This window comes from Clavibacter sp. MX14-G9D, assembly GCF_032917815.1.
GTDB classification, from domain to species: Bacteria; Actinomycetota; Actinomycetes; order Actinomycetales; family Microbacteriaceae; genus Clavibacter; species Clavibacter michiganensis_K.
Genome location: NZ_JAVCVL010000004.1, coordinates 1 through 53,048 on the forward strand (window position 1 = coordinate 1; position 53,048 = coordinate 53,048).

Below are 53,048 nucleotides of genomic sequence, written 5' to 3' on the forward strand. Positions count from 1 at the left end.
TCGGCGCATCCGCGGCACGGGCCCTCGCGGACCGCCCCGAGCCCTACGTCCGCCGTGCCCGTGCCGTCGCGCCGCCCGTCCTGGCCGCGCTGGTCGCCCTCGTCGTCCTGGTGTCCGGCGCCGGCGTCGTCCCGGCCCTCGTGGGACTGGTCGTCGGCGGCGCCGTGGGGCTCGCGTCCGCCGGCGTGCTCGGCCGCGCCTGGTACCGGGCGGAGGAGCCCCGGCGGGAGGCCGCGGAGCGCCTCCAGGAGCAGGTCCTCGCGCACGAGCGCGCCCTCCGCGCCTACCCCGACCTCATGGCCGCCTACAGCGCACGGCTCGCGCGCCTCGAGGGCCTCCGTCGCCGGTTCGAGGCCGACGCCTACGCGCCGGGCCTGGTCGCGGAGGTGCCCGCCGCCGCGTCCGCGGCCCTGCGGGCTGCGGTCGCCCAGGAGGAGACCGCCCGCGAGCTGATGGAGCTCGGCCCCTCGTACGCGTTCTGGAACGGCGTGTCCGTGCCGCGCTCGGGCGACGCCGTCGACCACCTGGTGCTCGGCCCGCAGGGGCTCGTGGCGGTGGAGTCGGTGCCGCAGGGCGCGGACGCCGCGACCGATCCGGCGGCGCGCGACGCGGCGCTCCGCGGCCTCGACGCCCGGGCCCGGGCCCTCGCGCGCGAGATGGAGGTGCCGGTCGTCGGACTCGTGCTGTCGCTGCCGTCCGGGGTCCTGGGCGCCGCGCCCGTGGTACTCCACACGGCCGACGACCCGCACGCGATCCCCGCCTACGCCGTCGCCCGCACCCTGCTGGCCGACCACGTGGCAGCCGGGTTGCCGGGGCTCATCGCCATGGATCCCGAGCGGCTCCTCGCCGTCCGCACCCGCCTGGTGCTCGACGCGCGCTTCGTCTGACCCGGTGCGCGGTGGCGCCCGCGGGACCGCGGGACCCGGCGGTCAGCGGGGGAGCGGCACGTCCAGCTCGCCGGCGCGCACCATCCACTCGACCGCCTCGCGCGCGGCCTCCTCGCTCGTGTACCGCGGGACGTAGCCGAGGACGTCGCGCGCCTTGTCGATGCTGGCCACGTGGCTGCGGCTGAGGTGCTCCCAGCTCGCGTCGGCGTGTCCGGGGTCCGTGCGGGCGCGGAATCCGTCCCAGTCGACGTGCTCGAGCTGGGGCTCGCGTCCGAACCACGCGGCCGCGGCGCGGGCGAAGCCGCGCACGGAGAGCGCCCGGTCGGACACGGCGTGGAAGCTCTCGCCGACCGAGGTCTCGCGGTTGGCGATGGCCAGCTGCACGACCTGCGCGACGTCGTCGGCGTGCACGTGGTGCATGGTCTCGCTGCCGGAACCCGGCACGGGGAGCGGCCTGCCGGCGGCGAGGTCGGTCCACACGCGCGGGTCGAGGTTGCCGAGCGGCGTGATGACGGGCCAGCCGCCGCCGCTGATGTGGCCCGGGTGCACGACCGTCGAGGGCACCCCGCCGGAGCGGGACTCCGCGATGAGGTAGCGCTCGATCTCGGCCTTCTGCACGCCGTACTCGCCGAACGGCTCCTTGGGGTCGTCCTCCCGGAGGGGCAGCGACGTGCTGAGGCCGTGGGTCCAGATGCTGCCGATGTGCACCAGATGCCGCACGCGTCCCCGCAGCCCCTCGACGAGATGGCGGGCCGACTCGGGCGTGAAGCACACGAGGTCGACGACGACCTCGGGGGCGAGCGCCGCGATTCGGTCGGCGAACGTGCCGGCCGCGTCCTCCGCGTCGCGGTCCACCCGCACGCGCTCGACGCGGTCCCAGAGGGGCGACGACCGGTAGGGCTCGCGGGTGCCGCGGCTCACCGCGACGACGTCGTGCCCGGAGTCGACGAGACGGGGGACGAGGAAGGTCCCGATGTGGCCGGTGGCTCCGATGACGACGACGCGCATCCCGTCACCCTATCGGCGCGGCGCGGCGCCGCCGCGCCCGGATCAGATCCAGCCGCGCTTCCGGAAGGCGGCGTAGAGGATCCCGCCCATGACCACCATGAGCCCGAGCGCCAGGGGATAGCCGTAGGTCCAGCGCAGCTCCGGCATGTTCGCGAAGTTCATGCCGTAGACGGTGCCGACGAGCGTGGGCGCGAACAGGATGGCGGCCCACGACGAGATGCGCTTCACCTGGTCGTTCTGGGCGAGGCTCGTCTCGGTGAGCTTCTTCATCTCGTCGTTCTGCCGCTGCCCGACGAGCGTGGTGTGCACCGTGAGGGCGTTCTGGAGCAGCGTGCGGAAGGCGTCGGAGCGCTCGGCCACGCGGATGACGTGGTCGTGCACGTCCCGCAGGCCGCGGCGGAGCTCGAGGTCCACGTCGTGGCGCTCGGCCCGCGCGCGGAGGTCGTCGAGCATGGCGCCGAGCGGGGCGGTGGCGCGCTGGAACGCGGTGACCTCCCGCATGAGCGCGTAGATGCGGCGCGACACGTCCGGGTCGGCGCCGAAGATCTGGTCCTCGATCTCGTCGACGTCGTCCTCGAGGCCGCGGGCCACGGGTCCGTACTCGTCGGCGACCTGGTCGAGGATCGCGTAGAGGACGGCGGTCGGGCCGAGGGCGAGGAGGTCGCGGTCCTGCTCGAGCCGGTGGCGGACCGTCGCCAGGTCGGGGGACTCCGCGTGGCGGATGGTGACGACGAAGTCGGGTCCGACGAACACGTGCAGCTCGCCGAACTCCACCCGCTCCTCGGCGTCGAGGTACCGCGCGGGGCGCAGCACGACGAACCAGGTGTCCCCGTAGCGCTCCAGCTTCGACCGCTGGTGCCCGGTGAGCGCGTCCTCGACGGCGAGCGGGTGCAGGCCGAACTCGGCGGCGACGCGGTGGAGCTCGTCCGCGTCGGGCCGGTACAGCCCGATCCAGGCGAGGCCCCGACGCTCCCGCATCACCTCGAACGTCTCGTCGAGGCTCTCGGGGTCGGCCGTCCGGACCCCGTCCACGTACACGGCACTGTCGACGACGGTCATGGGTTCTCGCTCTCGGGTCGGGTGCGCCCGCGGGCGGACGCATGCGACTGTAGCCGTGCGCCGGGGGAGCGGGCCGCGACGGGGCGGACGCGCGGCGAGCGCGTGCGCCGGGGACGAAGAAGAGCCGGTCGGATCCCTGGGGATCCGACCGGCTCTCGTGTGTGTCCGAAGGGGGACTTGAACCCCCACGCCCTAATACGGGCACTAGCACCTCAAGCTAGCGCGTCTACCAATTCCGCCATCCGGACAGGATGTGCGGCCCGCCGTCTCCGGCTGCCGAGAGATGACATTAGCACGGCTTCCGGGCCCCTCTCGACCACCGCCGGGCCGGACGCGCGCGTCCGGCCTCGATAGCGTGGACCCATGACCGACACGCTCCCCGACGACCTCGACGCCACCGCGCGCATCGCCCGCGACCTCATCCGGTTCGACACCACCAACCACGGCGAGGGCCGGTCGGAGGGGGAGACCGAGGCGGCGCAGTACGTCGAGCAGTGCCTCCTGGACCTGGGGCTGCAGCCCGAGCTGATCGACGCGGCGCCCGGCCGCACGAGCGTCCTCGCGCGCATCCCGGGCCGCAACCGCGACAAGCCGGCGCTGGTCGTGCACGGCCACCTCGACGTCGTCCCCGCGGACCCCGCCAACTGGACCGTCGACCCCTTCGCCGGCGTCATCAAGGACGGCATGCTCTGGGGCCGCGGCGCCGTGGACATGAAGAACATGGACGCGATGATGATCACGGCGCTCCAGGAGATCATCACCTCCGGCCGCGCGCCCGAGCGGGACCTCATCATGGGCTTCTTCTCCGACGAGGAGGCGGGCGGCGTGCTCGGCTCCGCCTACGTCGTCGAGAACCGGCCCGACTGGTTCGAGGGCGCGACCGAGGCCATCAGCGAGGTCGGCGGCTACTCGATCGACCTCGCCGGCAAGCGCGCCTACCTGCTGCAGACCGGCGAGAAGGCCCTCGTGTGGGTGCGGCTCGTCGCGACCGGCACGGCGGGCCACGGCTCGCAGGTCAACCGCGACAACGCCGTGACGCGGCTCGCGGGAGCGGTCGCGCGGATCGGCATGGAGGAGTGGCCCGTCCACCTCACCGACACGACCCGCCAGCTGCTGGACGAGATCGCCCGCATCGTCGGCGCCGACCCGAAGCGGGTCACCCCGGACGACCTCGCCATCGCGACCGGCACGGCGTCGAAGTTCATCGCGGCGACGCTCCGCACCACCACGAACCCGACGCTCCTGCACGCCGGCTACAAGCACAACGTCATCCCGGACACCGCCCAGGCGCTCGTCGACATCCGCGTGCTGCCGGGCGAGGAGGACGCCGTGCTGGAGCGCGTCCGCGAGCTCGCCGGGGAGGGCGTGGAGGTGCGCATCGTGCACCAGGACGTGGGCCTCGAGAACCCCTTCCAGGGACCCCTCGTGGACGCCATGGTCGCGACGCTCGGCACGCACGACCCGGAGGCCGAGGTGCTGCCCTACATGCTCTCCGGGGGCACCGACAACAAGGCGCTCAGCCTGCTCGGGATCACCGGCTACGGCTTCGCCCCGCTGCGGCTGCCGGCCTCCATGGACTTCCCGGCGATGTTCCACGGCGTCGACGAGAGGGTCCCGCTCGACGCACTAGTCTTCGGGAGGCAGGTCCTGCGCGACCTGCTCCTCGACTACTAGACCCGAGCCCCTGGCGGGCGAGACATCAGCTGGAGCACCCGTTTGAGTTATCTCGAGGCGATCATCCTGGGCCTCGTCCAGGGCCTGACCGAGTTCCTGCCCATCTCCTCGAGCGCGCACCTCCGCATCGCCGGCCTGTTCATGGGCGGCGACCCGGGGGCGACGTTCACCGCGATCACGCAGCTCGGCACCGAGCTCGCGGTCGTCGTGTTCTTCCGCCGGCGCATCGGCAAGGTCCTCTCGGCGTGGTTCCGCTCGCTCCGCGGCGGCATGCCGAAGGGCGACCCGGACGTCCGCATGGGCTGGCTCGTCATCATCGGCACGATCCCCATCGGCATCGCCGGGTACCTGTTCCAGGACACGATCCGCAGCACCTTCCGGTCGCTCTGGATCGTCGCGATCGTCCTCATCGTGTTCGGCATCCTGCTCGGCCTCGCCGACCGCTACAGCCGCAGCGACCGCCTCGAGAAGGACATGACCTACGGGCACGGCGTCAGCATCGGCATCGCCCAGGCGCTCGCCCTCGTGCCGGGCGTGTCCCGCTCCGGCGCCACCACCACCGCGGCGCGCGCGTTCGGCTACTCGCGGCCGGTCGCCGCCGAGTACTCCTTCCTGCTCGCCGTCCCCGCCGTGTTCGGCAGCGGCCTGTACGAGCTCGTGAAGAGCTTCGACGAGACCGGGCAGGCCGGCGCCGGTCAGACCGCGGTGGCGACCCTCATCGCGTTCATCGTGGGCCTCGCCGTCATCGCCGGCCTCATGCGCTACATCTCCACCCGCACGTTCATGCCGTTCGTCGTCTACCGCGTCGCCCTCGGCGTCGTCCTCCTGGTGCTGCTCGGCACCGGCGCGATCGCGGCCTGATCCCGTGCGCGCCTGGTCACGTCCCGAGGTCCCCGTCGTCGCGGGGGAGCCGCCCGTCCCGTCCCTGCACGACACCAGCACCGGCGCGGTCCGTCCCGCCGAGTGCGTCGGCGACGGCCGCGTGGGCCTGTACGTCTGCGGCATCACGCCCTACGACGCCACGCACCTCGGCCACGCCTCCACGTACCTCGCCTTCGACACGCTCCAGCGCATCTGGCTCGACCGCGGGTACGACGTCGCCTACGTGCAGAACGTCACCGACGTCGACGACCCGCTGCTCGAGCGCGCGACAGCCACGGGCGTCGACTGGCGCGACCTCGCCGCCGAGCAGGTCGAGCTGTTCCGGACCGACATGGAGGCGCTGCGGATCCTGCCGCCCGACTCCTACGTCGGGGTCACCGAGGTCGTCGACGAGGTCGCGGCCGCGGTCGCGGAGCTCGTGCGCCGCGGCACCGCCTACCCGGTCCCCACCCCGGACGCGGCCGAGGCCGGCGCCTCGGACCTCTACTTCGACATCGCCCGCGCCGGTGACACCGGCCCGTGGGCGCTCGGCGACGAGAGCGGCTACGACCGCGACACCATGGCGGTCCTCTCCGCGGAGCGCGGCGGCGACCCCGAGCGCCCCGGCAAGCGCGACCCGCTCGACCCACTGCTGTGGCGGGTGGAGCGCGCGGGGGAGCCCGCGTGGGACAGCGTCGTCGGCCGCGGCCGACCCGGCTGGCACATCGAGTGCGCCGTGATCGCGCTGCGGAAGCTCGACCGCCCGGTCACGGTCCAGGGCGGCGGAAGCGACCTCATCTTCCCGCACCACGAGATGTCCGCCGGGCACGCGTCGGCGCTCACGGGCGAGGACTTCGCGTGCCTCTACGCGCACAGCGGCATGGTCGCGTACCAGGGCGAGAAGATGAGCAAGTCGCTCGGCAACCTCGTGCTCGTTTCGCGCCTGCGCGCGGCGGGCGTCGACCCCCGCGCCATCCGCCTCGCGCTCCTCGCGCAGCACTACCGGGCCGACTGGGAGTGGACGGACGCGCTCCTGGAGGAGTCCGTCGCGCGGCTCGCCGCGTGGGACGCCTGGGCCGCGGATGCCGTGCCCGTGCCCGTGCCCGGGGCCGACGCGTCGGAGCACGGCGAGCTCGTGCATCTCGTCCGCGAGCGCCTGGCCGACGACCTGGACACCCCGGGCGCCATCCTGCTCCTCGACCTCCGCGTCGCCACCGGCGTCCCGGCCACCCCCGTCGAGGTGGCCGCGGTCGACGCGCTCCTCGGCGTGGCGCTCGGAGCTCCCGCCGCCTGACCGCGTCGCGGGGCCGACGGCGGACGGCCTACTGGTCCTTCGGGTCCCTCGGCCGCCACGGCTCCTCGGGCCGGTCGTCGCCACGTCCGCGCGGCCCGTCGCCCCGGCGGAGGTACCGCTCGAACTCCTGTGCGATGGCCTCGCCGCTCGCCTCGGGGGAGTCGACCGTGTCGCGCGCCTGCTCGAGCTGCTGGATGTAGGACGCCATGTCCTCGTCCTCGCCCGCGAGCTGGTCGATGCCCGCCTCCCACGTCGCCGCCTCCTGGACGAGCTCGCCGCGCGGGATCACCACGTCGACCATCTCCTCGAGCTTGTCGATGAGGGCGAGGGTCGCCTTGGGCGACGGGGCGCTGTGCACGTAGTGCGGGACGGACGCCCACAGCGAGACGGTGGGCATGCCCATCTCCTCGGCGCGCTGGGCGATGATGCTGAGGATCCCCACGGGACCCTCGTACGTGCTCCGCTCGATCCCGAGCTCGGCCCGCACGTCCTGGTTCTCGCTCGTGGAGTAGACGGAGATGGGGCGCGTGTGCGGCACGTCGGCCAGCAGCGCGCCGAGCAGGACGACGCCCTCGACCCCGGCGGCGCGCGCCGCGTCCAGCACCTCGGCGGTGAACGCGGTCCAGTGCCGCGAGGGCTCCACGCCGAGCAGCAGGTGGATGCTGCCGCCGTTGTCGCCGCTCACGCCGAGCTGGGCGTCGGCGGCCAGGTCCTGCGTCGGTCGGCGGGGGCTGCGGGGGCCGTAGAGCGTCGCGCCCGGCCACTCGAGCTCGCGGGTGCCGTCCTCCGCGAAGCCGATGGTGGGGCGGTTGAACTGGAAGTCGAAGTAGTCCTCGGGATCGACCGACGACACCGCCTCGAGGTCGAGGAGCTCCTTCAGCGCCCGGACCGCTCCGCTGGCGGCCTCGCCCGCGTCGTTCCAGCCCTCGAAGGCGACGACCAGCAGCCGTCCGCTCACGAACCTCTCGGCATCCGCCACGTGACTCCCGTCCCCGTCCGCCCGGCGGCGGTCGTCCGACAAGCTTAGAACGCGCGGTCCACCGATAGACTCGCTCCCCGTGATCAGCAATAGACCCGCGGCCGTCCTCTGGGACATGGACGGCACGATCGTGGACACCGAGCCCTACTGGATGGTGGCGGAGCAGGCGCTGGTCGGCTCGTTCGGCGGCACGTGGACGCAGGAGGACGGACTGCGGCTCGTCGGCAACGGGCTCGACGACTCGGCGCGGATCCTCCAGGAGGCGGGCGTCGACCTGCCCGTCGCGGAGATCGTCGACAGGCTGACCGACCGCGTCATGGAGCAGATCCTCGTCGAGGTGCCCTGGCGGCCCGGGGCCCGGGAGCTCCTCCGCGAGGTGCGCGAGGCGGGCATCCCCACCGCCCTCGTGACCATGTCCCTCGGGCGCATGGCCCACCAGGTCGCCGCCGCCGTGCCGTTCGACGCGTTCGACCGGGTCGTCGCGGGCGACGACGTCGCGAACGGCAAGCCGCACCCCGAGGCGTACCTCACGGCGGCCGCGCAGCTCGGCGTCGACATCCGCGACTGCGTCGCCATCGAGGACTCGGGCCCGGGCGTCGCCTCGGCCTCCGCGTCCGGCGCGACGGCCATCGCCGTCCCGCACCACGTCCCGCTGCCCGCGGACCCCGCCTACGTCCTCTGGGACACGCTCGCCGGCCGCACCCTCGCCGACCTCGAGTCCGCCCACGCCGACCGCCGTGGCACGCCGATCCGCGACGAGGTGCGCGCATGACCGTCGACACGAGCGCCGCGCGCTTCAGCGGCCCCTTCCGCGCGGGCGACCGCGTGCAGCTGACGGGTCCCAAGGGGCGCCTCAACACGATCCTGCTCGAGCCCGGCAAGGTCTTCCACACCCACCGCGGGATGATCGACCACGACGCGCTCATCGGCCTGCCCGACGGCAGCGTCGTGACGAACAGCGCGGGCGTCGAGTGCCTCGCCCTCCGCCCGCTGCTCTCGGACGTGGTCATGTCCATGCCGCGTGGCGCCGCCATCATCTACCCGAAGGACGCCGCCCAGATCCTCGGCCTGGCCGACGTGTTCCCGGGCGCGACCGTCGTGGAGGCGGGGGTCGGATCCGGCGCCCTGTCCATGTGGCTGCTGCGCGCGCTCGGGCCCACCGGCACCCTGCTCTCCTTCGAGCGCCGCGAGGAGTTCGCGGACGTCGCCCGCGGGAACGTGTCGAGCTACTTCGGGCACAGCCCGGAGAACTGGTCCATCACGCTGGGCGACCTCGCCGAGGCGCTGCCCACCGTCGCGGAGCCGCACTCCGTCGACCGGGTGGTGCTCGACATGCTCGCCCCGTGGGAGTGCGTCGACGCGGTCGCGGAGGCCCTCACGCCCGGCGGCGTGCTGCTCTGCTACGTCGCGACGGTCACGCAGCTGTCGCGCGTCGCGGAGGCGCTGCGCGACACCGGCCTGTTCACGAACCCGGACGCGAGCGAGACGATGATCCGCGGCTGGCACGTGGAGGGCCTCGCCGTCCGCCCGGAGCACCGCATGATCGGGCACACCGGCTTCCTCATCACCGCCCGTCGCCTCGCGCCGGGCTCGGTGCTCCCGCAGCTGAAGCGCCGCGCGTCGAAGTCGGACTTCAGCGACGAGGACATGGAGGCGTGGACCCCCGGCTCGCTCGGCGAGCGCCGGGTGAGCGACAAGGTGCTGCGCAAGCGCGTCCGCGTGGCGGAGCGCGGCGCGGAGCTCGCGGGTGCGCGGGACGCCGCGGAGGCGGCCGACGCCCTGCCCGACGACGCGGCCGGTGCGCCGGAGCCCGCCGACCCCACCGCCTAGGATGACAGGGCCGATCACGCGGGTGCGTGGCGGCCGCCCCCACCACCGAAAGAGGAGTCACGTGCGCCGTTCCGCCGCGCTCACCGTCTGCGCAGGCCTCGTGCTGTCGCTCGCCGCCTGCAGCCCCTCGGGCTCCGGATCCGGCCAGGCGGCGGACTGCACGCCCCTCGCCTCGTCCGGCACGTCGTCGAGCACCGTGTCGGCCACGGGCGACGTCGGCAGCGCGCCCGCGTCGGTCGCGTTCCCGACGCCGCTGAAGCCCTCCGACGTGGAGGTCTCGACCGTCGTCGAGGGCGACGGGCCGCGCGTCCAGCCGAACCAGGGCATCACGGCCGCGGCCTCCATCGTCGACGGCTCGACCGGAGCGACCCTCGCGGAGTACGCCCGCATCGCCCCCAACGCGCGCACCACCGGCTCCCCGCTCTTCACCCCGGCGTCGCTGCACGAGAGCCTCCCGTACCTCGAGGACGCCATGACCTGCATGCCGGTCGGCTCGCGGCTCGCCGTCGCGGTGCCCGTCTCGACGGTGTTCCCCGGCCAGGACCTGTCCGCCCAGGGCCTCGCCGCGAGCGACGGGCTCGTGCTGATCGTCGACATCACGTCCTCCTACCCGGAGCGCGCCACCGGCGACCCGCAGCCCGCCCAGGCCGGCTTCCCGTCCGTCGTCACGACCGACGACGGCGTCCCGGGCATCACCATCCCGCCGAGCACCCCGCCCACCGAGTACCGGGACGCCCTGCTGCGCGCGGGCGACGGCGACGAGGTCGGCGACGGCGACACCGTCACCCTCCAGTACACGGGCGTCGTCTGGGGCACGAGCACCTCGGCCGAGCGCCAGGCCGTGTTCGGATCCAGCTGGACCGGCGGCGGGCCGCTGCAGGTCCCCGCGACGGCCACCACGTCCGCGCCCGCGACGGGAGCGGCCTCCGCGCTCGTCGTCACGCCCGGCCTCGCCCGGGCACTCGTCGGCAAGCACGTCGGCGACCAGGTCATCGCGGTCGTCCCCCCGGGTGACGGCTTCGGCGACCAGGCCACCGCCCAGGTCCCCGCCGGTTCCACCCTCGTGTATGTGGTGGATATCCTCGGGACCAGCACGACACCGTAACGACGCATCGCCACCGGCCGGGGGCTGCACCACCTGTGAGGACCACCGCGTGCCCGAAACATCCCGCCGTCCGACCGTGCCGGTCGAGGAGCGCCTCTTCAGCCTCGTGCTGGCGCTGCTCGCCACCGAGCAGGGGCTGACCAAGAACGAGGTGCTCTCGAGCGTCCAGGGCTATCGGCAGCGCTACCGGGCCGGCGGCGACAACGCCAACCTGGAGCGCCAGTTCGAGCGCGACAAGGACGACATCCGCGACCTCGGCGTGCCGCTGGAGACGGTGGACGCGCCCGGCCAGGAGGGCAACAACCAGCTCCTGCGCTACCGCATCCCGCGGGGCGCCTACGAGCTGCCGGCGGACCTGTCCTTCACGCCCGAGGAGACCACGCTGCTGAACCTCGCCGCCATGGTGTGGCGGGAGGGGTCGCTGTCGGGGGAGTCGCGGCGGGCGCTCATCAAGCTGCGCTCGCTCGGCGTCGAGTCGGACGACCCGGTCATCGGCTACGCGCCGCGCCTCCGCACGCGCGAGGCGGCGTTCGCGCCCCTCAGCGTGGCGCTCGAGCGTCACGTGCTCGTCTCCTTCGGGTACCTGAAGCCGGGCGAGCGCACGGCCCGGATCCGCACCGTGGCGCCGCTCGCGCTCGTGCAGCACCAGGGCCGCTGGCACCTGCACGGCATCGACCAGGACGCCGCCGGACCGCGCACGTTCCTCCTCTCGCGCATCGTGGACCGCGTGCGCGTGACCAGCCGCGGCTTCGAGGCCGAGGGCGACGACCACGCCGAGCGCGCCCTCGCCGACCTCGACCGGGTCTGGTCGAACGGGGTGGGGGAGGTGGCCGTCGCGCCGGGGTCCGACGCGGAGATCCGCCTGCGCCGTCGCCGCGGCACCGAGGACCTGGGCGACGGACGCCTCCGCGTGCACTACTCCGACACCAACCTGTTCGCCGACGAGGTCGCGGGTCTCGGGCCCGAGGCCCGCGTGATCGCACCGCCGAGGCTCCGGGACGCCGTGCGCGCCCGCCTCGCCGAGACCATCGCCGCCCACCGTGAGGACGCCTCGTGACCGACCGCGCCGCGCCGCTCCAGGCGCAGGACAAGCTGGCGTTCCTGCTGGCGCTCGTGCCCTACCTGACGGACCACGGGCGCGTCGGCGTCAGCCAGGCCGCCGCGCACTTCCGGGTGCCGCCGGAGCAGATCCGGCAGGCCGTCCGGCTCATCGCGGTGTCCGGCGTCCCCGGCTCGACCGCCTCGTACCAGCACGGCGACCTGTTCGACATCGCGTGGGACGACTTCGAGGACAACGACCAGATCGTCATCACGCACATGGTGGCCATCGACGACTCGCCCCGGTTCTCGGCGCGGGAGGCGGCGGCCCTCATCGCCGGGCTGCAGTACGTGTCGTCGCAGGCGGACGCCAGCGACCTCGACCTCGTCGGCCAGCTCATGGCGAAGCTCGCGCGCGGGTCCTCGGCCAGCCCCAGCCAGGTCGCCGTCGCGGCGGGCAGGGGCGACGGCACGCGCGAGGACCTCCGGCGCGCCATCGCCGACGAGCGGCGCGTCGAGTTCGACTACCGGAGCCCGCGGGGCGGCACGGAGCGCCGCGTGGTGGATCCGCTGCGCCTGGAGTCGATGGACGAGGACTGGTACCTGCGCGGGTGGGACCTGGCACGCGGCGCCGTGCGCACCTTCCGCCTGGACCGCCTGGACGCGCTCGTCGTCACCGACCTCCCGCCGGAGCACCGTCCGCAGGACGTGGTGCTGGGGGACACGCTGTTCGAGCCGAGCCCCGACGACCTCCGCGTCACCCTCGAGGTCGCGGAGGGCGCCGTGCCGCTCCTCGGCGACTTCGTGGGCGACGAGCGCCCGGTGCCGGTCCCCGGCCGGCCCGGTCGCGTGTCCGTCACCGTGCGGGTCGCCCACTACCAGGGGCTCGTGCGGCTGGTCGCCGGCATGGCGGGCGTCGTGGTGGTCACCTCGCCGTCGGAGGCCCGCGCGGCGGTGGCCGAGTGGGCCGAGCGGGCCGCTGCCGCCTACGACGAGGCGGACTGACGCACCGGACCGAGCGCTGCGGCGGTCCGCTCCGAATGCATGACACCAGGGAGGGATCCGTGCGGACCGGTGGTCCGCTCAGGGGAACTCCGGGTGAATCACCATGCCGAGCAGGGCGTCTCGGCGGGTCCCGAGGTTAGACTCCCCGTGGATCCCGACAACGACTGTCCGGCCCCCCGACCTGAAGGAACGTGAACCACATGCTCGGAAACCTGACCGGATGGCACCTCGTCATCATCCTCGTCGTCATCGTGCTGCTCTTCGGTTCCACCAAGCTGCCGGCGCTGGCGAAGAGCGTGGGCCAGTCCATGCGCATCTTCAAGGGCGAGGTGAAGACCATGAAGGAGGAGAGCGGCCCCGAGCGCCGCGACGATGTCCGCGATGAGGACCGTCGCCGCGACGACGACCGCTACCGCGCGGACGACCGCGACCGTCCCCGCGACTCCGCGCCGCGCGACTACGTGCGCCCCGGCGAGTCGCGCCTGGACGAGCCCCGCTACGACGCCCCGCGCTACGACTCCCCGCGCGACGGCGGGGACTCCCGCCCCAGCGCCTGATCCGTGAGCACCACGGAGCGACCGCGCCAGCGGAAGCGGGACGCCGAAGGGCGCATGTCGCTCGTCCAGCACCTCCTGGAGCTGAAGAAGCGGCTGTTCATCGCGGGCGTCGCCATCATCCTCGCGATGGTGGCGGGGTGGTTCCTCTCCTCGTTCGTCCTCGAGGCGCTGCGGCAGCCCATCGAGACCATCAACGCGGAGCAGGGGCGGAACGCCAGCCTCAACTTCCCGACCATCACGTCGGCGTTCGACCTGCGGCTGCAGATCGCCCTGTACGTGGGGCTCATCATCTCCAGCCCCGTGTGGCTCTACCAGGTGTTCGCGTTCCTGGTCCCGGGCCTCACCCGGACCGAGCGCCGCTACACCTTCGGGTTCTTCTTCTCGGCGGTCCCGCTGTTCCTCGCCGGGTGCGCGGCCGGCTGGTTCGTTCTGCCGCACATCGTGGCGCTGCTCACGCAGTTCGCGGGCGCGGGGGACTCGTCCTTCATCACCGCGCGCGAGTACTTCGACTTCGTGCTGAAGCTCGTGTTCGCGGTGGGCATCGCGTTCGTGCTGCCGGTGTTCCTCGTGCTGTTCAACTTCATGGGGATCCTGTCGGGCCGGACGATCATCAAGTCGTGGCGGATCGCCATCCTCCTGATCATCCTGTTCTGCGCGATCGCCACGCCGGCCGCCGACGTCATGTCGATGTTCCTGCTGGCCATCCCGATGACGCTGCTGTACCTCGTGGCCGCCGGGATCTCGCTCCTCAACGACCGTCGGCGTGCCCGCCGCGCCGACGCCATGGCCGACGACCTGCTGGCCTGATCGAGCCCACCCGACGCCCGTCCCTCCGGGGGCGGGCGTCGTCGCGTCCGCACCCGGCCGACGCCCGGATCCGGAGCCTAGACTCGACGCATCGTGACTGATCAGCTCTCGCCCGCCGAACGCTACGCCGCCTCCCGGAACCGCCGGAGCCTGCCGCTCCTGGAGTCCTTCGCGAGCGGGCTGCGCTTCGACCTCGACCCCTTCCAGCGCGCCGCCGCCGAGTCCCTGGAGAACGGCCGCAGCGTGCTCGTCGCCGCCCCGACGGGTGCCGGCAAGACGGTCGTCGCCGAGTTCGCCGTGTACCTCGCCATGCAGCGGCCGAGCGCGAAGATCTTCTACACCGCGCCCATGAAGGCGCTCAGCAACCAGAAGTACGCCGAGCTCGTCGCCGAGTACGGGCCGGACGAGGTGGGCCTGCTCACGGGCGACACCAACGTCAACAGCCGCGCCCGCATCGTGGTCATGACGACCGAGGTGCTCCGCAACATGCTCTACGCCGACTCGGACCTCCTGCGCGACCTCGCCTTCGTGATCATGGACGAGGTGCACTACCTGGCCGACCGCTTCCGTGGCGCCGTCTGGGAGGAGGTCATCATCCACCTGCCGCAGACGGTGCGGATGGTGTCCCTCAGCGCCACCGTCTCGAACGCCGAGGAGTTCGGCGACTGGCTGCAGGCCGTGCGGGGCGAGACGGACGTCATCGTCTCCGAGGAGCGTCCGGTGCCGCTCGAGCAGCACGTCATCGTGCGCCACCGCATGGTGGACCTGTTCGACTCGTCCGGCCTCGCCGCGACGCACCGGGTGAACCCCGAGCTCGTGCGCATGACGCACGGCGGCGGCCGCGAGGCGGTCCGCGTGCGGGGCGGCCAGGGTCAGGGCCGCGGACGCGGGGGAGCCGGCGGCGGCGCGGGGCGACGGGCACCCGGTCCCTGGGACCGCGGGCGCATGGACCGCCCCGAGGTCATCGCGCTCCTCGACGAGCGCAACCTCCTGCCCGCCATCTTCTTCATCTTCAGCCGCGCCGGCTGCGACGCCGCCGTCACGCAGGTGCTCCGGGCCGGCGTCCGGCTCACCCACGCCGACGAGCGCGACGAGATCCGCGCCATCGTCGAGGAGCGGTGCCGCACGCTGCGCGACGAGGACCTCGCCGTCCTCGGCTACTGGGAGTTCCTGGAGGGCCTCGAGCGCGGGGTCGCCGCCCACCACGCCGGCATGCTGCCGGCGTTCAAGGAGGTCGTCGAGGAGCTGTTCCAGCGGAAGCTCGTGAAGGCCGTCTTCGCCACCGAGACGCTGGCGCTCGGCGTCAACATGCCGGCCCGCACGGTCGTGCTGGAGCAGCTGGAGAAGTTCAACGGCGAGGCGCGCGTGCCGCTGACGCCGGGAGAGTACACGCAGCTCACCGGCCGCGCCGGTCGGCGCGGCATCGACGTGGAGGGCCACGCGGTCATCCAGTGGAAGGACGGGCTGGATCCCCAGGCCGTCGCCTCCCTGGCCTCCCGCCGCACCTACCCCCTCAACTCCAGCTTCCGACCCACCTACAACATGGCCGTGAACCTCATCGACCAGTTCGGCCGCGACCGCACCCGCGAGGTCCTGGAGTCGTCGTTCGCGCAGTTCCAGGCGGACCGCGCCGTGGTCGACCTCGCGCGGAAGGTGCGCACGCAGGAGGAGTCGCTCGCCGGCTACGAGAAGGCCATGGTGTGCCACCTCGGCGACTTCCGCGAGTACTCGGGGCTCCGGCGCGAGCTCAGCGACCTCGAGCGCGCCACCGCCGCCCGCGCGGACATGCAGCAGCCGGGACAGCACGGCGAGCGCGACAAGCGGCAGCGCCAGCTCGCCGACCTGCGCCGCCGGATGAAGGCGCATCCCTGCCACGCCTGCAAGGACCGCGAGTCGCACGCGCGCTGGGCGGAGCGCTGGTGGCGCCTCAAGCGGCAGACGGACGCGCTCGGCCAGCAGATCCGGACCCGCACCAACGCCGTGGCCAAGGTCTTCGACCGCGTCACCGAGCTGCTGCTGTCCCTCGGCTACCTCAAGCGCGCGGCCGACGGCCAGGTCGCCCCGACGCCCAACGGCCGCATGCTGAAGCGCATCTACGGCGACCGCGACCTGCTCGTCGCGGAGTGCTTGCGCACGCAGGTCTGGGTCGACCTCGACCCCGCGGGGCTCGCCGCCATGGCCGCGTCGCTCGTCTACCAGCCGCGCCGCGACGAGGGCGACCGCAACGAGCGGAACCTCCCGCGCGGGGCGTTCCGGGCCGCGCTGGAGCGCACGGAGGAGATCTGGTCGCGCCTCGACGACGTCGAGCGCGAGCGCCGCCTGCCGACCACCGAGCCGCTCTCGACGGGGCTGTGCGCGCCGATGCACCGGTGGGCCCGGGGCGGCAGCCTCGACTCCGTGCTCGACGAGGCCGACCTCGCCGCCGGCGACTTCGTGCGCTGGACCAAGCAGACCATCGACCTCCTCGACCAGCTCTCCGTCGTGGCGGACGGCCCCGTGTCGCGGAACGCGCGGACCGCGCTCGACAGCATCCGGCGCGGCATCGTCGCGTACTCCTCGGTGTGACGGCGCTCGCCCGGGCTCCCCGTCGGGAGCGCAGCGCCACCGCGTCCGCACCGCCGCCCTCCGCCGGGGCGCCGGTCCGTCCTCCGCTCCCGTTGTGGGGCGCGCTCCTCGCGGCGGCGGCCTCGGGGCCGGTCCTCGACGCCGCCTTCCCCGACCGGGGCCTCTGGCCGCTCGTGTTCCCGGGGATCGCCCTCGTCCTGCTGGCGCTCCGGGGCCGTCGGGCGGGTCCCGCGTTCCTCGTGGGGCTGGTGGCCGGGCTCGCCTTCTACCTGACGCACATCGAGTGGGCGTCGCTCTACCTGGGGCCTGTGCCCTGGATCGCGCTGTCGGCGCTCGAGTCGCTGTTCGTCGCCACGGGCGCGGCGGCCATCGCGACGGCCACCCGCTGGATCCCCCGCGCGTTCCCCACGGTCGCCGGCCGGGTGATCGCGCTGCCGGTCGCCGTGGCCGGGCTGTGGACGGCCCGGGAGGCGATCTCGGCCGTCTGGCCCTACGGCGGGTTCGCGTGGGGCCGCGTGTCGCTGTCGCAGTCGGAGGGCCCGTTCGCGCACCTCGTCACGTGGCTCGGCCTGTCCGGACTTTCGTTCGTGCTCGTCCTCCTCGTGGCGCTCCTCCTCGAGCTCGCCGCCGAGGAGCGCGTGCGACGGTCAGCACGTGCGCTGGTCGCGGGGACCGCCGTCGCGCTGGTGCTCGTCGTCCCCGCCTTCCCGGTCGAGACGACCGGCACGACGCGCGTCGCCGCGGTGCAGGGGAACGCGAGGGCCGGGTACTTCGACGGCGCCCGGTACGGCGACATCCTGCGCGCGCACCTCGCGGCGACCGCGGAGATCCCGGCCGACGCGGACGTCGACATGGTCGTGTGGCCCGAGAACGCGGCTGACGCGGATCCGCTCCGGGACGCGGGGTCGGCGGCCGCGCTCGACCGCGTTGTGGAGCGCCTCGGGGCCCCGCTCGTGGTCGGCACCGTGACGGAGCGCGACGGCCGGTTCTACAACGAGTCGCTCGTGTGGACCGGGGGTGGGGCGTCCGACCACTACGACAAGAAGCACCCCGTCCCGTTCGGCGAGTACGTGCCCGACCGCGCGTTCTGGGAGCCGTTCGCCCCGGACCTCATCGGGCTCATCCAGCGCGAGTACACCCCGGGGACGACCGACCAGGTGATGGACGCGGCCGGGATCACCGCGGGCATCGCGATCTGCTTCGACATCGTCGACGACCAGCTGACGACCGACATGGTCGACGAGGGCGCGGAGATCATCCTCGCGCAGTCGAACAACGCCGACTTCGGCCGCACCGACGAGAGCGTGCAGCAGCTCGCGATCGCGCGCATGCGCGCGCTCGAGACGGGCCGCAGCGTCGTGAACATCTCCACCGTGGGCACCAGCGCGATCGTCGGTCCCGACGGCCGCGACCTCGACCGCCTGCCGTGGTTCACGGCCGGATCGATGGTGGTCGACGTGCCGACCGCGGACGTCGTGACGCCGGCGGTCCTCGTCGGCCGCGACATCGAGTGGTTCGTGTCGGGCCTCGGCCTCGGCGCCCTGGCCGTGGCCGGGTTCGCGCTCGGCCGCCGGGGCCGGCGCGCGGCCCGCTGACGACCGCCGCACGCAGAGGAGCACCCCCCGGCGATGCCGAGGGGTGCTCCGGACGTTCGCGAGCGGAGGGGTCGGGTCAGGCTCCGATGCGGTGCTGACCGCGCCGCGCGCGGAGGGTGGCGAGCCGCTCCTCGAGGAGCTCCTCCAGCTCGGCGCGGGTCCGGCGCTCGAGCAGCATGTCCCAGTGGCTGCGAGGGACCTTCGCCTCGACCTCCTCGTGGGCGACGGGGTCGCCCTCGGCGTCGAGCAGTCGGCCCTCGAGGCCGCTCTTCGGCGACTCCCAGACCTCCGGGACCTCGGCGTCCGCCGAGAACACGACCTCGAAGGTGGTCCCGTCGGACGTGCGGTACGTCTTCCTCTGGCGGGGGGAGAAGCTGACGCCCTCCTCGCTCTGCAGGCTCGTGGATCCGAGCCTCATCCCGCGCAAGCTGCGATCTGCCATTGTGGTCTCCTCTCGCGATGCACTCACCGTTGTAAACCTCGCGGCTGTGAGGATCCTTTCTCAGGACGCCCTGTTCCCAGGCGAATCCCAGTCCCCTGATGCGAGGGCGGCGAGGGCGAGATCGGGGCGATCGGTCACGATCCCGTGCACCCCCGCCCTGACCAGGCGGATCATCTCGTCGGGGTCGTCGACCGTCCAGACGTGCACCTCGCGGACGGCGCGGGCGAGCCGGGCGACCATCACGGGGGACACGGTGCGGATGCCCAGCACGGTACGCGGCATCTGCACGGCGTCGACGCCGCGGAGTGCCAGGCGGACGACCGGCGCGAGCCCCGCGCGGGCGCCGAGGACCGCGAGGAGGAGCCGCACGGCGTCCGCGGAGGTCGCCACGCCGGGGAGGAGGCCGACGGCGCGTCGACGCCGCGTGGAGGAGAACGACGTGACGAGCACGCGATCCCGGGCGCCGGCCGCGCGGATGTCGCGGGCCGCGGCCGCCGAGGCGTCGCGTCCCTTCACGTCGATGTTCAGCCGGGCATCGGGCAGCGCCGCGAGCAGCTCGGCGAGGGTGGCGACGCGGGCGCCCGAGCCCAGGTCGACCGCCCGGAGCTCCGAGAGCGTCGTGTCCCGCACCCGGCCGGGCCGACCGGTCAGCCGCCGGAGGTCGTCGTCGTGCCAGAGCACGCACGCGCCGTCGGCGGTGACGTGGACGTCGGTCTCGAGGTGCGTCACCCCCAGCTCCCACGCGGCGCGGAAGGCGCCGAGCGTGTTCTCGACGGCGCCGTGACCCGTCCAGCCGCGGTGCGCGAGGACGCGGGGAGCCGGGGCGTCGAACCACCCGCCGCCGGTCACGGGACGGGATCGCCGTCGGGGGAGACGGCCGCGACGCCGGGAGCGACGGCGGGAGCGCCCGCGGACGGGCCCTCCACCGGGAGCGCGCGGAGGAGGGCGGGTCGCGCGACGGCGAGGAGGACGACGGCCATCGCGACCGCCAGGAGCGCCTGCAGCCACCAGGGGGCGCCGACCAGCCCGGACAGGAGGGCGCCGAGCGCCGCCGAGCCGCCGCAGAGGGCGGCGAGGTCGAGGCGCCGCATCTCGACGACGACGCAGACGACGATGAGGAGGAGCCAGGCGATCCACGCGTGGTCGTCGAGGAGGACCGTCACCCGCTGCTCCCTCGCTCCGTGGACCGGATGCCCCGAACCTAGCCCACCGCCCTCGCGCCGGACGCTAGGCTCTCAGGGCCGTCAGCGTGGTGTCCCGCCCGCGCGGCCCGTTCCGTCCCTCGCCGGACGACCCGTCCCGCGCTCCGGCGCGCACCGCCAGAGGAGTACCGCTGTGAGCACCGTCGACGAGAACCGCCCCTTCGCCCCCGACGAGCTCCGCGGCCGACGCGCGCTCGTCACGGGCTCCTCCCGCGGCATCGGCGCCGACACGGTGGCCTACCTCGCTGCGGCCGGCGCGGACGTCGTCGTCAACTACCGCAACAAGGCGGCGCGGGCCGAGAAGCTCGTCGCGCAGCTGCGCGAGGGCGGCGCGAAGGCCGTCGCGGTCGGCGCCGACCTCACCGACCGCGACTCCGTCGACCGCCTCATGGAGACCGTCCGCTCCGAGCTCGGCGGACTCGACGTCCTCGTGCTCAACGCCTCCGGCGGCATGGAGAGCGGAATGGCGGAGGACTACGCCATGACCCTCAACCGCGACGCCCAGCTCAACGTGCTGCGCAGCGCCCTGCCGCTCATGTCCGAGGGCGGCCGGGTCGTGTTCGTCACGAGCCACCAGGCGCACTTCATCCGCACCACTTCGACCATGCCGGAGTACGAGGCCGTGGCCCGCAGCAAGCGCGCGGGCGAGGACGCCCTGCGCGAGCTCCTCCCGGAGCTCGACGAGCGCGGCATCGGCTTCGTGGTCGTCTCGGGCGACATGATCGAGGGCACCATCACGGCGACCCTCCTCGGCCGCATGAACCCGACCGCCATCCAGGAGCGCAAGGAGGCCTCGGGCGGCCTCTACAACGTGTCGCAGTTCGCGGCCGAGGTCGCGCGCGCGGTCGTCGACCCCATCCCCGCCGACCACACCCGCTTCGTCGGCGACACCGGCAGCTTCGCCGCCGAGTGACCGCCGCCACCGCAAGGCGCTGACGCCCCGGGGCTAGGCTCGGAGCGATGAAGACCACGGATCTCGACCTCCTCACCTCCGTCTCCCGCCCCGCCGTCTCGCCCGACGGCCGCCGTGCCGTCGTGTCGGTCACGCGCCCGCGGGTGCATGCCGACTCGTACACCGGCCAGCTGTGGGAGGTGACGACCGACGGATCCGCGCCCCCGCGTCGCATCACGCGCGGCTTCCGCGACACGGCGCCGCGCCTGTCGCCCGACGGCGCGCTCCTCGCGTTCCTCCGCGCGGAGCCGAAGGGCCCGCCGCAGCTGCACGTGGTGCGGGCCACCGGCGGCGAGCCGGTCGCGGTGACCGACGAGCTGCTCGGCGTCGACTCCTTCGACTGGTCGCCCGACGGGTCCCGCATCGTCTTCGCCTCGCGCATCGCCGAGCCCGGCCGGTACGGGAGCGTCGAGGGCGTCAGCGCGGCCGCCGAGCCCGCACGCCGCATCACGACGACCCGCTACCTCGCGAACGGGCTCGGCTGGTCGACCGACCGCCACGTGCAGCTGTCGCTGGTCGAGGTCCCGGACCTCGAGGCGGAGCCGTTCGTCGCCGCCGTCCCCTCCGGGTACCTGGACGCCCAGGACCCGGCCGTCCGCGGCGAGGGGGCGGACGCGACGCCGTCCGCCGCCGAGCGCGCCGGCCTGCCGCCCGTGGTCCGCCTCACCGACGAGCCCGTCGACCACGAGTCGCCGCGCTTCTCCGCCGACGGCACCGAGGTGCTGTTCGTCGCCTCGCGCCACGAGGGCCGCGACGACGACCTCCTCTCGGGGGCGTACGCCGTCGCCGTCCCCGCACCCGGCGACGCGTCCGCGGCGCTGCCCGAGGTCCGCACGGTCGTGTCGCACGAGGCCGGGCTCGGCATCTCCGAGGTCGCGTCCGTCGACGGCGGCCGGCACTACCTGCTCGCGCAGGACCTCGGGGAGCGCGGCATCGACTTCGTCGCCCGCAACACGGCCCTCTACGTCCTCGACGCGGGCGACGACGCGCCCCGCGCGCTCACCGACGCGGAGACCGTCGACCTCGGCGGCAGCGGCATCACGATCGAGGACCGCGACGCCGTCCTCGTCCTGAACGCCTCCCGCGGCACCGTCCAGCTGCTCCGCGTGACCGCGGACGCCGCGGTCGAGGCGCTCGTGGACGACCAGGTGGAGGTCACCGGGGTCGGCATCGGGGGAGGGGCGGTCGTGGTCGCCCTCACCGATCCGCGGACCCACGGCGACCTCGCGCTCGTCCGCACCGACCGCGCCCCCGACGCGGGATCGGCGCTCCAGCCGCTCACCGACTTCTCCGCCGCGCTGCGCGCGACGGGTATCCGCCCGCTGCACGAGCTCGTGGTCGAGGGCCGCGACGGGTATCCCGTGCACGGCTGGGTCGTCCTGCCCGAGGGGGAGGGGCCGCACCCCGTCCTCCTCGTCATCCACGGGGGTCCGTACGCGGCGTACGGCGTGCACCTCTTCGACGAGGCGCAGGTCTACGCCGACGCCGGATACGCGGTGCTGCTCTGCAACCCGCGCGGCGCCGCCGGGTACGGCCAGGAGCACGGCCGCGTCATCAAGGAGCGCATGGGCACGGTCGACATGGACGACGTCCTGGACTTCCTCGACGGGGCCGTCGCGGTGCACGACTCCATCGACGGATCCCGCGCCGGCATCATGGGCGGCTCCTACGGCGGCTACCTCACCGCGTGGACCATCGCGCACGAGCACCGCTTCCAGGGCGCCATCGTCGAGCGCGGCTTCCTCGACCCGGAGCTGTTCACCGGGACCTCCGACATCGGCACGTTCTTCGGCGAGGAGTACACCGGGTACGACGCCGACGTGCGCCGGGCGCAGAGCCCGCAGGCGGTCGCGCACCAGGTGCGGACGCCGACCCTCGTCGTCCACTCCGAGGACGACCTGCGGTGCCCGCTGTCGCAGGCCGAGCGGTACCACCTCGCCCTCGTGCGCGCGGGCGTCGAGACCGAGATGCTCGTGTTCCCGGGCGAGGACCACGAGTTGAGCCGGTCCGGCCGCCCCCGTCACCGGGTGCAGCGCTTCGCGGCGATCCTCGAGTGGTGGGCGCGGCACCTGCCCGTCGGCGCGGACGCGCGATGACCGACGAGGTCGTGCGCCACGTCCGGGACACGGCGCGCATCCTGCTGGTCGACGAGCGCGACCGGCTGCTGCTGTTCCTGACGAACTACTCGGTGGACGTCGACCTGCCGCCCCGGTGGCTGACGCCCGGCGGCGGCATCGACCCGGGGGAGTCGCCCGCGGAGGCGGCCCGCCGCGAGCTCTTCGAGGAGACCGGCCTCCGCGTCGAGACGGTGGGGGAGCCGGCCTGGGAGCACGACTACGCGCGCCGCCGCATCGACGGCGCGCTCGACGTCGGGCACTCGACGTTCTACCTGGTGCGGGTCGACGCGTTCACGCCCGTGTCGGACAACTGGATGCCCGACGAGTTCGACGACATCCACGCCCACCGCTGGTTCGCGCTCGACGAGCTCGCGGCGACCGCGGACCCCGTCGAGCCGGCCGAGCTGGTCGAGGTCGCGCGCGAGGTGCTGTCCCGGCGCTCCTGAGCGCGTCGTGCGCCCCAGCGGGACCGGCGCCGCGACGACGGGCGCGGACCGGTCCGACCGGGCCCGGCCGTCGCGGGGCGCTGTGCGTCAGGGCGCCTCGGTGCCGCCCGTGATCGCCCGTCGGATCCGTGCGATGTCGGTCTTCGGCTGCCGGTCGGCGGTCAGCAGCCCGTTGGTCTCCTGCATGGTGTCCGTGAGCTGCGTGTAGCAGGACCCCGCGAGCACCCGGCTCAGGCGGACGGCGTCGTACAGCCCGGTGATCCGGGCGATCCAGTCGTCGGCGTCGACCGCGGCCGTGTAGCCCCAGGCGTCCTCGCGGGCCTCGCCCGGCTGGTAGTCGATCCCGCCGAACTCCGTCAGCATGAGCGGCCGGCCCCCGTCCTCGACGCCGTCGACGAGGATCCGCCGGCCGCTCGGCCCCATCCCGGAGAGGAGGCGGGTCCGGGCGGCCTCGTCGGCGAAGGTGCGGGCGAGCGCGTCGCCGTCGCCCTCGTAGTCGTGGACGCTGATGATGTCGCTCGACGTGTGCTCCCAGCCGTCGTTGGAGATGACGGGCCGCGAGGGGTCGAGGGCGCGGGTGACGTCGGCGAGCGAGCGCGAGTAGGCCTGCTGTCGCGGGTCGGACGCGATCTGCTGCACGCCCCAGCTCTCGTTGAGGGGCACCCAGGTCACGATGCACGGGTGGGAGACGTCGCGCTCGACGGCGTCCATCCACTCGCGCATGAGCCGCTGCACGGCGGTCGCGGAGAACGCGTAGGCGTTGGGCGCCTCCCCCCAGACGAGGAGGCCGAGCCGGTCGGCCCAGTACAGGAAGCGGGGGTCCTCGATCTTCTGGTGCATGCGGGCGGCGGTGAAGCCGAGCTCCTTGATCAGCTCGACCTCGGTGCGGTGCGCGTCGTAGGAGGGCGCGGCCAGGTGGGAGGCCGGCCAGTAGCCCTGGTCGAGGACGGAGCGCACGTCGTAGGGGCGGTCGTTGAGGAGGAAGGAGCCGCGGTCCGTGCCGACCGTGCGGAGCCCGAGGTAGGACGCGACGGCGTCCACGGGCGCGCCGTCGGGGGAGAGGAGGGTCACCGTGGCATCGACGAGGCGCGGCTGCTCGGGGCTCCACAGGAGCTCGTCCTCGGCCTGGCCGTGGGTCTGCCGGGAGACCGGGACGACGAGGTCGACCGTGTCGCCCGCGGCGGGGAGGGTGGTCTCGATCGTGCCCAGGTGCTCGTCGCGCTCCTCCCAGCGGAGGTCGACGCGGACGCGCGAGCCGGCGGCGGCGCGCCCCCGGAAGGCGACCCCGAGGGACACGAGCGCATGGTCGACGGGGACCCAGCGGAGAGCGCGGATGGAGACGTCGGGGACCGCCTCGAGCCAGACCGTCTGCCAGATGCCGGTGGTGCGGTGGTACCAGATGGCGTGCGGCGCCTCGTGCCAGTCCTGCTTGCCGCGGGGCTGCGTCACGTCGTGCGGGTCGTCCTCGGCGCGCACGACGACGGTGTGCTCGGGGCCTTCGGCGACGAGGGCGGTGACGTCGAAGGTGAAGGGGGTGTGGCCGCCCTCGTGCGTCCCCACGAGGCGGCCGTCGATCCACACGGTGGCGCGGTAGTCGACCGCCCCGAAGTGCAGGAGCATGCGCGGCGCGGCGTCGGAGCGCCCCGCCTCCTCGAGGTCCGCGGTCGTGATGACGCGGGAGTACCAGACGACTCGGTGGAAGCCGGGATCGGCGATGCCGGAGGCCTCGGACTCGGGCGGGAACGGGACGATGATGCGCTGCGCCTGGTCGAAGCCCGCGGACCAGCCCCCCGCCAGGCCGACGTCCGCGTCGTCGTGCCGGAAGGACCAGGGGCCGTCGAGGCCGGCCCACTGGGCGCGCACGGACTGCGGGCGGGGGTGGGAGCCGTCCTGCCGGGTGGCGATGGGGAGCTCGGGGCGCGTCGGGGGAAGGGATGCGGCGGTGGGCATGACGCACACTTTACAGCGCTGTAAGAGGGTCGCGTCGATACCATTCCGGCATGGGACGGGTCACGCTGCAGGACGTCGCCGACCTCGCCGGCGTCTCGATGAAGACCGTGTCCAACGTCGTCAACGACTACCCGCACATCAGCCCCCGGATGCGGGAGCGCGTGCGGACGGCGATCGACGAGCTCGGGTACCGGCCGAACCGCTCGGGCCGGAGCCTCGCGACGGGCCGCTCGAGCATGATCGGGCTGGCGTTCCCCGACCTCCGGCGGCCGTACTTCGCGGAGCTCGCGCACGCGTTCGCGCGCGTCGCCAAGGCGCGCGGGTACGGGATGCTCCTCATCGAGACCGGCGGCACCGCCGACGGCGAGCGCGCGGTGCTCCACGACCGGGAGGCCGGGTTCGTGGACGGACTGATCATCCATCCGCAGGCGCTGACGGCCGCCGACCTCGACGGGATGCGCGGGGACGCGTCCGTCGTGTTCCTCGGCGAGGACCCGCAGCCGGCGGGATCGGATCAGGTCGCCGTGGACAACGTCGCGGCGGCCCGCGCCGCGGTCGCGCATCTCGTGGCGCTGGGTCGGCGCCGCATCGGGTTCCTGGGCCACGAGCGCGGCACGATGTCGCGGACGTCGGCGCTCCGGCTGGAGGGCTACGGCGACGGGCTCGCGGAGGCGGGCCTCGCCGTGGACGACGGCCTGCTCGTCGCCCGCGACGGGGGCGACGCCCTCGGCGCCGAGCGCGCCCTGTCGGAGGCGCTCGACCGGGGGATGGTCGTCGACGCGCTGCTGTGCCGGGAGGACCTGGCGGCCATCGGCGCGCTGCGGGCGCTGCGGCGGCACGGGCTGTCGGTGCCGGACGACGTCGCCGTCGTCGGATGGGATGCGATCGAGCTCGGGGCCAGCGTCATGCCGAGCCTCACGTCGGTGGCGCCCGACACGACGGAGCTCGTCGAGCGCACCCTCGACCTGCTCCTGCAGCGCGTGACCGGCGACGAGCGGCCGGGGCGGCACGTGACCGTCGCGCACGGCCTGGTCGTGCGCGAGAGCGCGCCGGCGCCGTCCTGAGCGTGGGATGCGGGTCGGCGGGCGCCGCTTCCCGGCTCGTGGTAGAGAGCCGATAATGCACATTATGTCATGTGAGGGGGGAGGCGCCCCTCCGCTCTCGCCCTGCCTGGTGCTCTGCACGACGATCACCGAGGGATGACGCGGTCGGCCTCGGAGCGCGTGCGCCCGCGCACCGCACCGGTCGCCGCGCCGGTGGCGTCGCGCACGATGTCCCGGCCATGCTGGTGTCGATGCAGATCCACCGGCGGCTCGTCGCCGCCATCCGGACCGTCGCCCCGGGCAGCGGCCACGACACGCGAATGGACGAAGAACCATGACCCACGACCTCCGCCCGCTCGACCCCGCCACCCTGCCGCACCCCGTCGACGTGTCCGACGACGACGCCGCATTGCGTGCCGTCCGGGCCGTCATCGACGCCGGCCCGTTCCGCGCCGACTGGGACTCCCTGCGCGCCTACGCGCCCCCCGAGTGGTACGCCGACGCGAAGCTCGGCATCTTCATCCACTGGGGCGTGTTCTCCGTCCCCGCGTTCGGGAGCGAGTGGTACGCCCGCGAGATGTACCGCGAGGGCACGCCCGAGTTCGCCCACCACGTCGAGACCTACGGACCCCAGAAGGAGTTCGGCTACAAGGACTTCATCCCGTCATTCACGATGGAGGACTTCGACCCCGACGCGTGGGCGCGGCTCTTCCGCCAGGCGGGCGCGCAGTTCGTCGTGCCCGTCGCCGAGCACCACGACGGCTTCGCCATGTACGACACCGACCGGTCGAGGTGGAGCGCCGCCCGCATGGGACCCGGCCGCGACGTGTTCGGCGAGCTCTCCGCCGCCACCGACAGGGCGTGGATGGTCCGCGGCGCCTCCACGCATCGGGCGGAGCACTGGTTCTTCATGAACGGCGGAGCCCGCTTCGACTCCGACGTCCTCGACCCCGAGTACCAGGACTTCTACGGCCCCGCTCAACGCGAGGAGACCGGCCCGAACGAGCGCTACCTCGAGGACTGGCTCCTGAGGACCGTCGAGATCATCGACAGGTACCGACCGCAGGTGCTCTGGTTCGACTGGTGGATCGAGCACCCCGCGTTCGAGCCCTACGTCATGCAGCTCGCGGCCTACTACTACAACCGGGCCGCGCAGTGGGGCCGCGAGGTCGTCATCAACTACAAGTGGGACGCCTTCGCCGCGGGCACCGCCGTCTACGACATCGAGCGCGGCGCGATGGGCGTCATCCAGCCCACCGTCTGGCAGAACGACACCGCCGTGTCCAAGGGCTCGTGGTCGTGGGTGCGCAATCACGAGTACAAGACCGTCGAGGACATCATCGCGGAGCTCGCCGACGTGGTCGCGAAGAACGGGAACCTCCTGCTCAACGTCGGGCCCCAGCCCGATGGCACCATCCCGGAGGCCGAGGCGGACATGCTCCGCGGCCTCGGCGCGTGGCTCTCGGTCAACGGCGAGGCGATCTACGGCACCCGACCCTGGGCCATCGCCGCCGAGGGCCCGACCCAGGTCGTCGTCGGATCCTTCGTCGATGGCGCACCGGCCGCGTTCACCGACGCCGACTTCCGGTTCACCTCCCGGGCCCACGTCACGGGCGACTACGTCTACGCGATCTCGCTGGCGCCGTCGGCAGAGGGCGAGATGCGCATCCGCGCGTTCGGCCGCGGCGCCGGACTCCTCACCCGCCGGATCAAGGAGGTCACCGTCCTCGGCCGCACCGGACCGGTGGACTGGGAGCAGTCGGCCGGCGACCTGGTCGTGCGCGCATCCGGCGCCTCGGTGGTCAAGCTGTTCCTCGCACCCGAGGACGTCCAGCCGCGGACGGACTTCCTGCACCAGTGACGTCGGCTCACGTGCGGGGGCGTGAGCCGCACCCGGGGTGGGCGCCGAGCAGCTCGACGGCGGCGCGGGTAGCCGGTCCGGGTCGCATCCGGACCCACGACCCGGAGCGCTCGTCGCCAGCCTCGCGAAACCAGCACTACTGGTACCCCAGCGGATCCGGGCACCCCTCACCGTCAGCGGGGGGGGGGGGGCGCGAGTCGATGACGGCCTTCGCCGGGACGCTCCGGGCCGATCCAGGTGCTTGCATGGGACGCACGGTCGCGTACGCGGCGGTGCCACCGGATGGCGAGCCCTTCCTGCTCCGCACGACGAGGGGGAGATCGCCCGACCGGAGGTGATCGACGCGGGCGCCGCGCACGGAGGCGCTCACCGCCGCTCCCCCGGTGGCGCGGCGCTCCTCCCCTGCCGGTGCCAGGACCCCGTGCGGGGATGGGCGCCACGCGTGCCTCGTCGCGAGCGGACGAACCGTGGGGATCACGCATGTCAGACGAACCGGCACCGGATCCCCGGTCCCTGTCGCACGTCCGTCAGCGGCTCGCCGTGTCCGAGGGCCTCGCCCTCGGCTTCGCCGTGCACGGCCGATGGAGGGTCCGCTTCGACGCGCTCGCCATCCACCGCGCGGTGGTGGGCGCGTACCTCGACTGGCCGAGGGCCGACGCCTTCCCGCGGGTCCGGGCCGAGCTCGCATCAGGGCTGTCCGGCGTCCACGCCCTCACTCGGGCGGACGACACCGCGCACACCTTCGCCCTGTACTGGACCCGGGACGCGGAGACCGACGGGGACCTCGTGCTCCGCTCCTGGTTCGACGACTGGACGCCCGATTCCGCCGAGGACGTGGACTACGCGGTGGAGGTCGTCCCCGGTCCCATCACCCGGGATCAGTGGCACGCCCTGGCGGGCGCGGTCATCGGACGGCTCCCCGCCTGAACGCTCGACGTGCACTCCCGCGGCACCGGACCGCCCCTCCCGATGCCCCGGCGGCTGCGGGCGCCTCCCCGGCGCGGGCCCCGCGAGCTCGCTACCAGGATCGTCCGCAGCTCCTGCTGAGGGGCCGACCCGCCGCCGCTGGCCTAGCCTGGATCCACCTTCGACGGGAACGAGAGCACATGACGCGGTCCGCCTCGTCGCGCGACGACCGGTGGGCGAAGGTCGCCATGCTCACCGGCGCCGTCGCGCTCGGTGTGTACGCCGTGCTCTGGTGCGTGATGTGGATCCCGTTCCACGTCGACGGGACCGGGCTGCTGATCCTCTACCCGCTGTTCCTCCTCGCCTGGGTGCCGATCGAGCTGCTGGCGACCCTCAGCCTGATGTTCGCGATCGTCGCCCTGGCGAAGCGGCAGGGCAGGACGGCGGGGACCGTCGGGATCCTGGTCGCCGACGTCGTGTTCGTCGTCCTCTCGCTCCCGACGCTCTGGTTCGGCGAGTTCCCGTGGTACGTCTTCACGCCCGGTGGGGCGTGAGGAGCACGCGTGACGAACCACCACGCCCCCTCTCCGGACCGGCCTCGGACTCGGCCATCAGCGCTCTCCGGGTGCGCGGCATCGGACGAGGCCGCCGCCCCGGTCCGCTGCGCGGGCAGCACGCCCGCGCGGGCGCCGATCATGTAGGTTCTCCTCATCTGAGGTAAAAAGCACACCGCGCTCGATCGCGGTGTGCGCGCACACGCGGCATCGAACGATCCGCCACTTCTCCCCCGAGAAGGAGTGCGCCCATGGTGCTCGATGCCCCCCGATCCACCCCGCGCGATGCGATGGAGGATCCCTCCCCGCGTCGCCTGCGTGACGCCTGGATCGCCCTGTCCGGCCTCTCTGCCGTGTTCCTGTTCGAGATGCTCGACGACTCGGTGCTCGACGTCGCCCTGCCCACCATCGGGCGCGACCTCGACGCCTCGACGGCCGGCCTGCAGTGGGTGACGGGCGCGTACTCGGTCGCGTTCGGCGGTCTCATGCTGCTGTTCGGCGCGATCGCCGACCGCTTCGGGCGCCGCCGCGTCATGCTGGCCGGGCTGGTCCTGCTCGCCGTCGCCGGGTCGGCCACCGCGTTCGTGACGTCCACGGAGCAGCTGATCGCCGTCCGCGCGGCCATGGGGGTCGCGGCGGCGATGACCACGCCCGGGTCCATGGCGCTCGCCTTCCGGCTGTTCGACACCCAGGCCCTCCGGGTCCGCGCGATCACCGTCATCTCCACCGCGGGGCTCGCCGGGCTCGCCGTCGGACCGACCGCCGGCGGGCTCGTGCTCGCGGTCGCCCCCTGGCAGGTGCTCCTGCTCGCGAACGTGCCCATCGCGGCGCTCGCCGTCATCGGCATCCGCGTCGGCATCGCAGCCGACGCCCGAGCCGAGCTGCACGCGGACCCGATCGACGTCGTCGGGGCGCTGCTCGGCACGGCGACGATCACCGCGGCCCTCGTCGCGCCGACGCTCTTCGTCGGGGACGGCCCCGGATCCTGGGCCCCGTGGATCGCCTCGGCGTCCGCCGCCCTGGCCGGGACCGCCTTCGCCGTCCGCCAGCGCACCGCGCGACACCCGCTGCTGGAGACGCGCCTCCTCGCGCTGCCGGCCGTGTCGAGCGGCCTGGCATCCAAGGCGGCGGCCGGTCTGGCGGTCGCGGGCCTGTCCTACCTGGTGACGCTGCAGCTGCAGCTCGCGTGGGGGTGGACCCCGGCTCTGGCCGCCGTCGCCATGCTCCCGCAGGTGGTCGTCCTCCTCGCCAGCGGGCGCCTCGTCGGCCCGTTCGTCCAGCGCGTCGGCCTGGACCGCGCGGCCGCGGCGAGCGCGACCGCCGTGGTGGCGGGGCTCGCCGTGTTCGCCCTCCTCGGGCGACTCGGCTACGCCGGGGTGCTGATCGCCCTCGTCCTGGTCGCCGCCGGCGTGCGCGTGGTCGGCGTCGTCGCCGGCACGGCCGTGCTGCACGGACTCCCGGCCGACCGCACCTCCGTCGGCGCCGCGCTGGTGGACACCTCCAGCGAGCTCGCGACCGCGACCGGCATCGCCGCGACCGGCACGATCCTCGCGGCCCTCGTCACCGGGAGCATCACGAGCGCACCCGCGACCGCGTCCGGGCTCGCGCAGCTGCAGGGCGCGATCACCGTCGCCGGCTCCACCCTCGCCCTCGCCGCGGCCGCCCTCGTGGCGCTCGGTGCCATCCGCTCACGCACCACCACCATCACCTCGACACAGGAGCCCGCCGATGACTGACGCACTCGCACGACCCCCCTTCGACCCCGAGCTCGCCGCCTTCCTCACCCGGATGCAGGAGCACGGACCCTTCACCCTGACCACGGAGATGCTCCCCCGCATGCGCGAGCTGGGGATGACGGAGCAGGAGCTCGACGAGTCCCTCCGCGCGCGCGGGCTCGAGCGCCGGAGCGTTACCATCGCCGGGCACGGCGGGGATCCGATCGCGCTCGGCATCATCCAGCGCATCGGGCGCAGAGGCTCCGTCCCCTGCTTCCTCACCATCCACGGTGGCGGCATGATGTTCGGCCACCACCTCGGGAACCTCGACTCCTACGACGAGTGGCTGCTCACCCATGACGTCGTCCTGATCACGGTGGACTACCGCCTCGCCCCCGAGCACCCCGATCCCTACCCGATCGAGGACTGCTACGCGGGCCTCGTCTGGACCGCCGAGCACGCCGACTCGCTGGGGATCGACGCGGACCGCATCGTCCTCGTCGGCCAGAGCGCCGGCGGCGGACTGGCGGCGGGCACCGCCCTGCTCGCGCGCGACCGGAAGGGACCGCCGCTGCGGGCGCAGATCCTGATCTCGCCCATGCTCGACGACAGCGACTCCACCGTCTCGACCCGGCAGATCGACGGCGTGGGCGTCGCCGACCGCGCGATGACGCGCTTCGGGTGGGACGCCTACCTCGGCGGCCGCCGTGGCGGACCCGACGTGTCCGCCTACGCCGCACCCGCACGCGCCGAGGACCTGTCCGGGCTGCCCGAGACCTACATCGACTGCGGCAGCGCGGAGGTGTTCCGCGACGAGACGGTCGCCTTCGCGAGCCGGCTCTGGGAGGCCGGCGTCCCGGCCGAGCTGCACGTCTGGCCGGGGGCGTTCCACGGGTTCACCAGCATGGTGCCGGCCGCCGTGCTGTCCCGGACCGCCGTCCACGCGCTGGCGGGATGGACGACGCGGCTCCTGAGCAGGTGATCCCGGGGAGACGGTCGACCGCACGGAGACCTCCGCGACCCGTCGCATCAGGGCGTGACTGCGCGGGCGGTCGGCCGTCCTCCACGAGCGCTGGGATGCGGGCGCCGGGGACGCGAGCGCCGCGGGGTCACACGAGCAGGTCGACGATCGCCGCGGCGAGCGCCGAGCTCGCCCGCGACGGCGTGATCGCCCCGATCCTCCACGACGGGTCGCCCTGGATGGCGAGTCGTGCGAGACCCGTCCGACGCTCGGCGAGGTGCTCGGGGACGATCATGACGCCCAGGCCCGCCTCGACGAGCGAGAACCCGACGGTGACGTCGTTGACCTCGTAGCGCCCGTTCCGGACGACCGCCGCTCGGTCGAACGCGCCGTCGACGATGTCGCGGAGCGCCCACTGCCCGCAGAAGTCGATGAAGTCGGCGACCGTGGTCGTCGACGAGGCGGCGGCGTCCCGGCTGCGGCTCGGGGACTACTACCGGGATGTGCAGGAGAGCGCGTCGCTCCTCGCCGGCCGCCCATCGTCGTCGGGGGTGCCGCGACCGTCGTGACGAGCTCCGGCCAGCCGGCACTCCCCCGCTCACCCGGCCCCGGCGCGCACCAGTCCCGTCTCGTAGGCGAGGACCACGGCCTGCACCCGGTCGCGGATGCCGAGCTTGGCGAGGATCCGGCCGACGTGCGTCTTCACCGTCGCCTCGGCGAGGAACAGGTCGCCCGCGATCTCGGCGTTCGAGCGGCCCTCCGCGACCCGGCGCAGCACCTCGGTCTCCCGCGGCGTGAGGCTGACGAGCCGCGGGTGGACGCCGTCGGCCGCGGTCGCGGTGGACGTCACGGGCAGCACGTCCGCGAACATCTCGAGCATCCGGCGTGTCACGCGCGGCGCGACCACGGAGTCGCCGGACGCCACGACGCGCACCGCGGAGGCGAGCTCCGCCGGCGTCGCGTCCTTGAGGAGGAACCCGCTCGCGCCCGCGCGGAGGGCGGCGAACGCGTGCTCGTCCACGTCGAAGGTGGTGAGGATCAGCACGCGCACCGCCGGGTGCTCGGCCACGATCCGCCGGGTCGCCTCGATGCCGTCGACACCCGGCATGCGCACGTCCATCAGCACCACGTCCGGGCGCAGCGCGGCCACCTGGTCGATCGCGGTCCGGCCGTCGGCAGCCTCGCCCACCACCTCGAGGTCGGGCGCGCTCTCCAGCACGAGCCGGAACCCCATGCGCACCAGCGACTGGTCGTCCACCAGCAGGATCGTCGTCATCGTCCCTCCTCCTCGTCCTCGTCCTCATCCCACGGCAGCTCGGCACGCACGCGCCAGCCCGTGCCGTGCGGGCCCGCCTCCACGGTCCCGCCGAACGCGGCGGCCCGCTCGCGCATGCCGACCACTCCGCGGCCCGAGCCGAGGGCCGGCTCGCCGCGGACGCCCGCGCCCTGGTCGACGACCGTCACCGCGACGCGGCCGGGGAGGCGCCGGATGGCGAGCTCCACACCCGTCGTCGCCGGCGCGTGCCGGAGCACGTTGGTCAATGCCTCCTGCACGATCCGGTGCACGGCCAGCTGCAGCGTCGCATCGGCCTCCGCGAGCCGCGGGTCGGCGAGGCCGGAGGTGCGCACGGGCAGACCCGCCAGCCGGAAGCGGTCGACCAGGGGCTCCAGGTCGCGCATCCCGGGCAGGGGTGCGACGCTCGCCTCCCCGACCGTGCCCACCGGTCCGCCCTCGTCGTGCAGCACGCCGAGGACCCGCCGCATGTCGGTGAGGGCCGTGCGTCCCGTGGCCACGAGCTCGTCGAGGGCGGTGCGCGCGCGGTCCGGCGCCCACTCCACGGCCATCGACGCACCGCCGCCGAGCGCGACCATGACGGAGATGCTGTGCGCGACCACGTCGTGCATCTCCCGCGCGATGCGGGTGCGCTCGGCCGCCTGAGCCAGGAGCGCGCGCTGCTCCGCATCACGGGCGACCGCGTCGGCAGCCTCCACGAGCGCCGCCAGGTGCAGCCGCCGCCCCCGGGCGCTGGTGCCGGCCGCCACGGCGACGAGCACCAGGACGAGGACGGGCAGGGCGATCTGCTGCCATCCCCCGGCGAGCGGATCCCACGGGTCACCGCGGTCCGGGGCGCGCGGTGGGAGCCCGCTCATGACGGCGCTCACCTGCATCGACAGCGGCAGCAGCCGGGCGGCGACGAGCAGGACCACCACCGCGACGACGCACGTGACCCACGTGACGAGAGGCCGTCGGGCGACCGCGACCGCGTACAGGGCGAGCGCGAGCCCGAGCTCGGACCCCGATGTCGAGCCGGTGAGGGCGAGGGCCGCGACCCCGAGGACCGCCATCCCCGCGGCGACCGCCGTGGGGCGGCGACGCCGCCCGAGGAGCAGCACGCACCCCAGGGCCGTGAGCGCGAGCGACGCGACCTGCATCCGCTGCACCTGCGCACCGCCGAGGTAGGTGGAGAGCCCGTACATCGAGTCGGCGCCGACGCCGGTGACGAGCGCCCAGGCGGCGAAGCAGGCGATGACGACGGCGTCCACGAGGGCCGGCCGCCGTGCGGAGAGGCGGCCGAGCGGCCCCCGCGGGCGCACCCGCAGCTGGGTGAGGAGGGAGGCCGGCCCCTGTCCCGCGCTCACGCTCGCTCCTGCCCCATCGACCTCACTCTGGCAGGTGCCGGCCGGACCGTGCGGATCACCGGGCCGGTGCGTGCGGCCGGAGACGGATCCCGCGACGCGCGCGTCAGGCATCCCGGCGGCGCAGCAGCACGAGCGCGACGACGAGCACGCCGAGGACCCAGAGGAGCATGACGCCGTAGCCGCCCCACGGCGACAGGTCCGTGCTGTTCGAGACGGTGATGACGGAGCCGACCGCGTCCGACCGCAGGAGCCGGCTGCCCGCGCTCGACGGCAGGTGCGCGGCGAGGGACTGCAGGGGGGCCCACGGGATCGCCGCGAGCAGGTTCTCGACGACGAGCAGCAGGCCGACCACGACGGAGATGCCCGCGGCCGGGCTCCGGACGAGCATCCCGATCCCGAACGCGAGCGCAGTCACGGCGGCGAGGTAGAGCGGCGCGCCGAGGATGAGGCGGGCGTCCTCCGCTCGCAGCAGGTCGATCGACATCCCGGTGGGACCGAACCAGGGCGCGCAGGCTGCCCAGGCGGCCAGCACGGCGACGGTCGATGCGGCGGTCACCGCGAGCACCACGACGAGGAGCTTGGCGAGGATCGCCCGCACCCGCATCGGCGTGACCGTGAGCGTGGTGCGGATCTGGCCGGAGCCGTACTCGCCCGCCACGACCATGACGCCGAGCACGGCGAACGCCAGCTGCGCGAGCGCGATGCCGCCGGTGGCGTACGCGGCGCCGACCATGCCCTCGGATCCGACGGCCTCCGGGACCCCCGCGATGCTGAGGACCCGGGAGACCGCGAACGCCGGGATGACGGCGGTGCCGAGCGCGAGGATCCACCAGGTGGAGCGCAGGGAGCGCAGCTTGATCCACTCGCCCGCGACGAGCCGCGCGGACGTCGCCGGGTGGACGGCGGGGTGCTGGACGGGGAGCGTGCGGGTCGCGGTCATGCGCGTCCTCCTGGGGTGTCGTGGCGGATGCCGGCGGGTGCGGCGGAGCGGTGCTCGACCGCGTCGGCGGTGAGCTGCAGGTAGGCCTCCTCGAGGGAGACGTGGACGGGGGCCAGCCCGTGCAGGACGATGCCGGCGGACGCGGCGAGCGCGGCGACGCCGGGTGCGTCGATCCCGGTCGCGTCGAGCACGTCGTGCTCGACGGCGACCGCGCCGACCCCGGGCTGCCGTGCGAGCTCGCGCTCGAGCTCGCCGCGCATGGGCGTCCGGACTCGGACGGTGCGGGTCTGCGCCCGCTCGACGACGTCGCGGGTGGGCGCGTCGACGAGCACGCGGCCTCGGCCGAGGATCAGCAGGTGATCGGCCGTGAGCGCCATCTCGCTCATCAGGTGCGACGACAGCAGCACCGTCCGGCCCTCCGCGGCCAGGCCGCGCAGCAGGGTGCGGATCCAGTGGACCCCCTCGGGGTCGAGCCCGTTGACGGGCTCGTCGAGGATCAGGGTCCGCGGGTCGCCGAGGAGCGCGGCGGCGATCCCGAGGCGCTGGCCCATCCCGAGGGAGAAGGTGCGGACGCGGCGGCGGGCGACGTCCGCGAGTCCCGCCATGTCGAGGACCTCGTCCACCCGGCGCGGGTGGATCCCGTGCGTCGCCGCCAGCGAGAGCAGGTGCGCCCGCGCCGACCGGCCGCCGTGCACCGCGGTCGCGTCGAGCAGCGCGCCGACCTCCCCGAGGGGCGCCCGGTGCTGCGCGTACGCCTTCCCGTTCACTGTGACGTGCCCGGACGTGGGCCGGTCCAGGCCCACGATCATGCGCATCGTCGTGGACTTCCCCGCGCCGTTCGGCCCCAGGAAGCCGGTGACGACGCCGGGTCGGACGGTGAAGTCGACGCGGTCGACCGCGCGTCCCCCCGGGTGGTCCTTGGTTAGGCCGGATGCCTCGATCATGTGCCCTCCTCTGCTCGGCCTCTCGAGCCTGACGCCGGGCGGCGGCGGCCGGGACGACCGCGAGGAGCAGATCCCGGGCGCGAGCGCCTACGCCGCGGGGATGACGGCGTCATCCGGAGGGCGGAGGAGCGGCCGGGCCCGTCACGCGCGGCGGCGCGCCGAGGGCCGCCGCCTCCACCCGGGATCACGACCGCATCCCTCCCGCGGCCGCGACCGCCCTAGCCGGTGGGCAGGTCCAGGGCATGCTCGCGGACGTGCGTGAGGGCGCGTTCCACGGCGCCGAGGGTCACGACCGCGTCCCCGAGGGTCGAGGCCACGACCACGGGCGGCTCCCGGTGGGTGAAGCGGGCGAGCCACTCCCGGGTGCGGTCCAGCAGGAGGCCGATCGACGGCGCGACCGCTCCGGCGACGACGATGCGGTCGACGTCGAGCATCCCGCCGAGCACGGCGCAGACCCGGCCGAGCCGCTCCGCCGCGTCCTCCACGATGGCGAGGGCACCGGCGTCCCCGGCATCCGCTGCCGAGAGGACGGCCAGGGCGTCGAGGTCGCCCAGCGGCAGGCCCGCGAGCGGCGACGCGTCCGCCAGGGTCCCCAGCATGCGGGCGGCCCGCGCTCCGTCTCGGAGGATGGCGCCGAGCCCGTCCGCCGACCCCACGCCCTGCACCAGGTCGAGGAGCCGCATCTCGCCGGCGGCACCTCGGCTCCCCCGCACGAGGGTCCCGTCGAGCACGAATCCCGCGCCGAAGCGCTCCCCCGCGAGCAGCGCGATGAACGAGCCCCGCGGCCGGTGCGCCTCCGTCGGGTCGCCGGAGGACCGGGCGAGGTCCGCCGCCTCCGCCACGGCGGCGAGGTTGGCGTCGTTCTCGACCACCACGGCCCACCCTCGTCGCGAGAGCAGCGCGCCGTAGTCCGGGTTCACGCGCTCCCAGAAGTCGCCGTCCACCTCGTGCGGGGAGCGCCCCCGGGCGTCGGCGGGCGCGGGGACGCCGATGGCGATGGCGAGGACGTCCGCGTCGCCCATGGACGCCTGCGCGAGCACCTCGTCGACGATCCGCGAGACGGCGGCGCGCCGGTCCTCCGCGGACCCGTCAGGGTCGACGCGGCGGACCAGGCGCGCCACAGGGCGTCCGCGGAGGTCGGCGATGATGCACGTGACCTGGTGCCGACCGGCGTCGACGCCCATCACGTGGGCAGCGCCCGACGCGAGGGCGTACCTCCGCGCGGGCCGACCCGCGCGCTGCTCACCGGTGGCGCGCGCATCCGGCAGGACCGTGAGCCACCCGCGTCCGATCAGCTCGTCGCACAGGCTGATGACGGTCGACCGGGTCAGGCCGGTCGACCCGATGAGGTCGCTCGCGGTCACCGCCTCCGCCCACCACGCCCGCTGCAGGACGACCTCGGCGTTCAGGCGCCGCGTGCCCACGAGAGGCGACGATCCCGTGATCGTCGTCATGGCGGGCTCCTCGCTGCTCGTCGTCGGTGTTCGGGGCGTGCCCATGGTGCCACGCCCCCAATTGATCTAGTGTCTAAATCTAATCGCTAGATCAACGGATGCCGTCAGGGTCGACGGCATCACGACCCGGGAGACGACGACGTGCCCACACCCCCACTGCCCACCCCCGCGGGCCTGAGCCGTCGTGCGCTGCTCGGCGGGATCGGCGCCGCCGGCGCCTCGCTCCTCCTCGCGGGCTGCGCTCCCAGCATGGGCGGGAGCCGCGGCGGGCGCACGGAGATCACCTTCTACCAGACCAAGCCGGAGGCGATCGGGTACTTCTCCGACCTCGTCGCGCGCTTCAACGAGTCGCAGTCGGACGTCCGCGTGATCCACGACTCGACCTCCGGCATCTCCGCCGGCTTCGTCCGCGGCAACCCGCCCGACATCGCGGCGTTCACCTACAACCTCGAGATGGCGCGCTTCATGGAGCGCGGAGCGCTGAGCGACCTCGGCGACATGCCCGAGGCCGCCACCATCCGGCCGGAGGTGCAGGACCTCGTCGACCAGTACGCGACCTATCCCGGTCGGACGAGCGTGCTCCCCTACTCGATCACCGCGGCGTCGGTGATCTACGACCAGCGCATCTTCGCCGACCTCGGCGTCGAGGTCCCCACCACCTGGCAGGAGTTCCTCGCCGCGTGCGAGACCTTCACGGCCGCGGGCATCACCCCGATCTACAGCACGTTCCGCGAGCCGTGGACCGTGGCGCAGGGGCTGTTCGACTACACCACCGGCGGCATGCTCGACGTCGCGGCGTTCTACCGCACGATGGACGAGGAGGGCACGAGGGTCGGCGAGGGCAGCGCGGTGTCGTTCGAGAAGGACTTCCGGGAGCCCGTCGAGCGCATGCTGCAGCTGGCCGAGCTGTCCAACGCCAACCGCAACAGCCGCGGCTACGGGGACGGCAACCTCGCCATGGCCCAGGGCGAGGCCGCGATGCTCATGCAGGGCCCGTGGGCCCTGGGCGAGATCACGAAGGCGAACCCGGACGCGCGGGTCGGCACCTTCCCGCTCCCGATGACCGAGGAGCCGGACGACCGACGGGTGCGGGTCAACCTCGACCTCGCGCTCTGGGTGCCCGAGCAGTCCCGCAAGCAGGACGCGGCGCGGGAGTTCCTCGCCTTCCTCATGCAGCCCGAGATCCACGACGCGTACAACGAGGAGTTCCTCGCGTTCGGCACGACGACCACGGCCCCCGCGGTCACCGACGAGCGCATCGTCGGCATGCAGAGCTACTACGACGAGGCCCGGTTCTACCAGGGCGCGTCGAAGGCGATCCCGCTGACCATCCCCGCGGAGAACTACGTCCAGGGCATCGTCACCGGCGCCAGCGCCGCGGACACCCTCCGCACCATGGACGCCGACTGGCGCCGCCTGGCGCTGCGGTCATGAGCACCGCGTCCGCCTCCCCCACGAGATCCGGCCGAGTCGAAGGAGACCCGATGGCCACCACCCGCACCGAGGAGGGCCGCCGCGCCTCCCTCCCCCGAAGCGCCACCGGCAACCCGAGGCGGCGGGGCGTCCGCGTCGACCCCGTCTTCCACCTCTTCCTGCTGCCGACCCTCGCGCTGTTCACCCTGTCGATCACCCTGCCCGCCGCGATGGGGGTCTTCTACAGCTTCACGAACTCCATCGGATTCGGGGAGTTCCAGATGGTGGGCATCACGAACTACATCGCGATGGCCAGCGATCCGGCGATCCTCAGCTCGTACGGCTTCACCATGGGCTTCGCGCTCGTCACGGTCCTGGTCGTGAACGCGATCGCGCTGCTGCTGGCCATCGGCCTCACGGCGCAGATCCGGGCGAAGACGGCCCTGCGCGCCGTGTTCGTGATCCCGATGGTCATCTCGGGCATCATCATCGCGTTCGTCTTCCAGTTCCTGTTCTCGAACTCGCTCCCCGCGATCGGGACGGCGCTCGGCATCACGGGGCTGCAGGACAGCATCCTCGCGGACGCCGGCACCGCCTGGATCGGCATCGTGCTGGTCACGGCGTGGCAGGCGATCCCGAGCACGCTGCTGATCTACATCGCGGGCCTGCTCGCGATACCCGGCGAGGTCTACGAGGCCAGCGCCCTGGACGGCGCATCCGGCTGGAAGCAGCTGCGGTCGATCACGCTCCCGCTGATCGCCGGGTACATCCTCATCAACACGATCATCGGCTTCAAGAACTTCCTGAACTCCTACGACATCATCGTCGGCCTCACCAACGGCGGGCCCGGCACGTCGACGCGCAGCATCGCGATGACGATCTTCACCGGCTTCACCGGCGGCGACTACGCCTACCAGATGGCGAACGCGACCATCTTCTTCGTGATCGCCATCGCGATCGCGCTCGTGCAACTCCGGATCACCCGCGGAAAGGCGGCCGTCTGATGGCGAACACCGCTCTCGTCACCCCCGCCGCCTCCTCGGCGCCCACCCCCGGCGGCTCCCGCCGCGACGCCGACGCCGCCACGCGACGGCGTCGGGGGCGCATCGGCCGCGAGCGCCCCAACCGGCTCGTCACCCTGCTGCTGGCGCTCGCGAGCGTCACGGTGCTGATCTTCATCTACGTGACCATCACGATGTCGTTGAAGACGTCGGCCCAGGCCGTCGACGGGAACGCCTTCAGCCTCCCGGCGCCCATCGACCTCTCCAACTTCGCCGCCGCGTGGCAGCTCACGGACTTCCCCCGGGCGTTCACGGTCTCGACCCTGGTCACGCTCGTGACCGTCGCCGGGACCGTGGTCCTCGCCTCCATGGCCGCGTTCGCGATCGCGCGCAACTGGGACCGCCGGCTGTTCCGGTGGTCGTTCTACTACCTGCTGGCGGCCATGTTCCTGCCGTTCCCGGTCGTCGCGCTCTCGCAGATCAAGCTGACGGGCCTCGTCGGCCTCGACAACCCCGCCGGCGTCGCCCTGCTGCACATCATGTTCCAGCTCTCCTTCTCCCTCCTGCTGTTCACGGCGTTCCTCCGGTCGCTGCCCGAGGAGCTCGAGGAGAGCGCGCGGCTCGACGGGGCGACCACCTGGCAGGTGTTCTGGCAGCTGGTGTTCCCCCTGCTCGCCCCGATGAGCGCGACGGTCGGCATCTTCGCCTTCCTCGCCTCCTGGAACGACTTCGCCATGCCGTCGCTGATCACCGCCGACCCGTCGCTGCAGACGCTGCCCGTGCTGCAGCAGATCTTCCAGACCCAGTTCAGCAACGACTACAACGTGGCCTTCGCCTCGTACCTCATGGCCATGGCCCCCGCGATCCTCGTCTACCTCTTCACCCAGCGATGGGTGATGTCGGGCGTCACCCAGGGCGCCATCAAGTAGGCCGACGACGCGACCCGCGCGACCCGCCCCGAGACCCATCACCCCGAGACCCATCACCCCGAGAGGACCCTCCATCACGATGACCGACACTCTCCCGAGCACCCCGAGCACCCCGAGCACCCCGAGCACCTCGACCGGCCCGTTCCCGGCCGGCGACGCCACCTGGTGGCGGCAGGCCGCGGTGTACCAGATCTACCCCCGCAGCTTCGCCGACTCCGACGGCGACGGCATCGGCGACCTCCGCGGCATCACCGCGAAGGTGCCGTACCTGCGCGACCTCGGGATCGACGCCGTCTGGCTCAGCCCCTTCTACCCGTCGGCGCTCGCCGACGGCGGCTACGACGTCGACGACTACCGGGACGTGGACCCCCGGATCGGCACCCTCGCCAAGTTCGACGACATGGTCGCGGCGCTCCACGGCGCCGGCATCCGCGTCATCGTCGACGTCGTGCCCAACCACTCCTCCGACCGGCACGCCTGGTTCCAGGAGGCGCTGGCCTCCCCCGCCGGGTCCCCCGCCCGCGCGCGGTACGTCTTCCGCGACGGCCTCGGCCAGGACGGCGAGCTGCCGCCCGCGGACTGGACCAGCATCTTCGGCGGGCCCGCCTGGACCCGCACCGCCGACGGCCAGTGGTACCTGCACTCCTTCGCCCGCGAGCAGCCCGACTTCGACTGGACGAACGAGGAGGTCCGCGAGGACTTCCTCACGACCCTGCGCTTCTGGTCCGACCGCGGCGTCGACGGCTTCCGGGTCGACGTCGCCCACGGCCTCGCCAAGCACCTGCCGGAGGTCCTCCCCTCGCAGGCCGAGCTCGACGCCGCGCCGACCGACGACGGGCAGCACGCCCGCTGGGATCGCGACGAGGTGCACGAGATCTACGCGGCATGGCGCCGGGTCTTCGACTCCTACGACCCTCCGCGCATCGGCGTCGCCGAGGCCTGGGTCGACGCGTCCCGTCGCGCCAGCTACGCCAGCGCCGAGGGCCTGGGCCAGGCCTTCGACTTCGACCTCCTCGAGGCCGACTTCGACGCGGCGGCGTTCCGGGAGAGCATCTCCGACAACGTCCGGGCGGCCGCCGAGACCGGATCCTCGAGCACCTGGGTCCTCTCCAACCACGACGTCGTGCGCCACGCGACCCGCTACGGCCTCCCGCCCGCGGCCGGTCGCGACATGCGCTCCGGCACCCGGTGGCTGCTGGACGGGGCGCCGTCGGACGCCATCGACGTGGAGCGGGGCCTCCGACGCGCGCGCGCCGCGACGCTGCTCATGCTCGGCCTCCCCGGCTCGGCGTACGTCTACCAGGGCGAGGAGCTGGGCCTCCCCGAGGTCGCCGGCATCCCCGACGCCGACCGTCAGGACCCGACGTTCTTCCGCAACCCCGGCGTCGACGTCGGACGCGACGGATGCCGCGTCCCGTTGCCATGGACCCGCACCGGGCCCTCGTTCGGCTTCGGCCCCGCCGGCGCGCACCTGCCGCAGCCCGGCTGGTTCGGGGACCTCTCGGTGGAGTCCGAGGACACGGACCCCGCCTCGACCCTGTCCCTCTACCGTTCCGCCCTGGCGCTGCGCCGCGAGCTGCAGACCGACGAGCTCCTCGCGTGGGAGGAGCCGACCGCGGGCGACGTCCTGCACTTCTCCCGCCCGGGCGGCTGGCACGTCGTCGCCAACCTCGGCACGGACACCGTCCCCCTGCCCGCCGGCGAGGTCCTCGTCGCCAGCGGCCCGCTCGGGGCGCAGGGCGAGCTGCCGGGCGAGACCACCGCGTGGGTCCGCACCAGCTGACCCGCGACGCGGACGGCGGCGGCTGACGGCGAGCGCCGCCGTCGGCGCGCCGGAGACGGGCGCCCGAGGTCCGCTCGGCCGTCCGCCGTCCGCCCGTGACGACGCCCCCGACGATGACTCCGGCACCTGCGCGGGACGGATCGATGCTCCGCCTCATAGGAGGCGCATGAGGGCGTCATGGCTGCCCCATAAAGCGGGTTCGTAGCTTCTCCCCATGATGAAGCACACGGACACGACGAAGCGCCCGCGACGGAAGACGATCCTCGCCGGCACGACCACCCTCCTGCTCGCCGGGCTCCTGCTCGCCGGCTGCGCGGCCGGCGGCACCGGAACCGCCGGCGGGACGACGGCCGCCTCGGGCACCGCATCGGCCACCACGGTCTCGGCGGCGTCGGAGGCGGTCACCGGCTCCACCGCCTCCACGACCGCCGAGACGATCGCGAACACGACCGCGGCGGTCCAGGCGTTCCTCGCGACCCTCTCCGACGAGCAGGTCGCCGCCGTCACCTACGACTACGACGACGAGACGAAGACCACCTCCTGGTCTAACTTCCCCGTCACCTTCGTCGAGCGCGCGGGCCTGAACGTGGCGGACCTCACCGCGGAGCAGCAGGTGGCCGCGATGCAGGTGATGGAGGCTCTGCTGAGCGACGACGCCTACGCCACGGTGTCGGGCATCATCGGCGGCGACCAGTACCTCCGCGAGGACAGCAGCAGCACCGAGGACTCCCTCGGCCAGTACTACATCGCCCTCTTCGGCTACGCTTCTGACACGGGCGCGTACGAGGTCCAGTTCGGCGGTCACCACCTCGGCATCAACGCCACCCTCGACGGATCCGCCGCCGCCATCACCTTCGCGCCCACCCACCTCGGCGTGCAGCCCGCCGAGTACACGGCCGCGGACGGCACCGACGTGCAGCCCTTCGACGGCATCTACACCGACGCGTTCGCGTTCCACGACTCCCTCAGCGCCGAGCAGCAGGCGACCCTGACCTCGGGCGAGGTCACGTCCTGCGCACCCGGCGACGTCTGCGACTTCAGCGCCGGGACCGGCCTCACGGGCGCCGACCTCACCGAGGCGCAGCGCGCGCTGCTGCTGGACCTCATCGCGAACTGGTCCGGCATGGCCGACGCGGAGAGCGCCGCCGCGACCCGCGCCGAGATCGAGGCGACCCTCGACACCACGGTCATCGCCTGGACGGGTGCGACCACCTACGACATGACCACCGGCGACGGCATCTCGTTCTCGATCTCCGGGCCGGACGTCTACGTCGCATTCCAGGCCCAGGACGGCTCCGCCGGAGCGGACGTCGCCGGCGTGGACACCTCCGGCTGGGGCCACGTGCACACCATCTACCGCGACCCCACGGACGACTACGCGGGCAGCGTCACCCAGCAGGCGGCGTCCGGCGGCATGGCCGGCGGTATGCGCGGCGGCGATGGCACGCCGCCCGGCGGCGGCACTCCCCCGACCGACGGCTGACCCGGATGCGTCCGGTGGCGCCGCACCTCCCGGGTGCGCCCGCCAGCGCCCTCCGTGCCCTGTCGCGTCGGTGTCGGGCGGCTGTCGGGCGGCTGTCGGGTCGATGTCGTGGCCCGCGCGGCCGTGGTTCCCTAGCGTGGAGGCCATGAACGAGACACGGATCGTCGACCTCCGCACGCGGCGCGGCTGGACCCAGGAGCGGCTCGCCGACGCCAGCGGCATCACCGTCCGCACGGTGCAACGGCTCGAGGCCGGCAACGACGCGAGCCTCGACACGCTCTCCCGCGTGGCGAAGGCGCTCGATGTCCCGGTGCGGGACCTCTTCGCCACCGTCGACGAGAGCGACTTCGGACGCTCCGTCACCGCGCTCGACGACCGGGCGGCACGGCAGCAGGAGCGTCGGGACACGATCACGGACGGGCTCGAGGCCCTCTACTACGGCATCGGCGCGCTGTTCACGATCGCCGTCATCGTCGGCGTCGCCTCGAGCGCCCTCCCCAACCTCGCGGTGTTCCTCATCCCCGCCTACTGGATCGCCGGATGGCTGCTCTCGCTGTTCCTGTTCCTCGTCGTCCTCAGCCCGCGCCTGGACCGCCGGTACCCGCTTTCGCGCGACCGGAAGGAGCCGGCACCCGACGGTCGTCCGTGATCGGCGTCGACGGGATGCGAAGCGGTCGCGGAACCGGGGAGGAGATCGAGCCCAGGAGGACGGCGGTGCGGCCGGACCCGACCACCGGCCGGGTGGCGCTCGCCCCTCCTCGTCAGCGCTCCGCGGGCGGATCGCCCTTGCGCGCGCTCAGCTCGCGCCCGAGCTGGACGCCGCCCAGGACGACCAGCAGCAAGCCGGCCGCGAGGCTCAGGATCGTCACCCACAGCTCCGCCGAGCCGCCGAAGACGATCACCGGCGTCGCGAACACGAACGTCGCCGCGATGAAGCACCAGACCGCCCGTTGCGGCGGCGTGTCCGGTCTGCCCTGCGTCATGGTCATCCCCCTGTCCTCGCTCCCACGCTAGGACCGCGGCTCGCCGCGCGCGTCCGCCTCCCGACGGAACCCGGATCGGCAGACGACCCGTACCCGGGACGCCGACGTGGCCGCCTCGTGGACGAACAGGGGGCTGTCGCCCACTCCGGCGAGCCGCCAGAGTGGGCGCATGTCACCTCGCAGGATGTCCGCCGCCGCGGTCATGACCCTCATCGTGTCGCTCGCCGCGGCCGGCTGCTCCTCGCCTGCTGCGGGACTCAGCGACCTCGAGCGAGACGCGACGACGGACCACCCGGTGCCCGTGGAGGTGTCGGACGACGCCCTCGCGGACCTCGACCTCGACAGCATCCGCTGGGTGGGCGAGCACGACGGCACGGACCTCTGGCTGGCCTCGGGCGCGGAGGACCACGACGCCTGCCTGCTCATCTACCCGGACGCCACGGACTGGGTGGTCGCCTGCGGCGTGGGGCCCATGCAGAGCAGCACCGGCGCCGGCCGCACGTTCGCCGTCGTCCCCGACGGCGCGACCGCGCCGGCGGGCTTCGAGGCCGTGTCCCGGAACGTGTTCGCGTCCTCCTAGCGTTCCGGGGGCATCCGGCCCCGACGGTCGCGGACCGAGTACCGGGGAACCACCGGTTCCCCCTCGCGCTCTTGCGCCTCCGGGGGTGCCGACGCCTACGATCGCCCATGGAGATGGTCAGGGTCAGCGCCGACGTCCGAGCCCCCGCGCGCGTCGTGTGGGACACGATGCTCGCCCGGGACACCTACGAGCAGTGGACGGGCGCGTTCCACGAGGGATCGACGTACGAGGGCAGCTGGGACGAGGGCGCGGAGATCCGCTTCGTGGGCCCGGGTGAGGACGGTCACGCGGGCGGTCTCGTCGGCACCGTCATCGAGAGCAGGCGGGACGAGTTCGTCTCGATCCGGTACGACGGGGAGATCGACCGCGGCACCGTGTCCCGCGAGAGCCCGATCGTCGGCCTCCACGAGTCGTACGCGTTCCGGGAGGCGGACGGGGTCACCACGCTCGACGTCGAGCTCGAGGTCCCCGACGAGTGGGCCGCGAGCATGCGCGAGATGTGGGGCGAGGCCGTCATCGCGCTGAAGCGGCTCGCGGAAGCCGCCTCGGCCTCGAGCGCCTCCGAGCGCTGACGACGGCGATCGCGACGGAGTGCCGGATGCCGCAGCACGAGATCAGGCCGCTCACGCCGGAGACCTACCCCGCCTGGCTCGCGCTGGCGCAGAAGCACGGCGGGGTCTGGGGCGGCTGCTACTGCAGCTACTTCCACGGCGACACGGAGCGGACCATCAAGCGGGAGCACGACGGCCCCGCCTTCAAGGAGAAGCTCGTCGACGAGGGCGTCGCCCACGCCGCCCTCGTCTTCGACGGCGCCGACGCCATCGCGTGGTGCGAGTACGGCACCCCGACGGAGCTGCCGAACATCTACCACCGCACCGAGTACGACCGCGGCGAGACCCGCCCCGCCCCGTGGCGCATCACCTGCTTCTTCGTCGACCGCGACCACCGGCGACAGGGCGTCGCCCGCGAGGCGCTCGACGGGGCCCTCCGCCTGATCGCCGATGCGGGGGGCGGCGAGGTGGTGTCGTTCGCCAACGAGCTCGTACCGGGGAAGAGGACCTCCTCGTCGTTCCTCCACAACGGCACACGGGCCATGTTCGAGAAGGCGGGCTTCACCTTCGAACGCCACCTCGGCAAGCGGAAGACCGTGATGCGCATCACGGTCGCGCCGACGCCCACTTGATCCCCGCGGGACCGCGCTCTCGGTTCGTGCGCTACGTTCGCACTGCACCTCGTGCTGGTTCCGCGGCGTCCCCGCGTGATCGTCGAAGCCCAGGCCGACCTGTCTGCCGATCGATCACCATGCGCCGCGCCGGAGGCCTCGTCGATGACGGCTGCGCACCCTCTCCTGTCCGCGATCGGCGGCTCCGTCCGCTCCCTGACCACCCGGTACCACGAGGTCCTGGTCCTGCCCGGGGCGCGGGGCATCGTCGTCCCGGCCGCCGTCGCCCGACTCGGCGTGGCCATGACCGGGCTCGGCCTGCTGTTCTCCGTCCAGCACGCGTCGGGGTCGTACGCCGTCGCGGGGGCGGCGACCGGCGTCTTCGCCGCGGCGGAGGCGGTCGTCGGTCCGCAGCTCGCCCGACTCGTCGACCGGTGGGGTCAGGGCGCCACGGTCCCGGCAATCGTGGCCGTGCACGCGGCGGCGATGATCGTCGCCCTGGCCTCGGTCGGCTCGGTGCCGACGCTCCTGACGCTCGCCCTCGTCGCCGGTGCCGGCGCGACCGTCCCGCAGCCCGGAGCGCTGTCGGCCGCCCGATGGGTGCACCTCGTCGACGATCCGACGAGGCTCCGCACCGCGTTCGCGCTCGAGGCGAGCGTCAACGACGCGGCGTTCCTCTGCGGCCCGGTCCTCGTGACCGTCGTGAGCACGTCCCTCTCCCCGTGGGCCGGCTCGATCGCCGCCTGCCTGCTGCTCGTCGTCGGGTGCGTCGTCCTCTCCTGCCGCCGGAGCACCGACCCCGGGCCGCGGCGTCGCGAGCGGCACCCGGGCAGATCACGGACGACGTCGCTGCGGACCCCGCGCTTCGTCGCGACGCTGGGGGTGAACGCAGGCCTCGGATGCTTCTTCGGTGCCGTCCCGCTCCTCGTCGCCGCCCGCGCCACGGAGAGCGGCCTCGAGGCCCTCACCGGCGTCGTCCTCGCCCTCTCCAGCGCGGCCAGCATCGTCGCGGGGCTCGCGTACGGATCCCTGCGGCGGAGCCCCCGGCCCCCGGTGGTCCAGCTGGTGGCCGCGGTCGTCCTCGCGGGCGGCGCGGCGGTCGGCGCGCTGTGGCAGTCGCTCCCCGGGTCGGCGCTCATGCTCGTCGTGGGCGGAGCCGCGATCGCGCCGCTGCTCGCGTCGTCGTCGCAGATCGTGCACGCGACGATCGCCCCCGCGGAGCTGACCCAGGGGTTCACGTGGATCAACACCGCCTCCGCCACGGGCATCGCCGCCTCCGCGGCGCTCACCGGCACGCTCATCGCCTCCGCGGGCATCCGCGCCGCGACGGCCGCGCTCGTGGGGCTGGTGCTGATCGCCGTCGTCTCCGCGGCGCTCGCGGCACGTCGTGGGAGGCCCGACGCCGTTCCCGCGGCGTCCCGGTGATCGATGCGCGACCACGTGCGGACGACCGATCGTCCTGACGGCTGACGCGGGGGGTCCGCACCGTCCGTATCGTCGGAGCATGGTCATGATGCGACGGGACGTGCCACTCGTCCTCGGCGCCGTCCTCACGCTCATCGGCGCGGCCGTGACGGTGCTCTACCTCTTCCAGCCGTGGCGGACGTGCCCCTACGACGACACGGCCGCCGGATGCGGGATGCTCGCCGGCGACGCGGTGGTGATGACGGCGGCCATGGCGGTCACGCTCCTCGGCGCGGTGCTGCTCCTCGCCGGGGCGCTCCGGTGGTGGCGGCGCGGCGTCCGCTGAGGGTCACCAGCCAGACGGCCAGCGTGAGCGGGATGAGCAGCTCGGTCAGCGACGGCCGGTCGGTGACGGTGAGGCCGTCCACGAGCCACGTGCAGGTGCGCCCGAGCGGGAACCAGCTCCAGCCCGCGTCCCCGAGGACCGAGGAGCCGGGCGACAGCTCGCAGCCCGTCGTGTCGCCGGACAGCACCTGCTCGGCGAGGACCGAGCCGACCCAGGCGAGCGTCAGGACGCACCACGGCAGGAATCGGAGGCGGGGATCTCGTGCGGCTCGCATCCCTCCACCCTCGCAGCGACGCGGCGTCGGCACGTCCTCCCCGGTGATGATCGGCGGGCCGGCGAGCACCGACGCCTGCCGGGCGGCGATCGAAGCCGTGACCCGGTAGCGTTCTCCGGTGGTCTCCCGCCCGTCGCAGGAGACGCCGCCCGCGGGAGGGGCTGGGCGCCGTGATCGGGTCCGCTCGCGTGGGCGCCGCTCGTGCACGTCCCCGCCGTGCAGATCCGACCCCCGGAGAGAGGGAGGCGAATCCGATGGGAGACGTCGCGCGCTGGCTGTCCCCGCTCCTGCTCGGCGCCGCATGGGGGAGCCTGTGGGCCGCCGTCGCCGCCGGGCGGCAGGGCTCAGCAGAGGCGGTGCCGATCCTCCTGGGCGCGGCGGCCGTCGTCGCGTGCCTCGCGCTCCCGGCGATCGCGATCGCGTCACGTCCCCGGGTGCGGTTCTTCCTCGGCTCCTCGCGGCGCACGTCCGGCGTCATCCTGCTGGTCGTCCTCGCCGTCGGCGGGCCGCGCCTGCTGCTCTCTCGCGAGCCCGTGATCGACGCCGTGACCCTCGTGGTCGTCTCCGTCGCGCTCGCGGCCGTCGCCGCCGCAGCGGTGCAGCACGCGCTGCGACGCGAGACGCCCGACTCCCCCGACGGGCTCGACGGCGACGGCTGACGCCCGCGCGCCCGGGGCGCGCGCGACCGCCGTCACGTGGACGCCCGCACCACCAGCTCCGTCGGCACCCGCTCGATGCCGGTGCGCGCCTGCCCGCCGATGGCGGCGAACAGGGCCGACACGGCCGCCCGTCCGACCGCCTCCAGGCGCATGTCGATCGTCGTGAGGGGCGGGCGGCTGCCGGTGGCCATCAGCTCCCAGTTGTCGAACCCGACGACGGCCACGTCGGTCGGCACGCGCCGGCCGCGGTCCCGGAGCTGGTCGACGACCCCGCGGGCGACCATGTCGCTCCCGCAGAAGATCGCGTCGAAGTCCGTCCCCCGGTCGAGCAGGGCGTCGACGGCATCGTGTCCCGTCGACTCCGCCCACTCCCCCTGGATGGGCTCCGCCGGGGGCCGCAGACCCGCCTCGTGCAGCGCCGCCCGCCAGGCCTGGGCGCGTCGCCCGGTGGCCGCGTACCAGTCGGGGCCCGTGACGTGCGCGATGCGCGTGCGCCCGTGGCTCACCAGGTGACGGACCGCGTCGCGCGCCCCGCCCTCCTCGTCGGGGACGACGGAGAAGTCGGCCGGACTCGTGGACGCGCCGTACGCGTACACGACGGGCACTCCCAGCGGGCCGAGCGACGGCTGGTCGTTGGTGTTGTCGGCGAGCACGATGAGGCCGTCGATGCCGTGCTCCAGCAGGGTGTTGAGCTGGTACGCGCCGCGCACGTCGTCGCCCCGGCTGTCGCACAGGAGCACGGACATCCGCTCCGTCCCGACCGCGTTCTCGGCGCCGAGCAGGACCGGCAGGCTGAGGCGCCCCACCCCGTCCTGCGTCAGCAGGCCCACGGCCCGGGTCGACCCGGACCGGGCCGGTCGGCCGCTCCCCCGCGGCTGGTACGACAGCTCGAGGGCCGCCCGACGGACGCGGATGCGGGTGTCCTCGCTGATCTCCTGGTTCCCGGACAGCGCCTTCGAGACGGTCGAGATGGAGACCTGGGCGCGCGCCGCGACGTCGCGGATGGTCGCTCGGGGCATGGCCGGCCTGCTTTCGGAAGTTTTCGTCGAGGGTGCTTGTCGTAGATCGTATCCCCCACCTAATTTTTCCCTACTGTTTCGCTGCCATGGCGAGGCGGGACCCGCGGTACCCGGCCGCACCGATCGAAGGAGATCCCATGTCCCACCGCACTCGAGCCCGCGGCCTCGCCGGCATCGCGGGCCTCGCCCTCGGCGCCGTCGCGCTGAGCGGCTGCCAGGCCGGAGCCGGGGGCGGGGGCGACGCCGCCCCCGTCACCGCCACCGACGACGGCACCACCATCACCATGTGGACGCGCTCGTCGACGAGCGACTTCACGACGGCCCTGGTGGACGCCTACAACGCCTCGCACGAGAACCAGGTCGACCTGACCGTCATCCCGTTCGACGCCTACCAGCAGAAGGTCGGCTCCGCGGCCGGCAGCGGCCAGCTGCCGGACGTGGTCTCCAGCGACGTCGTCTTCACGCCCAACTACATCCAGCAGGGCATCTTCCGCGACATCACCACCGAGGTCGCGGCGCTGCCCTTCGCGGACGACCTCGCCCCCGGGCACATGTCCGTCGGCGAGCAGGACGGCAAGAACTACGCCGTCCCCCATGACCTCGACCTCTCCGCGATGTTCTACAACAAGGTCCTGTTCGCGGAGGCGGGCCTCGACCCCGAGGCGCCGCCGACGACGCTCACCGGGTGGGTCGAGGCCGCGGAGGCGATCGACGCGCTCGGCGGGGACGTGAACGGCTTCTACTTCGGCGGCAACTGCGGCGGCTGCATGCTCTTCACCACCTGGCCCTCGGTCTGGGCCGGCGGCGGCGAGGTCCTGAACGAGGACGGCACCGAGGCGGAGCTCGACTCCGACGACGCCGGCGACGTGTACGCCCTGTACCGCGAGATCTGGGAGAAGGGGCTCGCCCCGGAGGGCGCGCAGACCGAGACGGGCGCGACGTTCAACCAGGTATTCGCGGACGGCTCCATCGGCATCCAGCCGCTCGGCGCGACGGCCTACGGGTCGTTCGAGCAGAGCGACGCGCTCGAGGTGGGCGTCGCGCCCATCCCCGGTGTCGACGGCGGCACCTCCACCTTCCTCGGCGGCGACACGCTCAGCATCTCCGCCACCAGCGAGGAGGCCGCCGCGGCCTGGGACTTCGTCGCGTGGACCCTCTCCGACGAGGCCCAGACCGACGTCGTCGCGAAGGGCGGCTACCTGCCGGCCCGCACCGACCTCGCGGACAACCAGTACAGCCAGGCGGACCCGAACGTCGCCACGATGACGGCGCTCGTCGAGGTGGGCGAGACGCCGAAGTCGAACGCCTTCGGCGCCACGTTCAACGACGCCAACGGCCCCTGGACGACGTACTTCCGCGACCAGGTGTTCGGCGACGCCGGCAAGCGCGCCGCCGACAACGACGCCATCACCTCCGCCCTCCAGTCGGGCCAGTAGCCCTCCCCCATGCGGCCGCCGCCTCCCCGGAGGCGGCGGCCGGTCACCCCCTCCCGGGAAGGCCCGACCATGACCACCACGACCCGGCTGCCCGCCGCCGCCCCGCGGCCGCAGCCCGCCACCCCGCGCTCCCGCCGTCCGCTCTCCCGCGACACGGCCCGCACCGGGCTTCTCTTCGCGACCCC

At 73.6% G+C, this 53,048-nt stretch carries 51 protein-coding genes, 1 tRNA gene and 1 pseudogene; 36 read left to right on the forward strand and 17 right to left on the reverse strand.

What is annotated here, in order from left to right; all coding sequences use genetic code 11:
• Positions 1 to 887 (forward strand): annotated as a pseudogene (locus tag Q6969_RS00885) (DNA-binding protein); the annotation flags it as partial.
• A gap of 42 nt (positions 888 to 929) precedes the next feature.
• Here Q6969_RS00885 and Q6969_RS00890 read toward each other — a convergent pair.
• The 3 genes from Q6969_RS00890 to Q6969_RS00900 form a co-directional block, all read right to left on the reverse strand.
• The gene (locus tag Q6969_RS00890; RefSeq protein WP_317228758.1) at positions 930 to 1,895 is read right to left on the reverse strand and encodes an NAD-dependent epimerase/dehydratase family protein; all 966 of its coding nucleotides are present in this window, start codon (positions 1,893 to 1,895) and stop codon (positions 930 to 932) included.
• 42 nt (positions 1,896 to 1,937) lie between these two features.
• The gene (locus Q6969_RS00895; protein WP_317228759.1) at positions 1,938 to 2,954 is read right to left on the reverse strand and encodes a magnesium and cobalt transport protein CorA; all 1,017 of its coding nucleotides are present in this window, start codon (positions 2,952 to 2,954) and stop codon (positions 1,938 to 1,940) included.
• 162 nt (positions 2,955 to 3,116) lie between these two features.
• A tRNA-Leu gene (locus Q6969_RS00900) sits at positions 3,117 to 3,202 on the reverse strand.
• Between the two features lie 115 nt (positions 3,203 to 3,317).
• Between Q6969_RS00900 and Q6969_RS00905 the strand changes: the two genes are divergently transcribed.
• From Q6969_RS00905 to mshC, 3 genes are read left to right on the forward strand one after another with little or no spacing between them, the layout of a single operon-like run.
• Positions 3,318 to 4,628: a M20/M25/M40 family metallo-hydrolase gene (locus Q6969_RS00905; RefSeq protein WP_317228760.1), complete on the forward strand. Its 1,311-nt coding sequence runs from the start codon at positions 3,318 to 3,320 to the stop codon at positions 4,626 to 4,628.
• 42 nt (positions 4,629 to 4,670) lie between these two features.
• Complete coding sequence (locus tag Q6969_RS00910; protein ID WP_317228761.1) at positions 4,671 to 5,489, forward strand: undecaprenyl-diphosphate phosphatase; 819 nt, start codon at positions 4,671 to 4,673, stop codon at positions 5,487 to 5,489.
• Positions 5,490 to 5,493: 4 nt separating this feature from the next.
• The gene (mshC, locus tag Q6969_RS00915) at positions 5,494 to 6,783 is read left to right on the forward strand and encodes a cysteine--1-D-myo-inosityl 2-amino-2-deoxy-alpha-D-glucopyranoside ligase (RefSeq protein WP_317228762.1); all 1,290 of its coding nucleotides are present in this window, start codon (positions 5,494 to 5,496) and stop codon (positions 6,781 to 6,783) included.
• Between the two features lie 28 nt (positions 6,784 to 6,811).
• Here the strand turns inward: mshC and Q6969_RS00920 are convergent, their stop codons facing one another.
• The gene (locus tag Q6969_RS00920) at positions 6,812 to 7,762 is read right to left on the reverse strand and encodes a PAC2 family protein (protein WP_317228763.1); all 951 of its coding nucleotides are present in this window, start codon (positions 7,760 to 7,762) and stop codon (positions 6,812 to 6,814) included.
• Positions 7,763 to 7,841: 79 nt separating this feature from the next.
• Between Q6969_RS00920 and Q6969_RS00925 the strand changes: the two genes are divergently transcribed.
• The 9 genes from Q6969_RS00925 (at position 7,842) to lnt (ending at position 18,264) form a co-directional block, all read left to right on the forward strand.
• Positions 7,842 to 8,534, forward strand: coding sequence for an HAD family phosphatase (locus Q6969_RS00925; protein ID WP_317228764.1), 693 nt, complete (start codon positions 7,842 to 7,844; stop codon positions 8,532 to 8,534).
• Positions 8,531 to 9,592 carry a tRNA (adenine-N1)-methyltransferase gene (locus Q6969_RS00930; RefSeq protein ID WP_317228765.1) on the forward strand — a complete coding sequence of 354 codons (1,062 nt, stop codon included), beginning with the start codon at positions 8,531 to 8,533 and terminating at the stop codon, positions 9,590 to 9,592. The genes Q6969_RS00925 and Q6969_RS00930 overlap by 4 nt, the downstream gene beginning before the upstream one ends.
• Positions 9,593 to 9,653: 61 nt before the next feature.
• Positions 9,654 to 10,697, forward strand: coding sequence for an FKBP-type peptidyl-prolyl cis-trans isomerase (locus Q6969_RS00935; protein WP_317228766.1), 1,044 nt, complete (start codon positions 9,654 to 9,656; stop codon positions 10,695 to 10,697).
• A gap of 49 nt (positions 10,698 to 10,746) precedes the next feature.
• Positions 10,747 to 11,754, forward strand: coding sequence for a WYL domain-containing protein (locus Q6969_RS00940; protein WP_317228767.1), 1,008 nt, complete (start codon positions 10,747 to 10,749; stop codon positions 11,752 to 11,754).
• Positions 11,751 to 12,740 carry a WYL domain-containing protein gene (locus tag Q6969_RS00945; protein ID WP_317228768.1) on the forward strand — a complete coding sequence of 330 codons (990 nt, stop codon included), beginning with the start codon at positions 11,751 to 11,753 and terminating at the stop codon, positions 12,738 to 12,740. Before Q6969_RS00940 ends, Q6969_RS00945 begins: the two co-directional genes overlap by 4 nt.
• 200 nt (positions 12,741 to 12,940) lie before the next feature.
• A complete protein-coding gene (gene tatA / locus Q6969_RS00950) occupies positions 12,941 to 13,297 on the forward strand; it encodes a Sec-independent protein translocase subunit TatA (RefSeq protein ID WP_317228769.1) in 357 nt (118 codons plus the stop codon).
• Positions 13,298 to 13,351: 54 nt separating this feature from the next.
• Positions 13,352 to 14,104 carry a twin-arginine translocase subunit TatC gene (gene tatC, locus Q6969_RS00955; RefSeq protein WP_317228805.1) on the forward strand — a complete coding sequence of 251 codons (753 nt, stop codon included), beginning with the start codon at positions 13,352 to 13,354 and terminating at the stop codon, positions 14,102 to 14,104.
• A 93-nt stretch (positions 14,105 to 14,197) separates the two neighbouring features.
• Complete coding sequence (locus Q6969_RS00960; protein ID WP_317228770.1) at positions 14,198 to 16,669, forward strand: DEAD/DEAH box helicase; 2,472 nt, start codon at positions 14,198 to 14,200, stop codon at positions 16,667 to 16,669.
• On the forward strand, positions 16,666 to 18,264 hold the full coding sequence (gene lnt / locus Q6969_RS00965; RefSeq protein WP_317228771.1) for an apolipoprotein N-acyltransferase: 1,599 nt from the start codon (positions 16,666 to 16,668) through the stop codon (positions 18,262 to 18,264). Before Q6969_RS00960 ends, lnt begins: the two co-directional genes overlap by 4 nt.
• Positions 18,265 to 18,340: 76 nt before the next feature.
• Here the strand turns inward: lnt and Q6969_RS00970 are convergent, their stop codons facing one another.
• Genes Q6969_RS00970 through Q6969_RS00980 form a run of 3 tightly spaced genes read right to left on the reverse strand, consistent with a single transcriptional unit; the run spans position 18,341 to position 19,869 of the window.
• The gene (locus Q6969_RS00970) at positions 18,341 to 18,706 is read right to left on the reverse strand and encodes an RNA polymerase-binding protein RbpA (RefSeq protein WP_317228772.1); all 366 of its coding nucleotides are present in this window, start codon (positions 18,704 to 18,706) and stop codon (positions 18,341 to 18,343) included.
• Positions 18,707 to 18,766: 60 nt separating this feature from the next.
• Positions 18,767 to 19,555 carry a glycerophosphodiester phosphodiesterase family protein gene (locus tag Q6969_RS00975; protein WP_317228773.1) on the reverse strand — a complete coding sequence of 263 codons (789 nt, stop codon included), beginning with the start codon at positions 19,553 to 19,555 and terminating at the stop codon, positions 18,767 to 18,769.
• Positions 19,552 to 19,869, reverse strand: coding sequence for a hypothetical protein (locus Q6969_RS00980; RefSeq protein ID WP_317228774.1), 318 nt, complete (start codon positions 19,867 to 19,869; stop codon positions 19,552 to 19,554). The genes Q6969_RS00975 and Q6969_RS00980 overlap by 4 nt, the downstream gene beginning before the upstream one ends.
• Before the next feature lie 172 nt (positions 19,870 to 20,041).
• On the opposite strand from Q6969_RS00980, the gene Q6969_RS00985 reads away from it, so the two are divergent.
• From Q6969_RS00985 to Q6969_RS00995, 3 genes are read left to right on the forward strand one after another with little or no spacing between them, the layout of a single operon-like run.
• Positions 20,042 to 20,821 carry an SDR family oxidoreductase gene (locus Q6969_RS00985; protein ID WP_317228775.1) on the forward strand — a complete coding sequence of 260 codons (780 nt, stop codon included), beginning with the start codon at positions 20,042 to 20,044 and terminating at the stop codon, positions 20,819 to 20,821.
• A gap of 47 nt (positions 20,822 to 20,868) precedes the next feature.
• On the forward strand, positions 20,869 to 22,956 hold the full coding sequence (locus Q6969_RS00990; RefSeq protein WP_317228776.1) for a S9 family peptidase: 2,088 nt from the start codon (positions 20,869 to 20,871) through the stop codon (positions 22,954 to 22,956).
• A complete protein-coding gene (locus Q6969_RS00995; RefSeq protein ID WP_317228777.1) occupies positions 22,953 to 23,423 on the forward strand; it encodes an NUDIX domain-containing protein in 471 nt (156 codons plus the stop codon). Before Q6969_RS00990 ends, Q6969_RS00995 begins: the two co-directional genes overlap by 4 nt.
• Before the next feature lie 87 nt (positions 23,424 to 23,510).
• Here Q6969_RS00995 and Q6969_RS01000 read toward each other — a convergent pair whose 3' ends face one another.
• The gene (locus Q6969_RS01000) at positions 23,511 to 25,373 is read right to left on the reverse strand and encodes a sugar-binding domain-containing protein (RefSeq protein WP_317228778.1); all 1,863 of its coding nucleotides are present in this window, start codon (positions 25,371 to 25,373) and stop codon (positions 23,511 to 23,513) included.
• A gap of 50 nt (positions 25,374 to 25,423) precedes the next feature.
• Here Q6969_RS01000 and Q6969_RS01005 point away from each other — a divergent pair, with 50 nt between their 5' ends.
• The 6 genes from Q6969_RS01005 to Q6969_RS01030 all read left to right on the forward strand — a co-directional run bounded on the left by Q6969_RS01005 (position 25,424) and on the right by Q6969_RS01030 (position 32,434).
• Positions 25,424 to 26,437, forward strand: coding sequence for a LacI family DNA-binding transcriptional regulator (locus tag Q6969_RS01005; RefSeq protein WP_317228779.1), 1,014 nt, complete (start codon positions 25,424 to 25,426; stop codon positions 26,435 to 26,437).
• A gap of 313 nt (positions 26,438 to 26,750) precedes the next feature.
• Positions 26,751 to 28,277, forward strand: coding sequence for an alpha-L-fucosidase (locus Q6969_RS01010; RefSeq protein WP_317228780.1), 1,527 nt, complete (start codon positions 26,751 to 26,753; stop codon positions 28,275 to 28,277).
• A 480-nt stretch (positions 28,278 to 28,757) separates the two neighbouring features.
• On the forward strand, positions 28,758 to 29,204 hold the full coding sequence (locus Q6969_RS01015) for a hypothetical protein (protein WP_317228781.1): 447 nt from the start codon (positions 28,758 to 28,760) through the stop codon (positions 29,202 to 29,204).
• Between the two features lie 179 nt (positions 29,205 to 29,383).
• Complete coding sequence (locus Q6969_RS01020; RefSeq protein WP_317228782.1) at positions 29,384 to 29,737, forward strand: hypothetical protein; 354 nt, start codon at positions 29,384 to 29,386, stop codon at positions 29,735 to 29,737.
• Positions 29,738 to 29,988: 251 nt separating this feature from the next.
• Positions 29,989 to 31,473 (forward strand): MFS transporter, encoded by a 1,485-nt coding sequence (locus Q6969_RS01025; protein WP_317228783.1) that lies wholly within the window; start codon positions 29,989 to 29,991, stop codon positions 31,471 to 31,473.
• A complete protein-coding gene (locus Q6969_RS01030; RefSeq protein ID WP_317228784.1) occupies positions 31,466 to 32,434 on the forward strand; it encodes an alpha/beta hydrolase in 969 nt (322 codons plus the stop codon). Before Q6969_RS01025 ends, Q6969_RS01030 begins: the two co-directional genes overlap by 8 nt.
• 127 nt (positions 32,435 to 32,561) lie before the next feature.
• On the opposite strand, the gene Q6969_RS01035 is transcribed toward Q6969_RS01030, so the two are convergent.
• Positions 32,562 to 32,846 (reverse strand): LysR substrate-binding domain-containing protein, encoded by a 285-nt coding sequence (locus tag Q6969_RS01035; protein ID WP_317228806.1) that lies wholly within the window; start codon positions 32,844 to 32,846, stop codon positions 32,562 to 32,564.
• Between Q6969_RS01035 and Q6969_RS01040 the strand changes: the two genes are divergently transcribed.
• Positions 32,845 to 32,982, forward strand: coding sequence for a hypothetical protein (locus Q6969_RS01040; RefSeq protein WP_317228785.1), 138 nt, complete (start codon positions 32,845 to 32,847; stop codon positions 32,980 to 32,982). The two genes, Q6969_RS01035 and Q6969_RS01040, sit on opposite strands and share 2 nt — an antisense overlap.
• A 29-nt stretch (positions 32,983 to 33,011) precedes the next feature.
• Here the strand turns inward: Q6969_RS01040 and Q6969_RS01045 are convergent, their stop codons facing one another.
• The 5 genes from Q6969_RS01045 to Q6969_RS01065 all read right to left on the reverse strand — a co-directional run bounded on the left by Q6969_RS01045 (position 33,012) and on the right by Q6969_RS01065 (position 38,391).
• Positions 33,012 to 33,689, reverse strand: a complete 678-nt coding sequence (locus tag Q6969_RS01045; protein ID WP_317228786.1) for a response regulator transcription factor — start codon at positions 33,687 to 33,689, stop codon at positions 33,012 to 33,014.
• Positions 33,686 to 35,053 carry a histidine kinase gene (locus Q6969_RS01050; protein WP_317228787.1) on the reverse strand — a complete coding sequence of 456 codons (1,368 nt, stop codon included), beginning with the start codon at positions 35,051 to 35,053 and terminating at the stop codon, positions 33,686 to 33,688. The genes Q6969_RS01045 and Q6969_RS01050 overlap by 4 nt, the downstream gene beginning before the upstream one ends.
• 103 nt (positions 35,054 to 35,156) lie before the next feature.
• Positions 35,157 to 35,993, reverse strand: coding sequence for an ABC transporter permease (locus Q6969_RS01055; RefSeq protein ID WP_317228788.1), 837 nt, complete (start codon positions 35,991 to 35,993; stop codon positions 35,157 to 35,159).
• Complete coding sequence (locus Q6969_RS01060; RefSeq protein ID WP_317228789.1) at positions 35,990 to 36,937, reverse strand: ATP-binding cassette domain-containing protein; 948 nt, start codon at positions 36,935 to 36,937, stop codon at positions 35,990 to 35,992. Before Q6969_RS01060 ends, Q6969_RS01055 begins: the two co-directional genes overlap by 4 nt.
• A 218-nt stretch (positions 36,938 to 37,155) precedes the next feature.
• Positions 37,156 to 38,391, reverse strand: a complete 1,236-nt coding sequence (locus Q6969_RS01065; protein WP_317228790.1) for an ROK family protein — start codon at positions 38,389 to 38,391, stop codon at positions 37,156 to 37,158.
• 141 nt (positions 38,392 to 38,532) lie between these two features.
• On the opposite strand from Q6969_RS01065, the gene Q6969_RS01070 reads away from it, so the two are divergent.
• The 6 genes from Q6969_RS01070 to Q6969_RS01095 all read left to right on the forward strand — a co-directional run bounded on the left by Q6969_RS01070 (position 38,533) and on the right by Q6969_RS01095 (position 45,649).
• The gene (locus Q6969_RS01070) at positions 38,533 to 39,825 is read left to right on the forward strand and encodes an ABC transporter substrate-binding protein (RefSeq protein ID WP_317228791.1); all 1,293 of its coding nucleotides are present in this window, start codon (positions 38,533 to 38,535) and stop codon (positions 39,823 to 39,825) included.
• Between the two features lie 50 nt (positions 39,826 to 39,875).
• Positions 39,876 to 40,808 (forward strand): sugar ABC transporter permease, encoded by a 933-nt coding sequence (locus Q6969_RS01075; RefSeq protein ID WP_317228792.1) that lies wholly within the window; start codon positions 39,876 to 39,878, stop codon positions 40,806 to 40,808.
• Positions 40,808 to 41,734: a carbohydrate ABC transporter permease gene (locus Q6969_RS01080; RefSeq protein WP_317228793.1), complete on the forward strand. Its 927-nt coding sequence runs from the start codon at positions 40,808 to 40,810 to the stop codon at positions 41,732 to 41,734. The genes Q6969_RS01075 and Q6969_RS01080 overlap by 1 nt, the downstream gene beginning before the upstream one ends.
• 79 nt (positions 41,735 to 41,813) lie before the next feature.
• Positions 41,814 to 43,517, forward strand: coding sequence for a glycoside hydrolase family 13 protein (locus Q6969_RS01085; protein ID WP_317228794.1), 1,704 nt, complete (start codon positions 41,814 to 41,816; stop codon positions 43,515 to 43,517).
• Between the two features lie 214 nt (positions 43,518 to 43,731).
• Positions 43,732 to 45,000, forward strand: coding sequence for a DUF3500 domain-containing protein (locus Q6969_RS01090; RefSeq protein WP_317228795.1), 1,269 nt, complete (start codon positions 43,732 to 43,734; stop codon positions 44,998 to 45,000).
• Positions 45,001 to 45,145: 145 nt separating this feature from the next.
• Entirely contained in the window at positions 45,146 to 45,649 is a 504-nt protein-coding gene (locus Q6969_RS01095) for a helix-turn-helix transcriptional regulator (protein ID WP_317228796.1), read from the forward strand.
• Positions 45,650 to 45,761: 112 nt separating this feature from the next.
• On the opposite strand, the gene Q6969_RS01100 is transcribed toward Q6969_RS01095, so the two are convergent.
• The gene (locus tag Q6969_RS01100) at positions 45,762 to 45,989 is read right to left on the reverse strand and encodes a hypothetical protein (protein WP_094115915.1); all 228 of its coding nucleotides are present in this window, start codon (positions 45,987 to 45,989) and stop codon (positions 45,762 to 45,764) included.
• A gap of 163 nt (positions 45,990 to 46,152) precedes the next feature.
• Here Q6969_RS01100 and Q6969_RS01105 point away from each other — a divergent pair, with 163 nt between their 5' ends.
• From Q6969_RS01105 to Q6969_RS01125, 5 genes are all read left to right on the forward strand, one after another.
• Entirely contained in the window at positions 46,153 to 46,563 is a 411-nt protein-coding gene (locus Q6969_RS01105; protein WP_146083786.1) for a hypothetical protein, read from the forward strand.
• 107 nt (positions 46,564 to 46,670) lie between these two features.
• Positions 46,671 to 47,135: an SRPBCC domain-containing protein gene (locus Q6969_RS01110; protein WP_317228797.1), complete on the forward strand. Its 465-nt coding sequence runs from the start codon at positions 46,671 to 46,673 to the stop codon at positions 47,133 to 47,135.
• A gap of 26 nt (positions 47,136 to 47,161) precedes the next feature.
• Entirely contained in the window at positions 47,162 to 47,746 is a 585-nt protein-coding gene (locus Q6969_RS01115; RefSeq protein WP_317228798.1) for a GNAT family N-acetyltransferase, read from the forward strand.
• 144 nt (positions 47,747 to 47,890) lie between these two features.
• Entirely contained in the window at positions 47,891 to 49,150 is a 1,260-nt protein-coding gene (locus tag Q6969_RS01120) for an MFS transporter (protein WP_317228799.1), read from the forward strand.
• A gap of 79 nt (positions 49,151 to 49,229) precedes the next feature.
• Complete coding sequence (locus Q6969_RS01125; protein WP_317228800.1) at positions 49,230 to 49,475, forward strand: hypothetical protein; 246 nt, start codon at positions 49,230 to 49,232, stop codon at positions 49,473 to 49,475.
• On the opposite strand, the gene Q6969_RS01130 is transcribed toward Q6969_RS01125, so the two are convergent.
• On the reverse strand, positions 49,408 to 49,749 hold the full coding sequence (locus Q6969_RS01130) for a hypothetical protein (protein WP_317228801.1): 342 nt from the start codon (positions 49,747 to 49,749) through the stop codon (positions 49,408 to 49,410). The genes Q6969_RS01125 and Q6969_RS01130 overlap by 68 nt on opposite strands.
• A gap of 254 nt (positions 49,750 to 50,003) precedes the next feature.
• Between Q6969_RS01130 and Q6969_RS01135 the strand changes: the two genes are divergently transcribed.
• The gene (locus Q6969_RS01135; protein WP_317228802.1) at positions 50,004 to 50,408 is read left to right on the forward strand and encodes a hypothetical protein; all 405 of its coding nucleotides are present in this window, start codon (positions 50,004 to 50,006) and stop codon (positions 50,406 to 50,408) included.
• 32 nt (positions 50,409 to 50,440) lie between these two features.
• Here the strand turns inward: Q6969_RS01135 and Q6969_RS01140 are convergent, their stop codons facing one another.
• Positions 50,441 to 51,427 (reverse strand): LacI family DNA-binding transcriptional regulator, encoded by a 987-nt coding sequence (locus Q6969_RS01140; RefSeq protein WP_317228803.1) that lies wholly within the window; start codon positions 51,425 to 51,427, stop codon positions 50,441 to 50,443.
• Between the two features lie 137 nt (positions 51,428 to 51,564).
• Between Q6969_RS01140 and Q6969_RS01145 the strand changes: the two genes are divergently transcribed.
• Positions 51,565 to 52,863, forward strand: a complete 1,299-nt coding sequence (locus Q6969_RS01145) for a sugar ABC transporter substrate-binding protein (protein ID WP_317228804.1) — start codon at positions 51,565 to 51,567, stop codon at positions 52,861 to 52,863.
• The last annotated feature ends 185 nt before the right edge of the window (positions 52,864 to 53,048 follow it).

What these genes read in the sequence shown, in the direction of transcription:
- Q6969_RS01040 (WP_317228785.1), top strand. Translation starts at nt 32,845, where the DNA reads ATGAAGTCGGCGACCGTGGTCGTCGACGAGGCGGCGGCGTCCCGGCTG.
- Q6969_RS01055 (WP_317228788.1), bottom strand. Translation starts at nt 35,993, where the DNA reads ATGACCGCGACCCGCACGCTCCCCGTCCAGCACCCCGCCGTCCACCCG.
- tatC (WP_317228805.1), top strand. Translation starts at nt 13,352, where the DNA reads ATGTCGCTCGTCCAGCACCTCCTGGAGCTGAAGAAGCGGCTGTTCATC.
- Q6969_RS01115 (WP_317228798.1), top strand. Translation starts at nt 47,162, where the DNA reads ATGCCGCAGCACGAGATCAGGCCGCTCACGCCGGAGACCTACCCCGCC.
- Q6969_RS01105 (WP_146083786.1), top strand. Translation starts at nt 46,153, where the DNA reads ATGTCACCTCGCAGGATGTCCGCCGCCGCGGTCATGACCCTCATCGTG.
- Q6969_RS01000 (WP_317228778.1), bottom strand. Translation starts at nt 25,373, where the DNA reads ATGCCCACCGCCGCATCCCTTCCCCCGACGCGCCCCGAGCTCCCCATC.
- Q6969_RS01130 (WP_317228801.1), bottom strand. Translation starts at nt 49,749, where the DNA reads ATGCGAGCCGCACGAGATCCCCGCCTCCGATTCCTGCCGTGGTGCGTC.
- tatA (WP_317228769.1), top strand. Translation starts at nt 12,941, where the DNA reads ATGCTCGGAAACCTGACCGGATGGCACCTCGTCATCATCCTCGTCGTC.
- Q6969_RS01065 (WP_317228790.1), bottom strand. Translation starts at nt 38,391, where the DNA reads ATGACGACGATCACGGGATCGTCGCCTCTCGTGGGCACGCGGCGCCTG.
- Q6969_RS01045 (WP_317228786.1), bottom strand. Translation starts at nt 33,689, where the DNA reads ATGACGACGATCCTGCTGGTGGACGACCAGTCGCTGGTGCGCATGGGG.
- Q6969_RS01015 (WP_317228781.1), top strand. Translation starts at nt 28,758, where the DNA reads ATGTCAGACGAACCGGCACCGGATCCCCGGTCCCTGTCGCACGTCCGT.
- Q6969_RS00970 (WP_317228772.1), bottom strand. Translation starts at nt 18,706, where the DNA reads ATGGCAGATCGCAGCTTGCGCGGGATGAGGCTCGGATCCACGAGCCTG.
- Q6969_RS01095 (WP_317228796.1), top strand. Translation starts at nt 45,146, where the DNA reads ATGAACGAGACACGGATCGTCGACCTCCGCACGCGGCGCGGCTGGACC.
- Q6969_RS00905 (WP_317228760.1), top strand. Translation starts at nt 3,318, where the DNA reads ATGACCGACACGCTCCCCGACGACCTCGACGCCACCGCGCGCATCGCC.
- Q6969_RS01075 (WP_317228792.1), top strand. Translation starts at nt 39,876, where the DNA reads ATGGCCACCACCCGCACCGAGGAGGGCCGCCGCGCCTCCCTCCCCCGA.
- Q6969_RS00895 (WP_317228759.1), bottom strand. Translation starts at nt 2,954, where the DNA reads ATGACCGTCGTCGACAGTGCCGTGTACGTGGACGGGGTCCGGACGGCC.
- Q6969_RS01120 (WP_317228799.1), top strand. Translation starts at nt 47,891, where the DNA reads ATGACGGCTGCGCACCCTCTCCTGTCCGCGATCGGCGGCTCCGTCCGC.
- Q6969_RS00930 (WP_317228765.1), top strand. Translation starts at nt 8,531, where the DNA reads ATGACCGTCGACACGAGCGCCGCGCGCTTCAGCGGCCCCTTCCGCGCG.
- Q6969_RS01085 (WP_317228794.1), top strand. Translation starts at nt 41,814, where the DNA reads ATGACCGACACTCTCCCGAGCACCCCGAGCACCCCGAGCACCCCGAGC.
- Q6969_RS01125 (WP_317228800.1), top strand. Translation starts at nt 49,230, where the DNA reads ATGGTCATGATGCGACGGGACGTGCCACTCGTCCTCGGCGCCGTCCTC.
- Q6969_RS01090 (WP_317228795.1), top strand. Translation starts at nt 43,732, where the DNA reads ATGATGAAGCACACGGACACGACGAAGCGCCCGCGACGGAAGACGATC.
- Q6969_RS01135 (WP_317228802.1), top strand. Translation starts at nt 50,004, where the DNA reads ATGGGAGACGTCGCGCGCTGGCTGTCCCCGCTCCTGCTCGGCGCCGCA.
- Q6969_RS01020 (WP_317228782.1), top strand. Translation starts at nt 29,384, where the DNA reads ATGACGCGGTCCGCCTCGTCGCGCGACGACCGGTGGGCGAAGGTCGCC.
- Q6969_RS01005 (WP_317228779.1), top strand. Translation starts at nt 25,424, where the DNA reads ATGGGACGGGTCACGCTGCAGGACGTCGCCGACCTCGCCGGCGTCTCG.
- Q6969_RS00990 (WP_317228776.1), top strand. Translation starts at nt 20,869, where the DNA reads ATGAAGACCACGGATCTCGACCTCCTCACCTCCGTCTCCCGCCCCGCC.
- Q6969_RS01025 (WP_317228783.1), top strand. Translation starts at nt 29,989, where the DNA reads ATGGTGCTCGATGCCCCCCGATCCACCCCGCGCGATGCGATGGAGGAT.
- Q6969_RS00890 (WP_317228758.1), bottom strand. Translation starts at nt 1,895, where the DNA reads ATGCGCGTCGTCGTCATCGGAGCCACCGGCCACATCGGGACCTTCCTC.
- Q6969_RS01100 (WP_094115915.1), bottom strand. Translation starts at nt 45,989, where the DNA reads ATGACCATGACGCAGGGCAGACCGGACACGCCGCCGCAACGGGCGGTC.
- Q6969_RS01060 (WP_317228789.1), bottom strand. Translation starts at nt 36,937, where the DNA reads ATGATCGAGGCATCCGGCCTAACCAAGGACCACCCGGGGGGACGCGCG.
- Q6969_RS01080 (WP_317228793.1), top strand. Translation starts at nt 40,808, where the DNA reads ATGGCGAACACCGCTCTCGTCACCCCCGCCGCCTCCTCGGCGCCCACC.
- Q6969_RS01010 (WP_317228780.1), top strand. Translation starts at nt 26,751, where the DNA reads ATGACCCACGACCTCCGCCCGCTCGACCCCGCCACCCTGCCGCACCCC.
- Q6969_RS01030 (WP_317228784.1), top strand. Translation starts at nt 31,466, where the DNA reads ATGACTGACGCACTCGCACGACCCCCCTTCGACCCCGAGCTCGCCGCC.
- Q6969_RS00995 (WP_317228777.1), top strand. Translation starts at nt 22,953, where the DNA reads ATGACCGACGAGGTCGTGCGCCACGTCCGGGACACGGCGCGCATCCTG.
- Q6969_RS01145 (WP_317228804.1), top strand. Translation starts at nt 51,565, where the DNA reads ATGTCCCACCGCACTCGAGCCCGCGGCCTCGCCGGCATCGCGGGCCTC.
- Q6969_RS01140 (WP_317228803.1), bottom strand. Translation starts at nt 51,427, where the DNA reads ATGCCCCGAGCGACCATCCGCGACGTCGCGGCGCGCGCCCAGGTCTCC.
- Q6969_RS01110 (WP_317228797.1), top strand. Translation starts at nt 46,671, where the DNA reads ATGGAGATGGTCAGGGTCAGCGCCGACGTCCGAGCCCCCGCGCGCGTC.